The sequence below is a fragment of the Pseudomonas sp. PDM27 genome, assembly GCF_019219205.1.
GTDB lineage: Bacteria > Pseudomonadota > Gammaproteobacteria > Pseudomonadales > Pseudomonadaceae > Aquipseudomonas > Aquipseudomonas laurylsulfatiphila.
The window spans coordinates 458144-514144 of sequence record NZ_JAHUWF010000002.1 but is presented as its reverse complement, the minus strand read 5'-3'; the positions used below and the strand labels follow the sequence as shown (position 1 = coordinate 514144).

The 56001-nt window shown below is 60.6% G+C and carries 55 protein-coding genes, 2 tRNA genes, 2 pseudogenes and 1 riboswitch (2 of these 60 only partly in view); of the genes and pseudogenes, 25 read left to right on the top strand and 34 right to left on the bottom strand.

From position 1 onward, the window contains the following. On the bottom strand, positions 1-895 hold the beginning of the coding sequence (gene ggt / locus KW838_RS07740) for a gamma-glutamyltransferase (protein ID WP_218500821.1). 938 nt of this gene lie to the left of the window's left edge; only the first 895 of its 1833 coding nucleotides appear in the window; it begins with the start codon at positions 893-895; its stop codon lies beyond the left edge, outside the window. 166 nt (positions 896-1061) lie between these two features. Between ggt and KW838_RS07735 the strand changes: the two genes are divergently transcribed. Next, on the top strand, positions 1062-2165 hold the full coding sequence (locus tag KW838_RS07735) for a DUF2817 domain-containing protein (RefSeq protein ID WP_218500820.1): 1104 nt from the start codon (positions 1062-1064) through the stop codon (positions 2163-2165). 155 nt (positions 2166-2320) lie between these two features. On the opposite strand, the gene KW838_RS07730 is transcribed toward KW838_RS07735, so the two are convergent. The 6 genes from KW838_RS07730 to KW838_RS07705 form a co-directional block, all read right to left on the bottom strand. Further along, a tRNA-Met gene (locus KW838_RS07730) sits at positions 2321-2397 on the bottom strand. Positions 2398-2484: 87 nt separating this feature from the next. Further along, entirely contained in the window at positions 2485-3939 is a 1455-nt protein-coding gene (locus tag KW838_RS07725) for an amidase (RefSeq protein ID WP_218500819.1), read from the bottom strand. A gap of 60 nt (positions 3940-3999) precedes the next feature. Beyond that, positions 4000-5046, bottom strand: coding sequence for an extracellular solute-binding protein (locus KW838_RS07720; RefSeq protein ID WP_218500818.1), 1047 nt, complete (start codon positions 5044-5046; stop codon positions 4000-4002). Positions 5047-5073: 27 nt separating this feature from the next. Continuing rightward, entirely contained in the window at positions 5074-5880 is an 807-nt protein-coding gene (locus KW838_RS07715; RefSeq protein WP_218500817.1) for an ABC transporter permease, read from the bottom strand. Then, positions 5880-6800: an ABC transporter permease gene (locus KW838_RS07710; RefSeq protein WP_102701515.1), complete on the bottom strand. Its 921-nt coding sequence runs from the start codon at positions 6798-6800 to the stop codon at positions 5880-5882. Before KW838_RS07710 ends, KW838_RS07715 begins: the two co-directional genes overlap by 1 nt. A 15-nt stretch (positions 6801-6815) precedes the next feature. Next, complete coding sequence (locus KW838_RS07705; protein ID WP_218500816.1) at positions 6816-7934, bottom strand: ABC transporter ATP-binding protein; 1119 nt, start codon at positions 7932-7934, stop codon at positions 6816-6818. Positions 7935-8158: 224 nt separating this feature from the next. On the opposite strand from KW838_RS07705, the gene KW838_RS07700 reads away from it, so the two are divergent. Beyond that, positions 8159-9064 (top strand): LysR substrate-binding domain-containing protein, encoded by a 906-nt coding sequence (locus KW838_RS07700; protein ID WP_102701517.1) that lies wholly within the window; start codon positions 8159-8161, stop codon positions 9062-9064. A gap of 15 nt (positions 9065-9079) precedes the next feature. On the opposite strand, the gene KW838_RS07695 is transcribed toward KW838_RS07700, so the two are convergent. Next, positions 9080-10615 (bottom strand): methyl-accepting chemotaxis protein, encoded by a 1536-nt coding sequence (locus tag KW838_RS07695; protein WP_371317822.1) that lies wholly within the window; start codon positions 10613-10615, stop codon positions 9080-9082. An 856-nt stretch (positions 10616-11471) separates the two neighbouring features. Here KW838_RS07695 and KW838_RS07690 point away from each other — a divergent pair. After that, positions 11472-12689, top strand: coding sequence for an MFS transporter (locus tag KW838_RS07690; protein WP_218500814.1), 1218 nt, complete (start codon positions 11472-11474; stop codon positions 12687-12689). Between the two features lie 171 nt (positions 12690-12860). Here the strand turns inward: KW838_RS07690 and ychF are convergent, their stop codons facing one another. The 8 genes from ychF to KW838_RS07650 all read right to left on the bottom strand — a co-directional run bounded on the left by ychF (position 12861) and on the right by KW838_RS07650 (position 19778). Next, positions 12861-13961: a redox-regulated ATPase YchF gene (ychF, locus tag KW838_RS07685; protein WP_095965583.1), complete on the bottom strand. Its 1101-nt coding sequence runs from the start codon at positions 13959-13961 to the stop codon at positions 12861-12863. A 22-nt stretch (positions 13962-13983) separates the two neighbouring features. Further along, positions 13984-14568 carry an aminoacyl-tRNA hydrolase gene (gene pth / locus KW838_RS07680; RefSeq protein WP_007973893.1) on the bottom strand — a complete coding sequence of 195 codons (585 nt, stop codon included), beginning with the start codon at positions 14566-14568 and terminating at the stop codon, positions 13984-13986. Between the two features lie 169 nt (positions 14569-14737). After that, positions 14738-15337: a 50S ribosomal protein L25/general stress protein Ctc gene (locus KW838_RS07675; protein WP_007973891.1), complete on the bottom strand. Its 600-nt coding sequence runs from the start codon at positions 15335-15337 to the stop codon at positions 14738-14740. A gap of 142 nt (positions 15338-15479) precedes the next feature. Then, entirely contained in the window at positions 15480-16421 is a 942-nt protein-coding gene (locus KW838_RS07670; RefSeq protein ID WP_003171603.1) for a ribose-phosphate pyrophosphokinase, read from the bottom strand. Positions 16422-16467: 46 nt separating this feature from the next. After that, positions 16468-16542: transfer RNA gene (locus tag KW838_RS07665), tRNA-Gln, on the bottom strand. Between the two features lie 36 nt (positions 16543-16578). Beyond that, on the bottom strand, positions 16579-17430 hold the full coding sequence (ispE, locus tag KW838_RS07660; protein WP_102673422.1) for a 4-(cytidine 5'-diphospho)-2-C-methyl-D-erythritol kinase: 852 nt from the start codon (positions 17428-17430) through the stop codon (positions 16579-16581). Between the two features lies 1 nt (position 17431). Then, the gene (gene lolB / locus KW838_RS07655) at positions 17432-18049 is read right to left on the bottom strand and encodes a lipoprotein insertase outer membrane protein LolB (protein WP_218500813.1); all 618 of its coding nucleotides are present in this window, start codon (positions 18047-18049) and stop codon (positions 17432-17434) included. Positions 18050-18053: 4 nt separating this feature from the next. Next, on the bottom strand, positions 18054-19778 hold the full coding sequence (locus KW838_RS07650; RefSeq protein ID WP_218500812.1) for a tetratricopeptide repeat protein: 1725 nt from the start codon (positions 19776-19778) through the stop codon (positions 18054-18056). A 309-nt stretch (positions 19779-20087) separates the two neighbouring features. Here KW838_RS07650 and hemA point away from each other — a divergent pair, with 309 nt between their 5' ends. The 6 genes from hemA to KW838_RS07620 all read left to right on the top strand — a co-directional run bounded on the left by hemA (position 20088) and on the right by KW838_RS07620 (position 25463). Beyond that, positions 20088-21377, top strand: coding sequence for a glutamyl-tRNA reductase (gene hemA / locus KW838_RS07645; RefSeq protein WP_007973881.1), 1290 nt, complete (start codon positions 20088-20090; stop codon positions 21375-21377). Then, entirely contained in the window at positions 21374-22456 is a 1083-nt protein-coding gene (prfA, locus tag KW838_RS07640; RefSeq protein WP_007981853.1) for a peptide chain release factor 1, read from the top strand. Before hemA ends, prfA begins: the two co-directional genes overlap by 4 nt. Continuing rightward, positions 22457-23287: a peptide chain release factor N(5)-glutamine methyltransferase gene (gene prmC, locus KW838_RS07635; protein ID WP_218500811.1), complete on the top strand. Its 831-nt coding sequence runs from the start codon at positions 22457-22459 to the stop codon at positions 23285-23287. Next, on the top strand, positions 23281-24036 hold the full coding sequence (locus KW838_RS07630) for a molybdopterin-synthase adenylyltransferase MoeB (RefSeq protein ID WP_102701523.1): 756 nt from the start codon (positions 23281-23283) through the stop codon (positions 24034-24036). The genes prmC and KW838_RS07630 overlap by 7 nt, the downstream gene beginning before the upstream one ends. Beyond that, a complete protein-coding gene (gene murI, locus KW838_RS07625) occupies positions 24029-24820 on the top strand; it encodes a glutamate racemase (protein WP_218500810.1) in 792 nt (263 codons plus the stop codon). The genes KW838_RS07630 and murI overlap by 8 nt, the downstream gene beginning before the upstream one ends. Before the next feature lie 124 nt (positions 24821-24944). Continuing rightward, positions 24945-25463 carry an acyloxyacyl hydrolase gene (locus tag KW838_RS07620; protein ID WP_102701525.1) on the top strand — a complete coding sequence of 173 codons (519 nt, stop codon included), beginning with the start codon at positions 24945-24947 and terminating at the stop codon, positions 25461-25463. Between the two features lie 124 nt (positions 25464-25587). Here KW838_RS07620 and KW838_RS07615 read toward each other — a convergent pair whose 3' ends face one another. The 7 genes and pseudogenes from KW838_RS07615 to KW838_RS07585 all read right to left on the bottom strand — a co-directional run bounded on the left by KW838_RS07615 (position 25588) and on the right by KW838_RS07585 (position 31423). After that, positions 25588-25893 (bottom strand): YkgJ family cysteine cluster protein, encoded by a 306-nt coding sequence (locus KW838_RS07615; RefSeq protein WP_015096814.1) that lies wholly within the window; start codon positions 25891-25893, stop codon positions 25588-25590. A 99-nt stretch (positions 25894-25992) separates the two neighbouring features. Then, complete coding sequence (locus KW838_RS07610) at positions 25993-26775, bottom strand: SDR family oxidoreductase (protein WP_102701526.1); 783 nt, start codon at positions 26773-26775, stop codon at positions 25993-25995. Beyond that, positions 26772-26867 (bottom strand): annotated as a pseudogene (locus KW838_RS07605) (transcriptional regulator); the annotation flags it as partial. The pseudogene KW838_RS07605 and the gene KW838_RS07610, both read right to left, overlap by 4 nt. A gap of 5 nt (positions 26868-26872) precedes the next feature. Continuing rightward, entirely contained in the window at positions 26873-28315 is a 1443-nt protein-coding gene (phrB, locus tag KW838_RS07600) for a deoxyribodipyrimidine photo-lyase (RefSeq protein ID WP_218500809.1), read from the bottom strand. Positions 28316-28336: 21 nt separating this feature from the next. Beyond that, positions 28337-29278, bottom strand: coding sequence for a MerR family transcriptional regulator (locus KW838_RS07595; RefSeq protein ID WP_102701529.1), 942 nt, complete (start codon positions 29276-29278; stop codon positions 28337-28339). After that, positions 29278-30237, bottom strand: coding sequence for a DUF523 and DUF1722 domain-containing protein (locus tag KW838_RS07590; RefSeq protein WP_218500808.1), 960 nt, complete (start codon positions 30235-30237; stop codon positions 29278-29280). Before KW838_RS07590 ends, KW838_RS07595 begins: the two co-directional genes overlap by 1 nt. A gap of 199 nt (positions 30238-30436) precedes the next feature. Then, complete coding sequence (locus KW838_RS07585; protein WP_008016642.1) at positions 30437-31423, bottom strand: NAD(P)/FAD-dependent oxidoreductase; 987 nt, start codon at positions 31421-31423, stop codon at positions 30437-30439. A 196-nt stretch (positions 31424-31619) separates the two neighbouring features. Here KW838_RS07585 and KW838_RS07580 point away from each other — a divergent pair, with 196 nt between their 5' ends. After that, positions 31620-32522 (top strand): TIGR01777 family oxidoreductase, encoded by a 903-nt coding sequence (locus tag KW838_RS07580; protein WP_102701904.1) that lies wholly within the window; start codon positions 31620-31622, stop codon positions 32520-32522. Between the two features lie 13 nt (positions 32523-32535). After that, positions 32536-33558 carry a ferrochelatase gene (hemH, locus tag KW838_RS07575; protein ID WP_102701905.1) on the top strand — a complete coding sequence of 341 codons (1023 nt, stop codon included), beginning with the start codon at positions 32536-32538 and terminating at the stop codon, positions 33556-33558. Between the two features lie 103 nt (positions 33559-33661). On the opposite strand, the gene KW838_RS07570 is transcribed toward hemH, so the two are convergent. Together KW838_RS07570 and upp are read right to left on the bottom strand one after the other, a co-directional pair. Next, entirely contained in the window at positions 33662-34936 is a 1275-nt protein-coding gene (locus KW838_RS07570) for a uracil-xanthine permease family protein (protein ID WP_007973857.1), read from the bottom strand. Between the two features lie 2 nt (positions 34937-34938). Then, the gene (gene upp / locus KW838_RS07565) at positions 34939-35577 is read right to left on the bottom strand and encodes a uracil phosphoribosyltransferase (RefSeq protein ID WP_007973856.1); all 639 of its coding nucleotides are present in this window, start codon (positions 35575-35577) and stop codon (positions 34939-34941) included. A gap of 165 nt (positions 35578-35742) precedes the next feature. Between upp and KW838_RS07560 the strand changes: the two genes are divergently transcribed. The 4 genes from KW838_RS07560 to KW838_RS07545 all read left to right on the top strand — a co-directional run bounded on the left by KW838_RS07560 (position 35743) and on the right by KW838_RS07545 (position 37782). Further along, positions 35743-36300, top strand: coding sequence for a hypoxanthine-guanine phosphoribosyltransferase (locus KW838_RS07560; RefSeq protein WP_008016649.1), 558 nt, complete (start codon positions 35743-35745; stop codon positions 36298-36300). 3 nt (positions 36301-36303) lie between these two features. Further along, positions 36304-36777: a WbuC family cupin fold metalloprotein gene (locus KW838_RS07555; RefSeq protein WP_102701906.1), complete on the top strand. Its 474-nt coding sequence runs from the start codon at positions 36304-36306 to the stop codon at positions 36775-36777. Positions 36778-36946: 169 nt separating this feature from the next. Beyond that, positions 36947-37432, top strand: a complete 486-nt coding sequence (locus tag KW838_RS07550; RefSeq protein WP_102701907.1) for a hypothetical protein — start codon at positions 36947-36949, stop codon at positions 37430-37432. A 62-nt stretch (positions 37433-37494) separates the two neighbouring features. Then, positions 37495-37782: a PA4642 family protein gene (locus tag KW838_RS07545; protein WP_007973850.1), complete on the top strand. Its 288-nt coding sequence runs from the start codon at positions 37495-37497 to the stop codon at positions 37780-37782. A 118-nt stretch (positions 37783-37900) separates the two neighbouring features. On the opposite strand, the gene mqo is transcribed toward KW838_RS07545, so the two are convergent. Both mqo and KW838_RS07535 read right to left on the bottom strand, forming a co-directional pair. Next, positions 37901-39409 carry a malate dehydrogenase (quinone) gene (gene mqo, locus KW838_RS07540; protein WP_102701908.1) on the bottom strand — a complete coding sequence of 503 codons (1509 nt, stop codon included), beginning with the start codon at positions 39407-39409 and terminating at the stop codon, positions 37901-37903. Positions 39410-40150: 741 nt separating this feature from the next. Continuing rightward, positions 40151-40390 carry a hypothetical protein gene (locus tag KW838_RS07535; protein ID WP_102701909.1) on the bottom strand — a complete coding sequence of 80 codons (240 nt, stop codon included), beginning with the start codon at positions 40388-40390 and terminating at the stop codon, positions 40151-40153. A gap of 204 nt (positions 40391-40594) precedes the next feature. Between KW838_RS07535 and KW838_RS07530 the strand changes: the two genes are divergently transcribed. Continuing rightward, positions 40595-41179 (top strand): YajG family lipoprotein, encoded by a 585-nt coding sequence (locus KW838_RS07530; protein ID WP_102701910.1) that lies wholly within the window; start codon positions 40595-40597, stop codon positions 41177-41179. A gap of 118 nt (positions 41180-41297) precedes the next feature. Here the strand turns inward: KW838_RS07530 and KW838_RS07525 are convergent, their stop codons facing one another. Continuing rightward, positions 41298-41504, bottom strand: coding sequence for a hypothetical protein (locus tag KW838_RS07525; protein ID WP_033052291.1), 207 nt, complete (start codon positions 41502-41504; stop codon positions 41298-41300). Positions 41505-41694: 190 nt separating this feature from the next. On the opposite strand from KW838_RS07525, the gene KW838_RS07520 reads away from it, so the two are divergent. Then, positions 41695-41973 (top strand): hypothetical protein, encoded by a 279-nt coding sequence (locus tag KW838_RS07520; RefSeq protein ID WP_056726254.1) that lies wholly within the window; start codon positions 41695-41697, stop codon positions 41971-41973. A 102-nt stretch (positions 41974-42075) separates the two neighbouring features. Here the strand turns inward: KW838_RS07520 and KW838_RS07515 are convergent, their stop codons facing one another. Further along, positions 42076-43239 (bottom strand): 1-acyl-sn-glycerol-3-phosphate acyltransferase, encoded by a 1164-nt coding sequence (locus KW838_RS07515; protein ID WP_173900855.1) that lies wholly within the window; start codon positions 43237-43239, stop codon positions 42076-42078. 142 nt (positions 43240-43381) lie between these two features. Here KW838_RS07515 and KW838_RS07510 point away from each other — a divergent pair, with 142 nt between their 5' ends. Genes KW838_RS07510 through KW838_RS07500 form a run of 3 tightly spaced genes read left to right on the top strand, consistent with a single transcriptional unit; the run spans position 43382 to position 44493 of the window. Then, entirely contained in the window at positions 43382-43564 is a 183-nt protein-coding gene (locus KW838_RS07510) for a CPXCG motif-containing cysteine-rich protein (RefSeq protein ID WP_053159662.1), read from the top strand. 9 nt (positions 43565-43573) lie between these two features. Next, on the top strand, positions 43574-43834 hold the full coding sequence (locus tag KW838_RS07505; protein WP_007979315.1) for a putative signal transducing protein: 261 nt from the start codon (positions 43574-43576) through the stop codon (positions 43832-43834). Positions 43835-43869: 35 nt separating this feature from the next. Further along, the gene (locus KW838_RS07500; RefSeq protein WP_102701912.1) at positions 43870-44493 is read left to right on the top strand and encodes an SOS response-associated peptidase; all 624 of its coding nucleotides are present in this window, start codon (positions 43870-43872) and stop codon (positions 44491-44493) included. 113 nt (positions 44494-44606) lie between these two features. Here KW838_RS07500 and KW838_RS29845 read toward each other — a convergent pair whose 3' ends face one another. Beyond that, a complete protein-coding gene (locus tag KW838_RS29845) occupies positions 44607-45350 on the bottom strand; it encodes a methyl-accepting chemotaxis protein (protein WP_371317821.1) in 744 nt (247 codons plus the stop codon). Positions 45351-45461: 111 nt separating this feature from the next. Next, a pseudogene (locus KW838_RS29840) lies at positions 45462-45659 on the bottom strand (HAMP domain-containing protein); the annotation flags it as partial. Positions 45660-47020: 1361 nt separating this feature from the next. Here KW838_RS29840 and KW838_RS07490 point away from each other — a divergent pair. Next, positions 47021-47839: a M48 family metallopeptidase gene (locus KW838_RS07490; RefSeq protein WP_218500806.1), complete on the top strand. Its 819-nt coding sequence runs from the start codon at positions 47021-47023 to the stop codon at positions 47837-47839. Between the two features lie 123 nt (positions 47840-47962). On the opposite strand, the gene KW838_RS07485 is transcribed toward KW838_RS07490, so the two are convergent. The 3 genes from KW838_RS07485 to KW838_RS07475 form a co-directional block, all read right to left on the bottom strand. Beyond that, on the bottom strand, positions 47963-48547 hold the full coding sequence (locus KW838_RS07485) for a TMEM165/GDT1 family protein (RefSeq protein WP_007972537.1): 585 nt from the start codon (positions 48545-48547) through the stop codon (positions 47963-47965). Between the two features lie 90 nt (positions 48548-48637). Continuing rightward, positions 48638-48760, bottom strand: a riboswitch (yybP-ykoY riboswitch). A 51-nt stretch (positions 48761-48811) separates the two neighbouring features. Beyond that, entirely contained in the window at positions 48812-49810 is a 999-nt protein-coding gene (locus KW838_RS07480; protein WP_007972538.1) for a class I SAM-dependent methyltransferase, read from the bottom strand. Positions 49811-49843: 33 nt separating this feature from the next. Then, on the bottom strand, positions 49844-50809 hold the full coding sequence (locus tag KW838_RS07475; RefSeq protein ID WP_126047504.1) for a 2-hydroxyacid dehydrogenase: 966 nt from the start codon (positions 50807-50809) through the stop codon (positions 49844-49846). 92 nt (positions 50810-50901) lie between these two features. On the opposite strand from KW838_RS07475, the gene KW838_RS07470 reads away from it, so the two are divergent. The 4 genes from KW838_RS07470 to KW838_RS07455 form a co-directional block, all read left to right on the top strand. After that, on the top strand, positions 50902-51531 hold the full coding sequence (locus KW838_RS07470; protein ID WP_218500805.1) for a LysE family translocator: 630 nt from the start codon (positions 50902-50904) through the stop codon (positions 51529-51531). A 257-nt stretch (positions 51532-51788) separates the two neighbouring features. Next, a complete protein-coding gene (locus KW838_RS07465) occupies positions 51789-53471 on the top strand; it encodes a fatty acid--CoA ligase (protein ID WP_102673408.1) in 1683 nt (560 codons plus the stop codon). Positions 53472-53810: 339 nt separating this feature from the next. Beyond that, a complete protein-coding gene (locus KW838_RS07460; protein WP_102701916.1) occupies positions 53811-55715 on the top strand; it encodes a DUF1302 domain-containing protein in 1905 nt (634 codons plus the stop codon). Between the two features lie 28 nt (positions 55716-55743). Next, positions 55744-56001, top strand: the 5' portion of a protein-coding gene (locus tag KW838_RS07455; RefSeq protein WP_102701917.1) for a DUF1329 domain-containing protein. It continues 1107 nt past the right edge of the window; the window shows 258 of its 1365 coding nt (coding positions 1-258); the start codon lies at positions 55744-55746; its stop codon lies beyond the right edge, outside the window.

Genomic DNA, 56001 nt, shown 5'->3' with positions numbered 1-56001 from the left:
TGCCGCAGACCTGCCAGCGCTTATAGTCGGTACACAGCGGTGCGCGTTCCTTGGCCTGATAGTTGGCAAGATCGGTCAGGGACAGGCTGCCGGGGTTGGCATGGCCCTGGACCTTGGCGGCTATTTCCTCGGCGATCGGGCCTTTGTACAGGGCATCCGGGCCTTCGTGGGCGATGCGTTTGAACACGGCCGCCAGTGCCGGGTTCTTCAGGTTGGTGCCAACGGCTTTCGGGCTGCCATCGGCATTGCGGAAATAAGCCATCATTTCCGGAGAGCGTGGCATGGACGAATCCGCAGCGATCAACTGGTGCAGGCGCGGTGAAATGGCGAAGCCTTGTTCGGCGAGCCGGATGGCCGGTTCGAACAATTGCGCCCAGGGCAGGCGTCCGTGTTTTCCATGGGCCAGTTCCAGGGCGCGCAGTACGCCGGGCGTGCCTACCGAGCGGCCGCCAATCTGCGCCTGGGTGAACCCCATCGGTTGTCCGTTGGCTTGCAGGAAAAGCTTCTCGGTGGCACCGGCCGGGGCGGTTTCACGGCCGTCGTAGGTGCGCACGGCCTTGCCGTCCCAGAGTACGATCAATGCACCGCCACCGATGCCCGAGGACTGTGGTTCGACCAGCGTCAACACCGCTTGCATCGCAATCGCGGCATCGATGGCCGAGCCGCCCCGGCGCAGCATCTCCCGCCCGGCCTCGGCCGCCAGCGGGTTGGCCGCCGCGGCCATGTATTTCTCGGCGTGTTGAGTTTTCAGGTCGGTGCGGAAGCCGGAAGCGCTTTCCGGGGCGATCGGCAGCGTCGGCACCGAAGCGTTGTTGCACGCGGCCAGGGTCAAGGCACTGACGATCAGCGCCAGGGCAGGCAGGCGATGGCGGCGCAAAGCGAAGGTTGAAAACACGTGGGGTACTCCGTCCGTTGGATCTACGATCAGTGGACTTTATCGGCCGACCGGGAGGGACGCAAACCGGGTCCTACGGCACTGACGTTTTTGTCCTTCATCAAAGGCAGGAATTTCTGTAGGGTCGTTGCCAACAGGCAGGCCAGAAAATCAACAAGAGGCAGACATGCACACCGAGTTCCCAACCCAGCCCGGCTATCGCACCCAGCGAGAACAGTTCCTGGCCACAGCGGCTGCCGCAGGCGCAACCCTGACTGAATATCCACACCCGCTCAAAGGTCCGTTCGGTGAGTCGCTGAGTACCGATGTGGCGGTGTTGGGTGATCCAGGCGCCAAGCGCCTGTTGATCGCGCTGAGCGGCACCCACGGAGTTGAAGGCTTCTATGGCTCGGGCTGCCAGATCAAATGGCTGCAGGAGTTGGGCAAGCGTTCCCTGCCAACGGATGTCGCCGTGGTCATGATCCATGCCATCAACCCCTGGGGCATGGCGTGGTTGCGCCGGGTCAACGAAGACAACATCGACTTGAACCGCAATCACCTGGATTTTCAGCGCCCGCTGCCAGACAACCAGGCCTATAACGCCTTGCATGAAATCTATGCCTGCCCGCAGTTGCACGGCCCCGAGCGTGAGCGTGCCGATGCCTTGCTCGACGAGCAGATTCGCCTGCATGGCTGGCCGGCGGTGATGTCGATCGTCGAGGGCGGTCAGCATGCTCACCCCGATGGCCTGTTCTATGGCGGGCTGGCGCCGAGCTGGTCGAACCGCACGCTGCACCGGATCGTGCAAAAGCACGTGGCCCATGCCGAAGTGGCCATGTGTTTCGACTTGCACACCGGTGCGGGTGAATACGGTCATCCGATGCTGCTGACCATCACCGAGTCCGCCTATCCGGCGTTGCCGGATGCGCAGGCGATTTACGGCCCGTGGCTCTACAGCCTGCAAACCGGCGCCGACACCCTGAGCGAAACCGGCGTGGCGGCAACGGCCACCGGTTACACCTCGCAGGCGTTGATCGATGCGCTACCGCAGGTACGCTTGATGCCTTTTGTCATCGAGTGCGGGACATATCCGGGGCCGGACGTTCACCGCCATTTACGCGATGACCACTGGCTGCATCTGCACGGCAACCCGAGTGACGCCGTAGGGCGCGGGATCAAGTTGAATCTGCTGGAGCAGTTCTATCCGGCCGATAGCGATTGGCAGTCGATGGTCTGGTTGCGCACGTGGCAGATCTGGGAGCGGGCGTTGTCGGCGTTGCCGACATTGTAGGAGCGAGCTTGCTCGCGATGGACTCAAGAGCGCCGCGTTTAACCAGTAAGCACGCGTTATCGTTAACGTCCATCGCGAGCAAGCTCGCTCCTACAGGGATATAAAAACGAGGCATAAAAAAACGGCCTACCTTTCGGTAAGCCGTTTTTAGTACTTGGTGGCTACACAGGGACTTGAACCCCGGACCCCAGCATTATGAATGCTATGCTCTAACCAACTGAGCTATGTAGCCAAGTGGCGCGCATTATTCACCGGTAACGGGGATGCGTCAAGCATAAATCTAAAATATTTCTCTGCGCTTTCAACCGTTTATCAAAATCTACCTTCCAAGCAGGGGTGAAGGGCAGCGCTGGAACCAGCGGCTGGCCTGTTCGTACGCGTGCGCCAATTGCAGCACAGCGAAGTCGGCCTGGTGTCTGCCGATGATTTGCAGGCCCATCGGCAGGCCGCTGGCGTTGAAGCCGACCTGTACGTTGGCCACCGGGCAGCCGGACAAGGTGCCGGGAATCACCACCTCCATCCAGCGGTGATAGGTGTCCATGCTCACGCCTTCAATGGAAGCGGGCCACGCTTGGGTCTTGTCGAACGGGAATACCTGGGCGCTGGGCAACAGCAGGTAGTCATATTGTTCGAACAGCCTGGAGATCGCCCGATACCAGTCGCTGCGCGTCACTGACGCGGCAAACACTTCGCTGGCCGAGAGTTTCAGGCCGTTTTCCACTTCCCAGCAGGCTTCCGGTTTCAACAGCGCACGCTTTTGCGGGTCGGCATAGGTCGCACCCAACGAGCCGGCGACCATCCAGTGGCGCAAGGTTCGCCAACTGCTCCACAGCTTCTCTGGCGCGAATTCGGATTGAACCGGTTCAATGTGGCAACCCAGGCTTTCGAAGTCGGCAAAGGCCTTTTCGCACAGCGAGAGGATGCCTTTCTCCATCGGCAGGTAGCCGTTGAAGTCGCCGAGCCAGCCCAGGCGAGTGCCTTTGAAATCGCGATCCAGCGGTGCCGCAAAGGCACTGCCGGACTCGGCAATCGACAGTGGTGCCCGCGCGTCGGCCCCGGCTTGCACCGACAACAGCAACGCGGCATCGCACACGCTGCGCGCCATGGGGCCTTCGTAGCCGAGTTGGTCGATAAACAGGTCGGCACTGTCATCGAAGGGCACGCGGCCCTGGGACGGACGGAAACCGAAGATGTTGTTGAACGCGGCCGGATTGCGCAGCGAACCCATCATGTCGCTGCCATCGGCCACCGGCACCAGGTGCATGGCCAGTGCCGCCGCTGCGCCGCCGCTGCTGCCGCCAGCGGTCTTGCTCGGGTCGTAGGCACAACCGGTCGCGCCGAACAGCGGGTTATAGCTTTGCGAGCCAAGGCCGAATTCCGGGGTGTTGCTCTTGCCGATGATGATCGCGCCGGCGCCCTTGATGCGCTCGACCATGATGCCGTCGCGTTCGGGGATGAAGTCCTTGTACAGCGGTGAACCCAGGGTGGTGCGGATACCGCGCGTCAGGGACAGGTCCTTGATGGCATGGGGCAGGCCGTGCATCCAGCCACGGTATTGGCCGCGGGCCAGCTCGGCATCACGGGCATCCGCCTGGGCCAGCAGGTCCTCAGGCGCTTGCAGGCTCACCAGCGCATTGACCTGCGGATTGAAGCGTTCGATATGGGCAAGATAAGTCTGCATCACTTCCCGGCAGGAAACCTGGCGCAGGCGGATGCGTTCGGCGAGCTCATGGGCCTGCAACAGGACCAGTTCGCTGATGTTATTGGAGTTCATTGCAAGCGGCCTTTCAGACGGCTGGAAAAGCGCCCCGCCTTTGCGTCGGGGCGGTGGAGATCAACGCATCAGGTTGGTCCAGAGGCGGTCGGCCAGGCGGATCGCGCCTTCGCCGCAGGTCTTGCTGAACACCACCTGGGTGCCTTCGGGAATGTGCAGTTCCGGCGCGTCCTTGAGGCCTGCGTCGAGGAACGGCTCCACACCCTTGATCGGGCTCTGGTGCTTGAGGAAGTTCTGGGTCATCGCTGCGTTTTCAGGCTGGCTGAGGAACGCGATGAACGCCTTGGCGTTCGCCGGGTTCTTGCTGCCGGTCGGAATGACCATGTTGTCGACCCAGGCCAGTACGCCTTCTTTCGGGTACAGGTATTTCAGGCTCGGTTTCATTTCCCGGGCGCGCATCGACGAACCGCCCCAGAAGGTCGACATGTCGATTTCACCGGATGCCAGGTTTTCGCGGATTGAACCTGCTTTGGAACTGTAGGTTTTGACGAAGGGCTTCTGCGCCTTGAGCAGGGTCAGGATCTGCTGCATCTGCTTCGGATCTTCACTGCACAGCGGAATGTTCAGGTACAGGCTGGCCATGTCCACCACGTCACTGACCGAGTCGAACATGTTGATTCGCCCTTGCAGCTCGGCCGGTGGCTCGTAAAGCACCTTGAGGCTGTCGGCAGGGCCTTTGTAGCGTTCGGTATTGATCACCACGCTGGTGGTGCCCCATATGAACGGTACGGAATAGGCGCCTTCCGGGTCCCAGGTCGGCTTTTTCAGGTTGTCGACGACGCCGGCGTAGTAAGGCTCGTTGACCGGATCGAAACGCTCCAGCAGTTTTTCCTTGATCAGGATCGGAATGAACTGGTGGGAAGGGATCGCCACGTCATAACCGGCGCCGCCCTGTTTCAATTTGGCCAGCAGGGTTTCGTTGGAGTCGTAGGAGTCGACGGTGACTTCAATGCCGGTCTGCTTCTGGAATTTGGCGAGAATTTCCGGCGAAAAGTAACCGCTCCAGCTCACCACGTTGAGTTTTTCCGCGGCCTGAACGCTGCCGGCCATGGTCAGCGGCAAAGTCAGGAACAACGAAGTGCCGATGCTTTTAATCCACTTGCTCATGCTATTTCCCCACAGTACGTAGAAGGTTCAGGATTTCTTTTTGCCCAGCAGATAGGAAAGGGTCACGAACAGCACCGAGACGCCCAGGATCAGGGTCGACACGGCGTTGACGTCGGGTGTCACGCCCATGCGCAACAGGCCGAAGATGAAGATCGGCAAGGTGGTGGTGCCGGCCTGGGAGACCATCATCGAGATCACGAAGTTATCCAGTGAGACGATGAAGGCCAGCATCAGCCCGGAGAAAATCCCCGGCATCAGCAGCGGCAACGTGACCTTGCGAAAGGTTCGCCACGGGCCGGCGTAGAGGTCGGCCGAGGCCTGTTCCAGGGACAGGTCCATGTCGTTCAGGCGGGCGCGGATCGGCAGAAAGGCAAACGGAATACAGAACACCGTGTGCGCGATGATCAGGTTGCCGTAGCCCAGGGACAGGCCGATGGTGGAGAACAGCGCCAGGGTGGCGACGCCGACCACGATTTCCGGCAGTACCAGAGGCAGCATGATCGCGCCCATGGTCAGTTGCAGGCCCTTGAATTTCGCCCCTCGCGAAGTGCCCAGGGCGGCGAGGGTAGCGATGGCTGTGGCAACCATGCTGGCGCAGACCGCGATCAACAGGCTGTTGCCGGCCGCCTGGCGCAGGGCCTGGTTGGCGAAGGCCGCGCGATACCAGTCGAGGCTGAAGCCGGTCCACACCGTGGCCGATTGGTTGGCGTTGAACGAGAACACCACCAGCACGACGATCGGCGCGTAGAGGTACAGGTAGAACAGGAAACTGAATCCGCCGAAGCCGGGGAAGTCCTGCACGCCCAGCGTATTGCGTTTGAACAGGCTGATCATTACGCACCTCCCTTGGCGATGCGCTGGCGTTCGGCACGCAGGGCATAGACCGTCAGTACCAACATCACCGCCGCCATCAGCACTAGCGAAAGCGCCGCGCCGAAGGGCCAGTTACGGGCATCGCTGAACTGCCGGAAAATCAGATTGCCGAGCATCATCCGCGTGCCGCCGCCGAGCAGTTCCGGGGCGATCATCGCGCCCAGGCAAGGCACGAAGGTGAGGATGGCGCCGGCGATGATTCCCGGTTTGGCGATCGGCAACACCACTTTGCGCAAGGTCCGCACGCGTCCTGCATAGAGGTCCTGAGCGGCCTCGAGCAGGCGGGTATCCATCTTCTCCAGCGTGGCGTAGATCGGCAGCACGACGAAGGGCGCATAGGTGTAGACCAGCCCCAGCAGCACCGCGCCGTCGGTGTAGAGCAGTTGCAACGGCTGGTCGATGACCCCGAGGCCCATCAGGCTGTTGTTGATCACCCCGGTGTTGCGCAGCAGCAGAATCCAGGCGTAGGTGCGGATCAACAGGTTGGCCCAGAACGGCACGGTGATCAGGAAGATCAGCAGGCCGCGGCGATGCGCCGGCTGCATGGCCAGCCACACGGCGACCGGAAAGCCGATCAACAGGGTGATGAGCGTGGTCAACCCGGCGATGCCGATGGAACGCAGGGCGATGATGAGATAGGAGTCGGCAAACGCCAGGCTGTCATCCAGTTGTCGCTCGAAAAGCAGCGAGGTGTAGGCGTCGCTGCTGAAGACCTTGTTCACCCCGCCGTAGGGGTTGGCTTCCATCAGCGAGTATCCGATGACGATCAGGATCGGCACGATCAGAAACAGGCCGATGGCAATCAGCGCCGGGCTGACACCGAGAAAACTCTGGAAGGCCCGCCGACGTTCCAGCGTGTTGGCAATCGGTAATGCGTGCATGGCAATTCCTCGTGCTCAATCGTGCAGGACGCTGGCGCTGCCCTGGTCGAACAACAGACCGGCCTGGCTGCCGACGGCGAAGCGTTTGCTCTGGTCGACGCAGTTGGGGGTGCGCACGGTGAGGCGCGAACCGTCGCTCAGGCTGACCTGGTATTGCAGGTCGGTGCCGAGGTAGATCTGCGCTTCGATCCGACACGGCAGAGCGTTTTCAGTGGTGGCTGGCACCAGATGCAAACGTTCGGGGCGCACGGACAGTGCGACGTTGGCGCCCACGCGCACATCGCTGCACGGCTGTGCGGGCAGCGGGTGGCCGGCCGGGCCGGCGAACCAGGCCAGGCCGTCTTCGACGCGGGTGACCGTGCCTTCGATGAAGTTGGTTTCACCGATGAAGTCGGCGACAAAGCGATTGCGCGGGCGTTCGTAGATGTCTTCCGGACGACCGACCTGCTGCACTTCGCCTTCGGACAACACGGCGATGCGGTCGGACATGGTCAGCGCTTCTTCCTGGTCGTGGGTGACGAAGATGAAGGTGATGCCGGTGCGCGCCTGAATGGTTTTCAGCTCTTCGCGCATGGCCTGGCGCAGCTTGAGATCGAGGGCCGAGAGCGGTTCGTCGAGCAGCAAGACTTTGGGATGCGGCGCCAAGGCACGAGCGAGGGCGACGCGCTGCTGCTGACCGCCGGACAGTTGCGCCGGCTTGCGGTTGGCAAAGCGCTCCATCTGCACCAGGGCAAGCATCTCGCGCACCCGTTCGGCCATCTGCGTTTTGTTCAGGATCTTGCCCATCGGGTGGGATTCAAGACCGAAGGCCAGGTTCTCGGCGATGGTCATGTGCGGGAACAGCGCGTAATGCTGGAACACCGTGTTGACCGGGCGCTGGAACGGCGGGCGGTCGGCGATGTTTTCGCCGTAGAGCAGAATCTCGCCTTCGGTAGGGAATTCGAACCCGGCGATCATCCGCAGGAGCGTGGTTTTGCCGCAGCCCGAAGGGCCGAGAAGGGTGAAGAACTCGTTGTCGCGAATGTCCAGGTCGATGCTTTTGAGCGCCACCGGGCCAGTCTTTGGATCGCCGTAGACTTTACGCACTGAGCGGATGGACACCGCCAGCGTTTGCAGCGAATGCAGGGCATTCATGCGTTACCTCCGATTCCCCCATCGTCCGCGAGTGCTGTAGTCAGCCGGGCCGTCGGACCATGGATATTATTTTTCTGGGCAGGATCGAGATGCGTTCGAGTGTTGTAACCAGCTGTTTTTTTGTTCTGCTGTGGCTGGATTATCAGCGAGGGGTTGCGGGGGCGAAACTTCAATTTTAACATAGAGGCTGTTAAAAAATTTAACAGCAGAAGGCGTTCAGAACCATGCCTGACCAGCGTTTGCCACCCCTCAACGCGGTGCGTGCCTTTGATGCCGCGGCCCGTTTGGGCAGCTATGTCGAAGCCTCGAAAGCCCTGCACGTGACCCAGCCGGCCATCGGCCGCCATGTGAAGTTGCTGGAAGACTGGCTGGGCATCCAACTGTTCGAGCGCACCTCTCGCGGGGTCAACCTGACGGCGGCGGGGCAGAAGTACCACCGCAAGATTACCGCCGCCTTGCAGTTGATCATCGAAGCCGGCAAGGAGGCGCAGCCCAAACACGCCGAGCGCTGGCTGCGCATCATGGTGGTGCCGGGGTTCGCCAAGCGCTGGCTGATGCCGCGCATCGAGGCCATGCGTCACCTGCGCCCGGGGTTGAAGTTCGCCATCGAACCCAATTCGACCTTCACCGAAGTGGATGGCAAAAGTGCTGACCTGGGCATCGTCTACGGGGTGGACGGCCAGTATGCCCACTCCCGCACCAGCCTGATCTGTCCTCGGGTGTTTCCGATCTGCTCCCCCGAGTATCTGGCCAGCGTCGAGCCCATCGGCAGCCCCGCGGACCTGGTGAAACACAACCTGATCCACGTCGATGACGGCGAGTGGTGGAACCTGTGGTTCGCCGCCAACGAACTCGACATCCACCTCAATTCGGACATGCTCTACGTCAACAACGACCACGCGCTGTCGGTGGCCGAGAGCGGGCAGGGCATTGCGTTGGCCAACGAAGTGCTGGTGCGCGAGGAACTCAATACCGGCAAGTTGGTGCGGGTGGTGGACGCGCAAGTGAAGCTGGAAAGCTATCGGGTACTCACGCCGTCCGCCGAGCTGTCGGCGGACGTGGCGTGGTTTATCGACTGGCTCAAGACCGAGCTGGAGCAGGACTTCCCGGAAGCGGTGATCCGCGCCTGAGCAGGGCTGCCGGACTCAACTCAAGCGGAAGCGCCCGGTGTTGTCGCTCAAGGCTTTGCTGCCCTGACTCAGGGTGTCCGCTGCCTGGTTCACCGCGCGGGCACCTTCGAGCAAACGCAGCGCTGCCTGATCGACCTGCTGGATATTACCGCTGACCTCGTCGGCAGTACTGGCCTGCTCTTCCACCGCCGTGGCGATGTGCGCCAGGGTGTCAGTGACACTCTGTACTGCACTGGCGATTTCCCCGAGCCGTTCGCCAAGGCCGGTGACCGCTTGTGCATCGCTCTCTGCCTGAGTGCACGCGGCCTCCATCAGGTTGACGGCCTCGTTCACGGTGTGACGCAGGCTGTCGACCGTGCCGGCAATCTGTGCGGTCGACGATTGGGTGCGCTGCGACAGGCTGCGTACTTCATCGGCCACCACCGCAAAGCCACGCCCTTGTTCGCCCGCCCGCGCCGCCTCGATGGCGGCGTTGAGTGCCAGCAGGTTGGTCTGCTCGGCGACGCCGCGAATGGTGTCTACCACCAGTTGAATCTGCTGTCCTTGCTCGCTGACTCGGCCCAGGGCGGCCGCTGTCTCGTTCAGGCGTTGATTGAGCTGCTGGATGCTCGCGGTGGTGCGCTGGCTGTCGCGGCTGCTGTCGGCGGCAATGCGCCGGGTGTGCTGGGCGCTGCCGGACGCCTGTTCGCAACTGTGGGCGACCCCTTGTGAGGTGGCGGCCAGTTGCGTCGCTGCCGCGGCAATCTGACTGATCTGCAACTGCTGGGCTTCGACTTCGCCCAGGGCGTCACTGGAGTGATGGTTGAGGCTTTGCACCGCGTGGCTCAGTTGCAGGGTTTCGTGATCAACGCCTTGCAGGCTGGTGCGCAGTTGCACCACGGCGACGTTCAGCGCGGTGCTGATGACCGCCAGTTCGTCCCGTCCCTGAACCGGTACTTGCAGGCTCAGATTGCCATCGCGCAGGGCCTCGGCCAGCACCGTGATGCCGCTGGCGCTGCGGCGGATCGAAGCCTGCAAGCAGATGAACAGATACAGCGCAGCCAACAGCAGGCAGCCGAACACGGCGGCCACCACAATGAACTGGCGGATCGCCGAGCCGTGGTAGTAATCCAGGCGTTGATCCAGCGACACCAGCGACTGCTGGCGCAACGAGGCAAGGTCAGAGAGCAGGGCGTCGAGACTGCGTTCGAAGTCCTCCGGCTTGAGATTGATGCTGCCGCCGAACACGCCGTCATCCAGCACCTTCAGGCCTGAGTCCAGGCGCTTGAGGCTGTCGTGGTATTGCCCGGCCCAGGTTTGCAGGGCGCTGGGCAAGCGCGCTTCGAGCAGGCCAGCGGTTTTCACCAACTGCTCCCGTGCATCGCCGATGCGGCTGCGCAGGTCGCGCAGTTGCAGGCGGCTTTGCAGGGTGAACTGCCCGGACACTACCGACGCCTGGCCCACCGCCGCCAGGCGACCGACTCGTTCGATCAGGTCGGGTGCGTGTTGGGTGGAGATCTGCGTCAGCAGATAGGTCTCCAGCCACGGCGCCAGCGTCAGGCGATTGTCCATGGCGATCTGCTCGCGCAAGGCCTGCAGGGCGCTCAGGGCGTTGGTGAAGCGATCGTAGCCATCCGGCCACCAGCCGACGCTGCTCAGGCTTTTCGAGTCGAGGCCATCGAGGGCGGTTTGCAGGGCCTGATAACGGCTCAGTGTTTCGCTCTCGGCAGCTTCCTTTTGCAGGGCATTGCCCAGTTCGGCAGTGGCCTGGCTGACGGCGGGTTGGACCGCATCGAAGGCGGCCATCGCGGCGAGTGTGGCCGGTGTCGGCTGGCGATTGGTTTCCGTGGCGCGCCAGCGGGCGGCGCGATCACGCTGGGCGGCGAGCAGGTCATCGAGTGCATCAAGGGCCAGCAGTTGCCGCACCCCGGCACGTTCGCCGGAGATCAGGCTGAGTTTGTCGCGATAGTCCTGGCCGATCATCCACAGGCTGCCGGCCAGCGGCAGGATAAACAGCAGAAACAACAGCTGGAATTTGCGCGCAAAGCCAAAACGCCCCAGCAATCCGATCCCCGGTGATAAAAAAGCCTGCATGCCCCAAGACTCCTATGGACACCACGCACCATTGGCGTGCGTCGGAGGTTGTTGCACCGCCGACTCGTGCCCTCTAAAAAGGCCTCGAAAGTTCACCCTTGTCCGCTCTGTAGGCTGACTCTGTGGCGAAACTTCCCATTGTCGGTCTCCTTTGTAAGGAAGCCGCGTTCAAGCCGACAAAGAAGGCAAGATTCAGACCATGGCGTTGCGCCATCAATGTTGTGGCGATGAAAATCGAGGTCGTTAGCAGGCTAAGGGGATGGCGTTGCTGCACTGAAAAATGGCACATTGGCGCATCTGCCCCGTTTGTACCTCCTGTTGTCTGGAAATTCCCATGGCTATCAGCAACGCCCAGACCGGCTCAGTGCCGGCGTCCGCTACGCCCCAAAGCAGCCCCCTGGTGATGCGCATCATCGGTGCGGTGGCGCTGGCGCATTTGATCAACGACCTGATCCAGTCGGTGCTGCCGTCGATCTACCCGATGCTCAAGGCCAGCTATGGCCTGAGCTTCACCCAGGTCGGCCTGATCACCCTGACGTTCCAGTTGACGGCCTCGCTGTTGCAGCCGTGGGTCGGTTACTACACCGATCGCCACCCCAAGCCGTGGCTGCTGCCGGCGGGTACGGTCTGCACCCTGGTCGGTATTCTGATGATGTCGGTGGTCGGCAGCTTCCCGCTGATTTTGCTGGCGGCGGGCTTGATTGGCATCGGTTCTTCGACCTTCCACCCCGAAGCGTCCCGCGTGGCGCGCCTGGCTTCGGGCGGGCGATTCGGGCTGGCGCAATCGACCTTCCAGGTCGGCGGTAACGCGGGCTCGGCGTTTGGCCCCTTGCTGGCGGCAGCGATCATCATTCCCTACGGTCAAGGGAACGTGGCCTGGTTCGGCCTGTTCGCGGTGTTTGCGCTGTTCGTGCTGTACCGGATCAGCCGCTGGTACGCCAACCACTTGAACCTGTTCAAGCTCAAGCAAGGTCAGGCAGCGACTCACGGTTTGTCCAAGGGCCGAGTGACCAGCGCGCTGGTGGTGCTCGGGTTGCTGGTGTTCTCCAAGTATTTCTACATGGCCAGCCTCACCAGCTATTTCACCTTCTACCTGATCGAGAAGTTCGACCTGTCGGTCGCCAGTTCGCAGTTGCACCTGTTCCTGTTCCTTGGTGCGGTAGCGGCGGGGACGTTCTTTGGCGGGCCGATCGGCGACAGGATCGGGCGTAAGGCAGTGATCTGGTTCTCGATCCTCGGGGTTGCACCGTTCACCTTGTTGCTGCCCCATGTCGACCTGTTCTGGACCAGCATCCTGAGTGTCGTCATCGGCTTCATCCTCGCCTCGGCGTTCTCGGCCATCGTGGTGTACGCTCAGGAACTGGTGCCGGGCAATGTCGGGATGATCGCCGGGGTGTTCTTCGGTTTGATGTTCGGTTTCGGCGGGATTGGCGCGGCGTTGCTGGGCCATCTGGCGGATATTCACGGTATCGAATACGTGTATTACCTGTGTTCGTTCCTGCCGTTGTTCGGGGTGTTGGCGATCTTCCTGCCGCGTACGAAAAAGTCCTGATCCAGCACAAATCCCCTGTGGGAGCGAGCTTGCTCGCGATGACGGAGTGTCAGTCAGTATCTTTGTTGGCTGACACACCGCTATCGCGAGCAAGCTCGCTCCCACAGAAAAGCAAAAACAAGGCACAAAAAAAGCCGCGTATCAAACGCGGCTTTTTCTTGGGCGTGTGGCTTACACGTTGAAGCGGAAGTGCATCACGTCGCCGTCCTTGACGATGTAATCCTTGCCTTCCAGGCGCCATTTACCGGCTTCCTTGGTACCGGCTTCGCCCTTGTACTGGATGAAGTCGTTGTAGGCGATCACTTCGGCGCGGATGAAGCCTTTCTCGAAGTCGGTGTGGATCACGCCAGCGGCTTGTGGTGCGGTGGCACCGACGCGCACGGTCCAGGCGCGGACTTCTTCGACACCGGCGGTGAAGTAGGTCTGCAGGTGCAGCATTTCGTAGCCGGCGCGGATCACGCGGTTCAGGCCAGGCTCTTCGAGGCCCAGGGCTTCGAGGAACATGTCTTTCTCTTCGCCGTCATCGAGCTCGGCGATTTCCGCTTCGATCTTGTTGCACACCGGTACAACCACGGCGCCTTCTTCTTCGGCGATGGCGCGGACCACGTCCAGGTGCGGGTTGTTGTCGAAACCGTCTTCAGCGACGTTGGCGATGTACATGACCGGCTTGGTGGTCAGCAGGTGGAAACCCTTGATCACCGCTTTTTCATCGGTGCCCATGTTCTTCATCAGGCTGCGCGCCGGCTTGCCTTCGGTGAAGTGAGCGATCAGTTGCTCCAGCAGGCCTTTCTGGACTACTGCGTCCTTGTCACCGCCTTTGGCGTTGCGCGCGACTTTCTGCAGTTGCTTCTCGCAGCTGTCGAGGTCGGCGAAGATCAGTTCCAGGTCGATGATTTCGATGTCGCGTTTCGGGTCGACGCTGTTGGAGACGTGAATCACGTTCTCGTCTTCGAAGCAGCGGACCACGTGGGCGATGGCATCGGTTTCACGGATGTTGGCCAAAAACTTGTTGCCCAGGCCTTCACCTTTCGACGCGCCGGCAACCAGGCCCGCGATGTCGACGAACTCCATGGTGGTCGGCAGGATGCGCTTTGGATTGACGATGGCCGCCAGGGCTTCCAGACGCGGATCCGGCATCGGCACGATACCGCTGTTCGGTTCGATGGTGCAGAAGGGGAAGTTCTCGGCCGCGATCCCGGATTTGGTCAGGGCGTTGAACAGGGTGGACTTGCCGACGTTAGGCAGACCGACGATGCCGCAATTGAATCCCATGGTGTTTTCCCCGAGGAGTGAGTCAGGCCTTCTGGCTGTGCAGGTTTTTCATCGCGCGGTTCCATTCCCCGGCGAGGATATCCGGCAGCACGCCGAGGGCAAAGTCGATGCTGGCATCGAGTTTTTCCTGTTCGGCGCGTGGCGCACGACCCAGGACGAAATTTGAAACCATACTGGCAACGCCCGGGTGGCCAATGCCAAGCCGCAAGCGATGAAAGGTATTCTGATTGCCCAGTTGCGCAATGATGTCGCGCAACCCGTTGTGACCGCCGTGGCCGCCGCCTACTTTGAGCTTGGCAACGCCCGGAGGCAGGTCGAGTTCGTCGTGCGCCACGAGGATTTCTTCAGGCTTGATGCGGAAGAAACCGGCGAGTGCCGCCACGGCCTGGCCGCTGCGGTTCATGTACGTGGTGGGAATCAGCAGACGAACATCCTGACCCTGGTGCGAATAGCGCCCGGTCAGGCCGAAATATTTGCGGTCCGCCACAAGGTTCACACCTTGTGCGTTCGCGATGCGCTCAACAAAAAGGGCCCCTGCGTTATGCCGGGTCTGTTCGTATTCAGCGCCTGGATTTCCCAGGCCAACGATCAGTTTGATGGCAGTCACGATAGGGGCCCTTCATTGGAGTGGTGGATAACATCGCCGCAATCAGGGAAAGCGGCGAAAGTGGACGAAAATTGCTCATTTACCATGATGTAAACTCCGCGTTCTCGCCCGCTTTCTCGCTATGCTCTAGTCCGCGATGTTTCCGGTCACTCCGGCGTACAGAGTAAAATTACTCTGCAGCGCCTTCTGCAGCTTCTGGAGCAACACGTGGAGCGTGGACGTTGGCAACAGCCTTGTCATCGCCGTGTGCCAGGGCCACGAACTCAACGCCTTTAGGCGCCTTGAGGTCCGACAGGTGAATGATCGAACCGATTTCAGCGTTAGCCAGGTCGACTTCGATGAACTCAGGCAGATCTTTCGGCAGGCAGGAAACTTCGATCTCGGCAACAACGTGCGAGATTTCGCCGCCTTTCTTGGTCGGTGCTTCTTCGTTGATGAAGTGCACTGGAACGATGGCGGTCAGTTTCTGGCCAGCGACTACGCGTACGAAGTCAGCGTGCATCACGTGGCCTTTGGCCGGGTGACGCTGCAGGGCTTTGATCACGACGTTCTGCTTGGTGCCACCAACGTTCAGCTCGATGATGTGGCTGTAAGCCGCTTCGTTTTCGAGCAGTTTGGCAACTTCTTTGGCCAGCATGCTGATGGATTCAGGGGCTTTGTCGCCACCGTAAACTACAGCTGGAACCAGGCTTGCGAGACGACGCAGGCGGCGGCTCGCACCTTTCCCCAGGTCGGAACGCACTTCAGCATTCAGAGTAAAATCGTTCATGTTGTATCTCCAAAATAACCACACTCGCCCCAGCGTTTGCGACCAGCGCTAAAGGCGATATGGGCAAAAAAGCCCCGCCCCGACAGGAATGCCGGGGCGGGGCGCTTTTCGTCAACGAGACATTTCGAGAAGGGCAGGGCCCTTAGCGGAACATCGCGCTGATCGATTCTTCATTGCTGATGCGGCGGACCGCCTCGGCAACTACCGGTGCGATATCCAGTTGGCGGATACGCGCACAGGCTTGTGCTGCAGCGGACAGCGGGATGGTGTTGGTCACCACCAGCTCGTCCAGCACGGAATTTTCAATGTTTTCGATCGCCCGACCCGACAGCACAGGGTGCGTGCAGTAGGCGAAAACCTTGGCAGCGCCATGCTCTTTCAGGGCCTTGGCCGCGTGGCACAGGGTGCCGGCGGTATCGACCATGTCATCGACCAGAATACAGGTACGCCCTTCGACATCACCGATGATATGCATCACTTCAGAGTGATTGGCTTTCTCACGGCGTTTGTCGATGATCCCGAGATCCACGCCCAGGGATTTGGCAACGGCACGTGCACGCACGACGCCACCAATGTCCGGGGACACGATCATCAGGTTTTCGAAGCGCTGATCTTCGATGTCATCCACCAGAACCGGGGAGCCGTAGATGTTATCTACCGGAATATCGAAGAAACCCTGGATTTGGTCAGCATGCAGATCAACCGTGAGAACACGGTCGATGCCGACTACGGTAAGCATGTCAGCCACGACTTTCGCGCTGATAGCCACACGTGCGGAACGCGGACGGCGATCCTGACGGGCATAACCAAAGTAAGGAATAACAGCAGTGATACGAGTAGCCGAGGAGCGGCGGAAGGCATCAGCCATCACTACCAGTTCCATCAGGTTATCGTTGGTCGGAGCGCAAGTCGGCTGAATAATGAAGACGTCTTTACCGCGGACGTTTTCATTGATCTCGGCTGTAATCTCGCCGTCGGAGAATTTACCGACAGAGATGTCACCGAGAGGGATATGCAGCTGACGTACGACACGCCGAGCCAGATCGGGGTTAGCGTTCCCCGTAAAGACCATCATCTTGGACACGCGCAGTACCTGAAGGCTGAGGGTAACCTGGATGAGTATAGGAAAATGGCAGGGGCGGCTGGATTCGAACCAACGCATGGCAGGATCAAAACCTGCTGCCTTACCGCTTGGCGACGCCCCTGTATCTGTTGCAACGATTACCCGGTAATCGGTTCCTTTAGAGCAGACTTTGAAGCTTGCGATGCAACATCGAAACGTTGCTTCCTTTTGCTACAAAACCTGTAAGGGTCTCTGTCAGAAGGGCCGAGACTTTATCAGCTTCAGCTTTGCTTGGGAAGCCCCCAAACACACAACTTCCAGTTCCGGTGAGTTTTGCTTCGGTAAATTTACCTAACAAATTCAAAGCGTTACGTACCTCTGGATAACGCCTTGTTACCACCGGCAAGCAGTCATTTCGACTGTTTCCCTTGGGAACGGGGCGCACTTTAATGGGAGGAGTGTTACGTGTCAACAACGGATCTGAAAAAATTTCTGCCGTACTTACAGAGACTTGCGGCACCAGCACCAGATACCACGGTTCTTCGGGGTCGACAGGGGTCAGTTTCTCCCCCACACCCTCGGCGAAAGCCGCATGACCACGAACGAAAACCGGGACGTCGGCGCCCAGCGTCAATCCCAGGCCAGCCAGGCGATCTTCATCCCAGCCCAATTGCCACAGGTGATTGAGGCCGAGCAACGTCGTTGCGGCATTCGAACTGCCGCCGCCAATGCCGCCGCCCATGGGCAGGATCTTTTCGATCCAGATATCGACGCCCAGCGAACAACCGGATTGCTCCTGGAGTTTTTTCGCGGCCTTGACGATCAGGTTGCTGTCGTGGGGTACGCCGGCGAATTCGGTGTGCAGTTGAATGACACCGTCATCGCGCAGGGCGTAGGTGATTTCGTCGCCGTAATCGAGAAACTGAAACATCGTTTGCAGTTCGTGGTAGCCGTCTTCGCGGCGACCGAGAATGTGCAGCATCAAATTGAGTTTGGCCGGGGACGGCAAAGTCAGGCGATTGGCTGGCATGTCATGACCCCAGTTTGCGTGGTTGCCAGGCCTTGATCACCAGGGTGACGTCAAGGTCGGTGCCATGCAGCTTGATGCGCTCGGGCAGCCAGTAGCCGTTTTGCTGGGTGTAGTCGGTGTATTCGACCTGCCAGCCATCCTGTTCGAGGTTGGCCAGGCGACTGTCGGTATCCAGGGTCAGGCGACTTTTGCTGTCCGGAGCCGGGAGCCCGCGTACCCACCAGGCCAGATTGGACACCGGCAGCTTCCAGCCCAGCTGCTCTTCGAGCAGCACTTCCGGGTTCGGCGCGTCGTAGCGTCCCTGGTTGGCGACTTCCAGCGACACCTTGCCCGGACGTCCGGTCAGGCGAGCCGCACCGCGGCCCAGTGGTCCGGACAGGCGAATGTCGTAGTAATCCTGGCGCTGCAACCAGAACAGCGTGCCGCTGCCCGAGTCTTTCGGCGCACGGATGCCGATCTTGCCGTCGATCTGCCAGCCATCGAGGCCGGTCAGTTGCTGTTTGTGCTCGCGCCATTGGGCGGCGTTGCCATGTCCCTCGACCGATTCGCGGGGACCAAGGCCTGCGCAACCGGCGATCAGGGCGATAAAGCTGAAAACGATGAAGTGGCGCAAAAACATAATCTTAAAGAGTCTCTGATCCGGTCAGGCGTTTGATGGTGCCACGCAGGGTCGGGCTGTCAGGCTGTTCCTTGAGGAATTTGCCCCAGACTTGTCGGGCTTCGCGCTGTTTGCCGTTGGCCCACAGGACTTCGCCCAGGTGAGCGGCGACTTCCTGGTCGGGGAAGCGTTCCAGGGCCTGGCGCAGCAGGCGCTCGGCTTCGTCGAGATTGCCCAGGCGATAATTCACCCAGCCAAGGCTGTCGAGTACCGCCGGATCTTCCGGACTGATCTGGTGTGCCTGCTCGATCAGGGCCTTGGCTTCGGCGTAGCGTGTGGTGCGGTCGGACAAGGTGTAGCCGAGGGCGTTCAACGCCATGGCATTGTCCGGGTCGCGCTTGATGATCGTGCGCAGGTCTTTTTCCATCTGCGCCAGGTCATTGCGTTTTTCCGCCTGCATGGCACGGGTGTAGAGCAGGTTCAAATCGTCCGGGTATTGCTCCAGGGCTTGATGCAGAACGCTCCAGGCCTTGTCGCCCTGATTGTTGGCGGACAGGGTTTCGGCTTCGATGAGGTACAGCTGGATCGCGTAATCCGGCTGCTCGTCGCGCTCTGCCGCCAGCTTTCTTTGCGCTTCGGCGGTCCTGCCGTTGTCTATCAGGATGTCGGCCTGACGCAATTGCGCCGGCAGGAAATCGTTGCCCGGGCCCACCTTGGCGTACTCGATCAATGCGCCTTGCGGGTCGTTTTGTTCTTCGGCTATGCGGCCGAGGTTCAGGTGCGCCGAGTCGACGTGGCTGTCCCGGGCGATCAGGTCTTCAAGATAACCCTTGGCCTCATTCCAGGCCTTGGCTTCCAGGCAGACCAGTGCCAGGGAATATCGCAGATCGTCGTCTTCCGGGTATTGCTGGACCAGGCTCGAGAACTCGGCCTTGGCGTCGTCCATGCGGTCCTGTTCAACCAGCATCCGCGCATAAGTCAGGCGCAGGCGCTTGTCGTCCGGGTATTTTTTGATGCTTTTCTGCAGCAGCGGCAAGGCCTCGTCACCGCGATCGAGGGTTTGCAGCAGGCGTGCGCGCAGCAGGATCGGGGCAATTTCGCCGTCGTCCGGCGGATTGTCTTCCAGCAGTTTCAGTGCGCCTTTGGTGTCGCCATCCTGTTGCATCAGCAGTGCCTTGCCGAAAATCAGCTGGCTGTTGTTCGGATGGCGCTGCAGCAAGCGGTCGAAGCTTTTCATCAGGCCGTTGCGCGTGTCCTGGTCGGTGTCGGCCGCCGACAGCGCCAGGAAGTCGAAATGAGTGTCGCCCTTGCCTTGCAGGACTTTCTCCATATAGACCATGGAGTCGTCATAACGCCCGGCGCGGGCCAGTTGCACGGCAGCGGCGCGTTGCGCTTCGAGGTCGTCGGGGGCGTTTTTCGCCCAGATCAGCGCGGTGTCCAGGGCAGCCTGGTCGGCGCCCAGGTATTCGGCGATACGAAATGCCCGCTCCGAGATGCCCGGATCCTGGGTGTTGATGGCCTGGGTCACATAGTTGTCCAAGGCAATGTCGAAACGATTGCGCTGGCCAGCCAGTTCGGCGCTCAACAGGCTGAAGACGGTTTCCTCGCTGAAGGAGCTGTAGACCTTCGGCTTTTCAGGGGCCGGGGTGCTGTCTTCAACCGGCGGCGTACCGTCCGACGAAACGGGTGCCAAGGCCTGGCAGCCGCTGAGGAAGACAAAAGCGAGGAGCAACGCGGAAGATCTATTCATATAGGAAGAGGACGACTAACCTGCGGTCGGATCATCATGACACAAGCTTTAGGCCAAACATAACCGGCCCGCCAATTTACCCAATCCCCGGACTTGCGCGATGCCCCTGTAGGCGCTGCCGCAGGCTGCGATCTTTTGATCTTGAAAAACAAAGTCAAAAGATCGCAGCCTGCGGCAGCTCCTACAGGTCGGGAACGAGAATGGCTCGCAAGCCGGGGCGTCCCATCGGCGCGATAGATATCGAGTAGTTGTTCTGACTCCGTCGAAGTAGGACAATTGCCGGCTTCACGTCACCATCAGCGACTTTGAATGGCCTTCCTTGCACTCGGTATTAACCACAAGACTGCTTCAGTAGACGTCCGCGAGCGCGTGGCTTTTACCCCTGAGCAGCTGGTTGAGGCCTTGCAGCAGCTCTGCCGACTCACCGACAGCCGCGAAGCTGCGATCCTCTCCACCTGCAATCGCAGTGAACTCTATATAGAACAGGATCACCTGTCGGCGGACGTCGTGCTGCGCTGGCTGGCCGAATATCATCATTTGAGCTACGACGAGCTGCGCGAAAGCGCCTATGTGCATGAAGATGATGCGGCAGTTCGTCACATGATGCGTGTGGCCTCCGGGCTCGACTCGCTGGTGTTGGGCGAGCCGCAGATTCTCGGCCAGATGAAGTCGGCCTATGCCGTGGCTCGCGAGGCGGGCACCATCGGGCCGTTGCTCGGTCGGCTGTTCCAGGCCACGTTCAACGCGGCCAAGCAGGTGCGCACCGACACGGCCATCGGCGAGAACCCGGTGTCGGTGGCATTTGCCGCGGTGAGCCTGGCCAAGCAGATTTTCAGTGACCTGCAACGCAGCCAGGCGTTGTTGATCGGCGCCGGCGAGACCATCACCCTGGTCGCCCGCCATCTGCATGATCTTGGGGTAAAGCGCATCGTGGTCGCCAACCGTACCCTGGAGCGCGCGAGCATCCTGGCCGAGCAGTTCGGCGCACATGCGGTGTTACTGTCGGATATTCCGGCAGAGCTGGTGCGCAGCGATATCGTCATCAGTTCCACCGCCAGCCAGTTGCCGATCCTGGGCAAGGGCGCAGTGGAAAGTGCCTTGAAACTGCGCAAGCACAAACCTATTTTCATGGTGGATATCGCCGTTCCCCGCGATATCGAACCCGAAGTCGGCGAGTTGGACGACGTTTACCTCTATAGCGTCGACGATCTTCACGAAGTGGTCGCCGAGAACCTCAAGAGCCGCCAGGGCGCTGCCCAGGCCGCCGAAGAGATGGTCTCGGTCGGCGCCGAAGATTTCATGGTCCGTCTGCGTGAATTGGCGGCGGTGGACGTGCTCAAGGCCTATCGTCAACAGAGCGAACGCCTGCGCGACGAAGAATTGCAAAAGGCCCAGCGCATGCTGGCCAACGGCAGCAGCGCCGAAGAGGTGCTGGTGCAACTGGCTCGCGGGCTGACCAACAAACTCTTGCACGCACCGAGCGTGCAGTTGAAAAAGCTCTCTGCCGAAGGTCGCCTGGACGCGCTGGCGATGGCCCAGGAACTCTTTGCCCTCGGTGAGGGCTCATCGGATAGCTTTTCGGATAAAAAACCGCAATGAAAGCGTCACTGCTCAATAAGCTGGATATTCTCCAGGACCGTTTCGAGGAATTGACCGCCCTGTTGGGCGACGGCGAGGTCATTTCCGATCAGAACAAATTCCGTACCTATTCCAAGGAGTACGCGGAAGTTGAACCGATAGTGGGCGCCTATAAAGAACTGCTGAAAGTGCAGGATGACCTCGAGGGCGCCCAGGCTCTGCTCAAGGACAGCGACCCGGACATGCGTGAAATGGCCGTGGAAGAAGTCCGCGAGGCCAAGGAGCGCCTGGTCACGCTCGAAGCCGACCTGCAACGCATGCTGCTGCCCAAGGATCCGAACGACGGGCGCAACGTGTTCCTCGAAATCCGTGCCGGCACCGGCGGCGACGAGGCGGCGATTTTCTCCGGCGATCTGTTCCGCATGTATTCGCGTTACGCCGAGCGTCGTGGCTGGCGGGTGGAAATTCTCTCGGAAAACGAGGGTGAACACGGCGGCTATAAAGAGGTGATTGCCCGGGTCGAGGGCGACAACGTCTACGGCAAGCTCAAGTTCGAATCCGGTGCGCACCGCGTGCAGCGGGTTCCGGCGACCGAATCCCAAGGCCGCATCCACACGTCGGCCTGCACCGTGGCGGTATTGCCCGAGCCGGACGAACAGGAAGCCATCGAGATCAACCCGGCCGACCTGCGCATCGATACCTATCGCTCCTCCGGCGCCGGTGGCCAGCACGTCAACAAGACCGATTCGGCGATCCGCATTACGCACTTGCCGTCCGGCATCGTGGTCGAGTGCCAGGAAGAGCGTTCGCAGCACAAGAACCGCGCCCGGGCGATGTCCTGGTTGTCGGCCAAGCTGAATGATCAGCAGACCTCCGCCGCGGCCAACGCCATCGCCAGCGAACGCAAGCTGCTGGTGGGTTCCGGTGATCGCTCAGAGCGCATCCGCACCTACAATTTTGCCCAGGGTCGGGTCACCGACCACCGGGTCAACCTGACCTTGTATTCCCTCGACGAGATCCTCGCCGGCGGCGTCGAGGCGGTAATCGAGCCGTTGCTGGCCGAGTATCAGGCCGATCAACTGGCGGCGATAGGTGAGTAAATGACGATCATCGCCAGTTTGTTGCGTGCCGCCGATCTGCCCGACTCGCCGACGGCGCGTCTGGATGCCGAATTGCTGCTGGCGGCGGCGTTGGGCAAGTCCCGCAGTTTCCTGCACACCTGGCCGGAACGTATCGTGCCGAGCGAAGCGGCGCTGACGTTCGCCGAGTATTTGCAGCGCCGCCGCAGCGGTGAGCCGGTGGCCTATATCCTAGGCCAGCAAGGTTTCTGGAAGCTGGACCTGGAAGTGGCACCGCACACGCTGATCCCGCGCCCGGACACCGAACTGCTGGTGGAGGCTGCGCTGGAATTGTTGCCGGCCACACCGGCCAAGGTGCTCGACCTCGGTACCGGCAGCGGCGCGATTGCCCTGGCGTTGGCCAGCGAGCGTCCGGCCTGGAGCGTCACGGCCGTGGATCGCGTGCTGGAAGCCGTCGCCCTGGCCGAACGCAATCGCCAGCGTCTGCACCTGAACAACGCCAAGGTGCTGAGCAGCCATTGGTTCAGTGCCCTGGAAGGTCAGCGTTTTCAGCTGATCATCAGCAATCCGCCCTACATTGCAGCGACCGATCCGCATCTGGTCGAGGGCGATGTGCGCTTTGAGCCGGCCAGTGCCCTGGTGGCCGGTGTCGACGGGCTCGACGATCTGCGTCTGATCGTCGCCCAGGCGCCGGATCATCTCGACGCAGGCGGCTGGCTGATGCTCGAACACGGTTACGATCAGGCCGAGGCGGTCCGCGACCTGCTGCTGACCCGCGGTTTTGAAGAAGTCCACAGCCGCACCGACCTGGGCGGTCATCAACGCATCAGTCTGGGGTGCCTGCCGTGCTGAATGATCAGGAGTTGCTGCGTTACAGTCGGCAGATTCTGCTGCAACACATCGATATCGACGGCCAGTTGCGGCTCAAGGACAGCCGCGTATTGATCGTCGGACTCGGCGGCCTTGGCGCGCCAGTGGCGCTGTATCTGGCGGCCGCCGGCATTGGCGAGATGCACCTGGCGGACTTCGACACGGTCGACCTGACCAACCTGCAACGCCAGATCATTCATGACACCGACAGCATCGGCATGGGCAAGGTCGATTCAGCGATCAAGCGCCTGACGGCGATCAATCCCGAGATCCGGTTGATTGCCCATCGCGCGGCGCTGGACGAAGACTCCCTGGCCGCCGTGGTGGCCGGGGTGGATCTGGTCCTCGATTGCTCGGACAATTTTTCCACCCGTGAAGCGGTCAATGCCGCGTGCGTGGCCGCCGGCAAGCCGCTGGTCAGCGGTGCGGCGATTCGCCTCGAAGGCCAACTGTCGGTGTTCGATCCGCGTCGGCCAGAGAGTCCGTGCTACCACTGTTTGTACGGGCACGGCAGCGAAGCCGAACTGACCTGCAGCGAGGCTGGCGTGGTCGGTCCACTGGTGGGACTGGTCGGCAGCCTGCAAGCGCTTGAAGCGCTGAAGTTGCTGGCCGGATTCGGCGAGCCACTGGTGGGGCGCCTGTTGCTGATCGATGCCTTGGGCACGCGTTTTCGCGAATTGCGGGTCAAGCGTGATCCGGGCTGTAGCGTCTGTGGGTCGAAACATGCGTGAAGCGCCGATTGGCGTGTTCGACTCCGGTGTCGGTGGGCTCTCGGTGCTGGCCGAGATCCAGCGCTTGCTGCCCAACGAGACGCTGATGTACGTCGCCGATTGCGGCAATGTGCCCTATGGCGAGAAAACCCCGGCATTTATCCAGCAGCGTTGCAGTGTGATGGCCGATTTCTTTCAGCAACAGGGCGCCAAGGCCCTGGTGCTGGCCTGCAACACGGCAACGGTGGCCGGCGTCGCCGACTTGCGTCGCGACTATCCCGAATGGCCCATCGTCGGCATGGAGCCGGCCGTCAAGCCGGCCGCCGCCGCAACCCGCTCCGGCGTGGTCGGGGTGCTGGCCACCACCGGCACCTTGCAGAGCGCCAAGTTCGCCGCGTTGCTCGACCGCTTCGCCACGGACGTGAAAGTGATCACCCAGCCCTGTCCGGGGCTGGTGGAGCTGATTGAAAACGGCGACCTGCATAGCGCCGAGCTGCGTCAGCTGTTGGCCGGTTATGTCGAGCCACTGCTGGCGGCTGGCGCGGACACCCTGATTCTCGGCTGCACCCATTACCCCTTTCTCAAGCCGATGCTCCGGCAGATGATCCCCGCGGACATCAGCCTGATCGATACCGGTGCCGCCGTCGCGCGGCAACTCCAGCGGCTTTTGGCCGAACGCGAGCTGCTCGCCGCCGGGCCTGCCCGTGAAGCGCAGTTCTGGACCAGCGCCGATCCGCTTCATTTCAGAAATATCTTGCCGATACTGTGGAATACCTCTGGCGTTGTGCGAAGCTTCAACCGGTAGAAGGCTGTCTGGGGGGAGTACGAAGAAATCGGGGTGAACTTCTGATAAATCGCTGACTTCTATAGTTTTGCTGGGCCAGGCAACAAAAAAATCATACGAAATCGTTCGGAAAAGGAAGTTTCTAGTGAAGCGACTATTCTGCTTGGCCGCGATTGCGGCCGCATTAATGGGGCACACCTTTACAGCGCAGGCGGCAGGTGTGGAGTTCGCGGTAGGTCAGACCAGCGATTCGACCATGACGTATCGACTGGGCATGCAATTCGATTGGGACCAGAGTTGGTGGCAGAGCGATGTGGGGCGTCTGACCGGTTACTGGGACGGCGCCTACACCTATTGGGAGGGTGACGAGAAATCCAGTAACCACAGTCTGTCGTTCTCGCCTGTGCTGGTTTATGAATTTTCCGGCCAGAACGTCAAACCCTACATCGAGTTCGGGGTTGGCGTGGCGGCGTTTGCCAGCACCGAAGTCGAAAGCAACGATCTGGGCAGCGCCTTCCAGTTTGAAGACCGCTTTGGATTCGGTTTGCGCTTTGCCGGCGGACATGAAGTCGGGGTTCGTGCGACGCACTATTCCAACGCCGGGATCGCGACTCCGAACGATGGTGTAGAGAGTTACGCATTGCATTACACGATGCCGTTGTAAGCATCAAGGTCCCATGTGGGAGCGAGCTTGCTCGCGATGACGGTGTATCAGCCAACATTGATGTTGAATTTGAAGCCGCTATCGCGAGCAAGCTCGCTCCCACAGGGGGCGCTTTGCTTTCAGTTCAGCGATACGCCGTCGAAATCCCCAGGCGTTCGTCGATGCACTCCGGTGCGCCCATCTCGAACTCCCGGCAGATCAGCGGACGTTTTTCGTAGATGGTGCACATCATCGTGTTGCGATCCAGTGCAGCACACCAGCCGTCGTCCAGACGCAGCATGACTTCCCCGCCCCAGTCATCGGTATCGATGAACCGTTCAGGCACACCCGTGTCGGTGATCAACATGACTTCGAGCTGGCAGCAGCAGGCTGCGCAGGTCGAGCACGTGACTGCGGGTTCCGCGATTTGCGTATGGGGGATGGTTTTCATGCCGCGCAGTGTAAGGCAGTCACCCGGTGCTGTGTGAAAGGTCTGACGGACGCCCAGGTATCGGAGCGTCCGGGATACCGCTGCCGATGATGGCGATCTTCAGGGTTGGTCCTTGATCGGTGGCTGGCTGCGCACCATGCGCTTGCCGATCTCCAGTTTCAATTGGTCCGGGCGTTTGGAGAGCGGCCAGAGGGCAGCCATGAACGCAGCCGGGAAAGCGATTTCCAGCGGTCGGTCCTTGAGCTTTTCGAAGATGTGCCGCGCAGCTTTCTCCACCGGCCAGCTCAAGGGCATGGGAAAGTCGTTTTTCGCCTTCAGCGGCGTTTCGACAGACCCGGGGCTGATCACCGTGAGTTCTATGCCTTCAGGGGCCAGGTCGATGCGCAGGGATTCGAACAGGTAACGCAGCCCGGACCTTGAGGTACCATACGCTACTGCCTCGGGCAGCGGCAGGTAAGTTACCGTACTGGCCATGGCCACCATATGGGGTGCGGTGCCGGCACGCAGCAGTGGCAGGGCGGCGTCGATGCAATAGCTACTGGCCAACAGGTTGGTACGCAACACGTGCTCGACAATCGACGCATCGAACTGCTTGGCATCCACGTACTCGCTGGTGCCGGCATTGAGTATCACGGTGTCCAGCGAACCCCAGTCCTCGGCAATCTGCTCGCCGATCTCGCGCACGGTCTGGCTGTTGGTCAGGTCACCGGCCACAACCAGCACTTGCCCCGGATAGCGTTGAGACAAGACTTTCAACTGCGCTACCGAGCGCGAACTGACGGCCAGGTGCGCACCGGTTTTCAGGATTTCTTCAGCCAGGGCGGCACCGATGCCGCTGCTGGCGCCGGTCAGCCAGTATCGTCGTGAGAGCGTACGACTCATCCCAATCTCCTTTTCAGCCAGGCCATTGCCCGGTCCAATACGGGTAAACATTTATAAAGCAGAGCCCCGGCATCGAGGTAATCCCGGTGGCGGTCATTCATGATCCAACGGCGGCGTATTGTCGTGACGGCAGGTTTTTGAACGCCGTCAACGCACGCGTCCGGGATGTGTTCAAGTCGACGATCGGTGAGGGGTAATCCACCCCACCAAACAGTCCGCCGAGATTGGCGGGGTTGTGCACATCTTTTTTATTCAGCCCTGCCAACTCCGGCAGCCATCGCTTGATGAATACACCTTCGGGATCGAATTTTTCCGATTGACTCAGCGGGTTGAAAATCCGGAAGTAAGGCGCCGAGTCGGTGCCGGTGGAAGAGCTCCATTGCCAACCACCATTGTTCGCCGCCAGGTCGCCATCGATCAGGTGACGCATGAAAAAGCGTTCGCCTTCGCGCCAGTCGATCAGCAGGTTCTTGGTCAGGAACATCGCCACCACCATGCGCAGGCGGTTGTGCATCCAGCCGGTGGTCAACAGTTGGCGCATGGCGGCGTCGATGATCGGCAAACCGGTGCGCGCCTGTTGCCAGGCGGCCAGTTCATCGGGAGCATTGCGCCAGGCCAGCGCTTCGGTTTCCGGGCGAAACGCGCGGTGTCGGGACACTCGCGGGTAGCCCACCAGGATGTGTTTGTAGAATTCGCGCCACAGCAGTTCGTTGATCCAGGTGACGGCGCCTGTGCTGCCGCTTTCGAACTCACCCTGATTGCTGTTCAACGCGGCGTGCAGGCATTGGCGTGGAGAAATCACCCCAGCGGCAAGATAGGCCGAGAGCTGACTGGTACCGGGTTTTGCCGGGAAGTCGCGTTCGCTCTGGTAGTAGTCGATCTGCGCTTCGCTAAAGTTGTCGAGGCGACGGCGGGCTTCGGTTTCGCCGGCCGGCCACAGGCTGCGCAGAGGATCACCGGGCGTTGCGTAACCCTCGACGCTCAAGGGGACCGCATCGCTGGCAATGTTCAGCGGCGCTTGTTTGTGCGGCGCACGGACCAGATTGGGCAGTGAGTGGTGCAGTCGTTCGTAGCAGACTTTGCGGAACTGGCTGAAGACCTGAAAGTAAGTGCCGGTCCGGGTCAGCACGCTTCCCGGCTTGAACAGCAATTGATCGAGGTAGCGGTGAACTTCGATGCCTTCGGCCTGTAGCGTCCGGGCGACCGCTGCATCGCGATGGGATTCGTGGATGCCGTACTCTTCGTTGAGGTGCAGGGCGTTGACCTGCCACTGTCGGCACAGGTTCAGCAATACGCTGGGCGCGTTATCCCAGCGGGGAGCCTGGCGGACCAGCAGGGGAATGTTCAGTTGAGCCAGTTCACGGCTCAAGTCGCGCAGGTTACGCAGCCAGAAGTCCACTTTGCAGGGCGCATCGTCGTGCTCCAGCCATTGTTCCGGACTCAGCAGATACACCGCCACGCACGGGCCACGAGCCGCGGCGGCCGAGAGGGCGGTGTTGTCATGTAGGCGCAAGTCGCTGCGCAGCCAGATCAATTGCATAGGGGGATCCATGCGATTCATTTAAATCAGCCCGCACTGAACGAGTGCCTGATGTGCCGACAATGGATCTTCGGCCAGGTACAAGTCAGTGATCTCTGTGGTACTTGCGGACAACTCGGCGTGGTGGATGCACACCGTTGGTCCGGCAATCATTTTTGGGCAACTGACACCTTTGAAAAGTTTCGGCAGTTGCGCCAGGTTCATGGCCTTGCTGGAGTACAGCAAAACCCCGCGGGGTTGCAGCAGTTCGACCGCCAATGCCAGTTCGCCGACAGGCAGCGGCCCGTCGAAGACCTCCACCGGGCAGTCCGCGCTGCTGATCAGCCAGGCCGTAAGCCACAGCTGAGGTTCCATGGGCAGGTCCGAGTGATTGATCAACAGCATTGGCGCGGTGCGCAACTGACGATTGTTATGGTAGATGCGCGCGCCGAATTTGCTGCGTAGCCAGGCACAAAAAAAGCCCCGCTCCATCTGCGCACCGAATTGGCCCTGCCAGCGTTGCTCCAGAGCGGCCAGCAATGGCATCAATAATTGCTCGCACAGGGTTCGCGGCGGATACAGCGCCATCGCCTGATTGACGTTGTCATCCAAGGCGCGTTCCTGCAATCCGCTGACCGCCTGCAGCAACGTTAGCAGCAATGTGTGCCAATCGTTGTCGACGGACTCGCTGAATACTGGCGGCGTATCGAGCAACTCCTTGACCTGGCTGACGGCGACGCCACGGTTGAGCCAGGTGAGGATGGCCTGGATACGTTGTACATGGTCGGCCGAGAACAGCCGATGCCCCTTGGGTGTGCGTTGCGGCACGATCAGGCCGTAGCGCCGCTCCCAGGCGCGCAGGGTCACGGCATTGACGCCGGTCAGGCGCGCCACTTCACGGATCGGCAGCCAGCCTTCGTCCAGCGCCTTTTCAAAGTCATCGCCAAGGTCTTCGCGGGCGCTGGTGTCGAGTGTTTTTTTCATCAGATGGCGTTTCGCAGGCTGAGATTTTCCGGGTGCGGTTGCAGATAGACCTGCTGGGCGATGTACGGATCAGGGTGTTGGCGAAAGTGATGCTTGAGCAGCGTGAGCGGCACCACCAGCGGCACGATGCCTTGGCGGTACTGGCTGATCAGCTGTTGCACTTCCTGCTTGTCTTCGTGGCTGATGGTTTGTTTCAGGTAGCCACTGAGGTGTTGCAGGACGTTGCTATGGGTGCGGCGGGTGGCGCACTTTTTCAGCGCTGCCATCAATTCGCTGAAATAGCGGGGGCCCAGTTCCTGCGGATCGTTTTTGCCCATGCTGCCCAGCAAGTGGCCCAGGGCTTTGTATTGCACCGGATTGTGGGCCATCAGCAGGTATTTGTAGCGTGAGTGAAAGTCCGTGAGGCCGCGCCGGGTCAAGCCTTCCTGGCGTAGCTGCTGCCAGGCGCTGTAGGCGAATACGCGGGTGAGGAAGTTTTCCCGAAGCACCGGATCGTTGAGCCGGCCGTCTTCCTCCACCGGCAAGTCCGGGTGCAGCAGGCAGAAGGCCTGTGCGTAGATCCCGCGACCGCCACTGTCCGCTCGTGTGCCGTTGGCGTGGTAGACCTTGACCCGCTCCAGGCCGCAGGACGGGGAGTTTTGCATGAAGATATAACCGCAAATATCCCCCAACTGCGCTGCCATGTCCCGGCCGTAGGTGGCCAGCGGTTGTGTCACGTTCAGGTTGCGATCCAGGGTTCCCACGGCTTCGGGTTGATCGGCACCACTCACCAGCCGAATCGGTTGGCGGGGTACGCCGAGGCCGATGGCCACTTCCGGGCAGACCGGGATGAAATCGAAATAATCAGTGAGGGTCCGGCTGCACAGCCGCGATTCCTTGTGCCCGCCGTTGAAGCGCACATCGAGCCCCATCAGGCAGGCGCTGATGGCTATTTTCGGTTTGACGGGGGCTTGGGACATCGGAACACCTCGAATCTGAACCTGTACAAACATTTGTGTCTGTACAAGATAACTTCATCATAGATTCGAAGTTGTACAAGTCAAATTTTCTGTATAGGTTTTTGCGGCGTAATGCCCCTGTAGGAGCTGCCGAAGGCTGCGATTTTTTGATCTTGAAAAACAAAATCAAAAGATCGCAGCCTTCGGCAGCTCCTACGGTTCATTGCAGGTGTTCATGCAAGCGGCGGGCGGCTTCCTGACCGCTTAGCCAGGCGCCTTCGACACGTCCGGACAGGCACCAGTCGCCACAGGCGTACAGCCCCAGGTCAGCATCGGCCAGGGTGCCCCATTCGTGACTGCTGGCGGGGCGGGCGTAGAGCCAGCGGTGGGCGAGGCTGAAGCTCGGCGCGGGCATGGAATCGTGCAGCAGTTCGGCAAACGCGCCGTGCAACTGCTCGATCACCGCTTCCTTGGGCAGGTCGATGTGTTGCCGGCTCCAGGCACTCGTGGCGTGCAGCACCCAGGTGTCGAGGGTGTTGTCGCGCCCGGGTTTGCTGCGGTTGCGGGCCAGCCAGTCGAGTGGGCTGTCCTGTACGAAGCAGCCTTCCATGGGCGTTTCCAGGGGCGTTTCGAAGGCGAGGGCGATGGCCCAGGTCGGGTCCATTTTCACCCCGGCGGCGGCCCCCGCGAGTTTCGGCGCCGATGCCAGCAGAGCCGTGGCCTGCGGCGCTGGCGTGGCGATGACGACGTGGCTGAACGGTCCGTGGGTGAAGCCCTCGGCGTCCTGCAGATGCCAGTGTTCTTCCCCGCGATAGACCTCGGTGATCCGGCAGGCGAAATGCACTTCAAGATCACCGAGCAGGGCGCGGGTGATGGCACTCATGCGCGGCGTGCCGACCCAGCGGGTCTGCTCGTCCGGCGACAGGTTGAGCTGACCGCCATGGTAGGTGTACAGCTGCGGCGTCCACTCGGCGACCCAGCCTCTGGCCTGCCAGCGCTGGACTTCCGTGACAAAGCGGCGGTCGCGGGCGGTGAAATATTGCGCGCCCATATCCAGAGCGCCCGCGTCGCTGCGCTTGCTCGACATGCGCCCGCCGCTGCCGCGGCTTTTATCGAAAAGTTGAACCACGTGCCCGAGGTCCGTCAGGGCCTGGGCGGCGGAGAGTCCGGCAATGCCGGTGCCGATGATTGCGATAGGTACAGTCATAGGGGCCTCGTTTACCTTTCTGTACAGACTACGCCGGGGTTCAAACCTGTACAATATTGTTTTTTGGTATAACTTTTAGCGTTCTCGTTCTGACAGCTTGGCCTATTGTTAACCATAGAGCCTGCTCGATACCAAAGATCCCTGCTTATAAAAATAGACTAGTGGACAGGGTAAAACGCCACGCGAGGAAGAAGTCATGCACATATTGCTGACCGGCGGTACTGGTTTGATAGGACGTCAGCTCTGCCGGCACTGGTCCGGGCAGGGTCATCGCCTGACAGTCTGGAGTCGCAAGCCTGAAAAAGTCGCGAAAACCTGTGGTGCCCAAGTGCGTGGAATTGCCCGGTTGGAGGATCTGGGGCAGGAACCGGTGGATGCGATCGTCAATCTGGCCGGCGCGCCAATTGCCGACCGGCCCTGGACGCACAAGCGTAAAGCCTTGTTGTGGAGCAGCCGGATCACGCTGACTGAAACCCTGCTGGCGTGGCTTGAAAGTCGCGAGCAGAAACCCCGGGTGTTGATTTCCGGTTCGGCTGTCGGCTGGTATGGCGACGGTGGCGAGCGCGAACTGACCGAGGACTCGGGGCCGGTCAGCGAAGACTTCGCCAGCCAGCTATGCATCGCCTGGGAAGAGACCGCGCAACGGGCTGAAGCGTTGGGCATTCGCGTTATCCTCATTCGAACCGGGTTGGTGCTGTCGGCCGAGGGCGGCTTTTTGTCGCGGCTGTTACTGCCCTTCAAGCTGGGGCTGGGAGGGCCGATCGGCAACGGCCGGCAATGGATGCCATGGATTCATATCGACGATCAAATCGCTCTGATTGATTTTCTTCTGCATCGTAACGAGGCCAGCGGTCCCTATAATGCGTGCGCACCCAAACCGGTGCGCAACCGCGAGTTTGCCAAGACGTTGGGCAGCGTGCTGCATCGCCCGGCATTCATGCCGATGCCGGCCTTCGCCTTGAAGGTCGGGCTGGGCGAGTTGTCCTTGCTGTTGCTGGGCGGCCAACGGGCCACGCCGGTTCGCTTGTTACAGGCGGGTTTCACTTTTCAGTTCACGGATTTGCGCGCGGCTCTGGATGATCTGTCCGCTCGCCTTTGAAATAGGATGTTGCATGACCGATCACGCGTTGCTTCTGGTCAACCTGGGTTCACCTGCCTCCACCTCGGTGGCGGATGTGCGCAGCTACCTCAATCAATTTCTGATGGACCCGTACGTGATCGACCTGCCATGGCCGGTTCGGCGCTTGCTGGTGTCGCTGATCCTGATCAAGCGTCCCGAGCAGTCGGCCCATGCCTATGCCTCGATCTGGTGGGACGAGGGCTCGCCGCTGGTGGTGCTCAGCCGTCGCCTGCAACAAGCCATGACTGCCCAGTGGCAGCACGGCCCGGTCGAGCTGGCGATGCGCTACGGAGAGCCGTCGATAGAATCGACGCTGGTTCGGATGGTCGCGGCGGGGCACAAGCGAATCACCCTGGCGCCGCTTTATCCACAGTTCGCCGACAGCACCACGACTACGGTCATCGAAGAGGCCAGGCGCGTGGTGCGTGAGAAAAACCTCGACGTGCAGTTGTCGGTGCTCCAGCCGTTCTACGATCAACCCGAGTACCTCGATGCGCTGGCGGCCACGACCAAGCCCTATCTGGAGCAGGATTTCGATCACTTGCTGATGAGCTTTCACGGCTTGCCGGAACGGCATCTGAAGAAACTCAACCCCGGTCACAGCTTCGAGGGTGGTGGTGATTGTTGCGCTGGAGCGCCACCGGAGGTGGTAGCCACCTGTTATCGCGGCCAATGCCTGCGGACGGCGGCAGAGGTCGCCAAGCGAATGGGGCTACCGGAGGGCAAGTGGTCGGTGTCGTTCCAGTCGCGCCTGGGGCGCGCCAAGTGGATCGAACCCTACACCGAGGCGCGTCTCGATGAGTTGGCTAAAAGCGGCGCGAAAAAAATTCTGGTGATGTGCCCGGCGTTCGTTGCCGATTGCATCGAGACACTGGAAGAGATCGGTGATCGCGGCAAGGAACAATTCCGCGAGGCGGGGGGCGAGGAGTTGGTGCTGGTACCGTGCCTCAACGATGACCCGCATTGGGCGCAGGCGTTGAGTGCGTTGTGCGAAAGGGCGCCGATGGCGCTTTAAAAGCTTCGCGAGCAAGCCCGCTCCCACAGGGAAATGCATTCCAGACTGTGGGAGCGAGCCTGCTCGCGAAAGCTATTTCATTAACAACAAAGCGCTTGAATCACTACAGCAGCGGCTCATTCGCCTTCTTGTGCTTCCAGCTGTCATTGCCCGGCAGGATCAGGTTCAAGCCAATCGCCACCACCGCGCACAGCGCGATGCCTTTGAGGCCGAAGTCGTCCGGCCCGGTGCCGGTGCCGATCAGCACGCCGCCGATCCCGAACACCAGGGTCACCGAAACAATCACCAGATTGCGCGCTTCGCCCAGATCGATCTTGTGGCGGATCAGTGTGTTCATCCCCACCGCCGCGATCGAACCGAACAACAGGCACAGAATCCCGCCCATCACCGGTACCGGAATGCTTTGCAGCAGCGCACCGAACTTGCCGATGAACGCCAGGCTGATGGCGAAGATCGCCGCCCAGGTCATGATTTTCGGGTTGTAGTTCTTGGTCAGCATGACCGCGCCGGTCACTTCGGCGTAGGTGGTGTTGGGCGGGCCGCCGAACAGACCGGCCGCCGTAGTGGCAATGCCGTCGCCGAGCAGAGTGCGGTGCAGGCCGGGTTTCTTCAGGTAATCGCGACCGGTCACGCTACCCACGGCAATCACGCCGCCGATGTGTTCGATGGCCGGAGCCAATGCCACGGGGACGATGAACAGGATCGCCTGCCAGTTGAATTCCGGCGCGGTGAAGTGCGGGATGGCGAACCAGGGTGCCGCTGCGATCTTCGCGGTATCGACCACGCCGAAGTAGAACGACATGCCAAAGCCCACCAGCACGCCGGAGATGATCGGCACAAGGCGGAAGATGCCCTTGCCGAAAACCGCAACGATCAGCGTGGTCAGCAGCGCAGGCATCGAGATCATCATCGCCGTCTGGTAATGAATCAATTCACTGCCGTCACCGGCCTTGCCCATGGCCATGTTGGCGGCAATCGGTGCCATCGCCAGGCCAATCGAAATGATCACCGGCCCGATCACCACCGGCGGCAGCAGGCGGTCGATGAAACCGGTGCCTTTGATCTTCACTGCGAGGCCGAGGAAGGTATAGACGAAACCCGCCGCCATCACGCCGCCCATGGTCGCGGCCAGGCCGAACTGGCCCTTGGCGAGAATGATCGGGGTGATGAAGGCAAAGCTCGATGCCAGGAACACCGGCACCTGACGCCCGGTGACGATCTGGAACAGGATCGTCCCCAGGCCGGCCGTGAACAGCGCCACGTTCGGGTCGAGACCGGTGATCAGCGGCATCAACACCAGGGCGCCAAAGGCCACGAACAGCATCTGTGCACCCGACAGCACCGTGCGCCAGAGCGGATCGTTGAACTCTTGCTGCATGGTCACGCGTCCTTCTGCTTGGTGCCGAAGATCTTGTCACCGGCATCGCCCAGCCCCGGGATGATGTAGCCGTGTTCGTTCAGTTTTTGATCAATGGACGCGGTGTAGATGATCACGTCCGGGTGAGCCTTCTCGACCACGGCAATGCCTTCTGGCGCAGCGACCAGCACCATGGCGCGGATGTCCTTGCAGCCGGCTTTTTTCAGCAGGTCGATGGTTGCAACCATCGAGCCGCCGGTAGCGAGCATCGGGTCGATGATCATGGCCAGGCGTTCGTCGATTTCCGGCACCAGCTTCTCGAGGTAGGTGTGGGCCTCGAGGGTTTCCTCGTTGCGGGCCACACCCACGGCGCTGACTTTGGCGCCCGGGATCAGGCTGAGCACGCCTTCGAGCATGCCGATGCCGGCACGCAGGATCGGCACCACGGTAATTTTCTTGCCGGCGATTTTCTCGACCGACACAGTGCCGCACCAGCCATCGATATCGTAGGATTCCAGCGGCAGGTCTTTGGTGGCTTCATAGGTCAACAGGGCGCCGACTTCCTGAGCGAGCTCACGGAAATTCTTGGTGCTGATGTCTGCGCGGCGCATAAGGCCAAGTTTATGACGGATCAGCGGGTGGCGGATCTCATGGATGGGCATGGGGAAAGGCTCCGGCGGCGGGCAAAAAAACCGGCCTAGATTAATCTATCCGAGGGTGTTGTCCTATAGACATACAGTACGTTAGTCCACAAACGCTTGATCTGGCCTCGCTTGATGCGTACCTTTGCCCGCTTTTCCTGAATCCGCCATCCCCTGGAGAGCACCATGTCCGCTGATCTCGAGCATATCCGTCAAATCATGCGAGAGGCTGACTGCCTGTACACCGAAGCTGAAGTCGAGGCGGCCATCGCCCGCGTCGGTGCACAAATCAACGAACAAATGGCCGACAGCAACCCGGTGGTGTTCTGCGTGATGAACGGCGGACTGATTTTCTCCGGCAAGCTGCTGACCTATCTGCAGTTCCCGCTGGAAGCGTCCTACCTGCACGCTACCCGCTATCGCAACGAAACCAGCGGCGGCGACCTGTTCTGGAAGGCCAAGCCGGAAGTCTCCTTCATCGATCGTGATGTGTTGATCATCGACGACATCCTCGACGAAGGTCACACCCTGGGTGCGATCATCGACTTCTGTAAACACGCCGGCGCACGTAAAGTGCACACCGCCGTGCTGATCGATAAAGACCACGACCGCAAGGCTCGCCCGGACCTCAAGGCCGATTTCGTCGGTCTGCCGTGCGTCGACCGCTACATCTTCGGTTACGGTATGGACTACAAAGGCTACTGGCGTAACGCCAACGGGATTTTCGCCGTTAAAGGAATGTAAGACATGGATACGCCGCGTTTTCTGGATCAGACCTTGTTCGCCGAGCTGGCCGGGAAAGCCGCGGCCAATCCTCGCGGGCGCCAGCATCACAACTTCCATCAGATGGAAGACGCTTGCCATCGCATGGCGGTGGGGTTGCAGCCGTCCACCTACATTCCGCCTCATCGACATCTGGGGGAAAACAAGGCCGAAACCTTGCTGGTCCTCAAAGGCCGCCTCGGCGTGTTGATTTTCGACGAAGCCGGCGCCGTGCTGAGCAAGACAGTTCTGCAGGCCGGTGGCGACTGTGTGGGCGTGGATCTGCCAACTGGCGTATTCCACGGCTTGGTGGTGTTGGAAGCCGATAGCCTGATGTTCGAATGCAAGGCTGGTCCTTACCGCCCTGTCGGTGAAGGTGAGCTGGCGCATTGGGCGCCGCGCGAAGGCGAGCCCGGTGTTGCCGAGTATCAGGCCTGGATGCGCGCTCAGTTCGATTGATTTTCTTCCTGTGGGAGCGGGCTTGCTCGCGAAGAGGGCGTGTCATTCAACATCAAGGCGACTGACACACCGCTTTCGCGAGCAAGCCCGCTCCCACAGGGTGTCGTGTTCATAGCCCCACGTCCGCTCGCTCATGCTAGAGTGCCCGGCCCCGATTCCGGAGCCTGCCATGAGCCCTTTTATCCGCAGCTGCGCCGCCCTGCTGCTGACCCTCAGCCTGCCCTTGGCCGCCGCCCCGGCACCCATGCACAGTCAATTCCTGCCGCCGGACGATCTCACTCTGCGCGCTGCTGATCCCGAGCAGCAGCAACTGATGCAGGTCACCGATTATTCGGTGGTGGTCGGCGCTCAGCGTCAATCCAGTCAACAGCCGATTCCGGTCACTTCGCCGTTGCTGATTCGTCTCAAGGGCAAATCCCTGAACAAGGGCGCCACCATCAGTCAGGTGCTGGTCAATTTCGATGGTGAAAGCAAAAGCCTGAAGAAGCCGGTTTACGACGAGCCGAGCAAGACCCTGACCCTTTATTACCCGCTGGCGCAATACCGGGTGGTGATCGACTTGCTGCGCAACGACACGGTGTATTGCCAGTTTCTCAGCTACGCCAATGGCCATGTCTGGGCCGATCTGCATACCGGCAGCAATCGTGTGCGTTGAGCCCTGTGCCTGCGCGGGGGTAAACTGCCCGCCCCGTGAATGTCTGCGAGCTGGAGTCGGCAATGCGTAAAGATAAAAAACAAGTGATTGGTGACGAGATCGGCGATGAGCAGATCAAGTTGTTCCTCGATTTCGAACCGGTCGACGCGACTTCTCCGTCCCTGCACAAGCTGGTCAAGGCCTACCGTGGCCTGCGCATCGACGATTTCGAGCGTTTCCTGACGTTTTTCGTCGAAGCCGGTTACGACGTGAATGGCAAGGATGAGCACGGCAATGATTTCGTTGCCCTGATCAAGGATCAGCGTAATGCACCGGACTACATCGAGTTGATTGAAAAGGTTCGCGGTTAAGATCCAGAGATCGCGTGTTCCTGTAGGAGCTGTCGAGCGAAGCGAGGCTGCGATCTTTCAAATGCATAAAAAAACGCCCCGCTCTCAGTGAGAACGGGGCGTTTTTCATTGCGCCGAATCAAGCGTAGCTTTCGGTCTCGCTGCTGGCTTCAACCAGTTCCAGGGCAACGTTGTTCTGCGTGTTGATCTTGCGATACAGCGCAGCGTCGGTTTCCAGAACCTTCTCCCGGGCCGGGAAGATTTCTGCCAGTTTGCCAGCCCATTCGCCCTTGGCTTTGCTCGGGAAGCATTTCTCGATCAGCTCGAGCATGATCGAAACAGTCACCGATGCACCTGGCGAAGCGCCGAGCAGTGCCGCCAGGGAACCGTCCTTGGCCGCGACCAGTTCGGTACCGAATTGCAGGATGCCGCCTTTTTTCGGGTCTTTCTTGATGATCTGTACCCGTTGGCCGGCCACTTCCAGGCGCCAGTCTTCGGCCTTCGCCTCCGGGTAGAAGCGACGCAGGGACTCCAGGCGCTGCTCCATCGACTGCATCACTTCGCTGACCAGGTACTTGGTCAGGTCCATGTTGTTTTTCGCCACGGCCAGCATCGGGCCAATGTTGCCGGCACGAACCGACAGCGGCAGGTCCATGAAGGAGCCGTGCTTGAGGAACTTGGTGGTGAAGCCGGCGTATGGTCCGAACAGCAGGGACTTCTTGCCATCGACCACGCGGGTGTCCAGGTGCGGCACGGACATTGGCGGTGAACCTACGGCAGCCTGGCTGTACACCTTGGCCTGGTGGTGCTTGACCACTTCCGGGTTGTCGCAGCGCAGCCACTGGCCACTGATCGGGAAGCCGCCGAAGCCTTTGCTCTCTTCGATGCCCGAGGCTTGCAGCAGCGGCAGTGCCGCGCCACCAGCGCCGAGGAAGACGAATTTGGCGTCGACTTCACGGGTGTTGCCGCTGTTGACGTCCTTGATGCTGACGGTCCAGCCGCCGTTGCTGCGCTTGAGACCGGTGACGCGCTTGCAGTACTTGACCTGGGCATCGGGTGCGCTGGTCAGGTGCTTGAGCAACTGGTTGGTCAAGGCGCCGAAGTTGACGTCGGTACCATTGATCACGCGGGTGGCGGCAAGGGTTTCGCCGGGGTCGCGCCCAGGCATCATCAATGGCATCCACTCTGCCATTGTCGCCTTGTCTTCGGTGTATTCCATGTCGGCGAAGGCGTGGTGCTTGCTGAGCACCTTGAAGCGTTCCTTGAGGAAGGACACGCCGCTGTCGCCCTGCACGAAACTCAGGTGTGGTACCGGGCTGATAAACGATTTGCACGAGCCGAACGTGCCTTTTTTGGTCAGGTACGACCAGAACTGCTTCGACACCTCGAACTGGGTGTTGATGTGCACGGCTTTCTTGATGTCGACGGCGCCATCGGCTGCCTGCGGCGTGTAGTTGAGCTCACACAGCCCGGCGTGACCGGTACCGGCGTTGTTCCATGGGTTGGAACTCTCCGCGGCACCGGAATCCATCAGCTCGACGACTTCCAGCTTGATCGCGGGGTCGAGCTCTTTGAGCAGCACTGCAAGGGTGGCACTCATGATGCCGGCCCCAACCAGTACTACGTCGACTGCTTCGTTATGCGCCATTTAACGCGTCTCCAAAATCTGCAGCACCAAATTGTCGGCATGGCTGCCAGGCGTTCCGGGGCGTGTCAGTGTGGCCCCTAGGTATCCATGGCAGTATCGCCATGTCCGAATCTTCGCAATTTATCGCAACTTCGACGGACGCTACCTGCCGGGCCTAATAAGAGCTCTATGAACTCATTTCAACGTGCGACTGGCAATTCGACTTATGGTCGATACATCCGTTTGTGCAACCAAATCCGTAGCGGACAGGCTTCAGGCTCCGGTGTTCGAGGAATACTCGGTCCTGTGTCGTTGGGCTGTTGTAGACGCTAATGGTGCATGTTCAGACGCAAAACTATTCATTTGCTCGCCACACTCTTGTGAAGTTGTGAAAACCCGTTTTTTTCACGCTCTTTTGAAGACGTGAACCTCAAAAAGGGCTGTCCCAGCCTGGCACCGTGCCCGGGTGGATTGCCGCCATGGGATACAGGGCAGGCAAAACGGGCAAACAGCTCAGTGACCGAGCGTAATGACAGCTCTGCAGATTCGCGAAAAGTGGAGGTTTTGCTCAACAAAACAGCAAGCGCGCCAGCTTCACTCGATCTGTGTGGGCGGCTCTCTGTGGGCGGAGCGGGGTGTCAACACAAGCGCATTGACGATGCTGCGAGGCCCGATCAGGAGACGTCCTTATAATCGGGGGGAGATTGTATCTAAGAAACGCAGGGAAATGGTCGTGTTTTATGACTTTTATTAGGTGTTTGGTCAGGTCGTCAGCAGTTGCTGTGCACGCGAGCGTGGCTGGCGCGGTTGCGAAACGACGCGGGCACCGGCCGGCAGCGGCTGATTCAGCCAGTTCAGGCGGATTTCCTCGATTTCAACCCAGCCATCTCCCATGGGCTGCAAGCTGCACTGCTTGAAGGCCTGGCAGTGGCCGTTGCGGTCGAGCAGGGCGAAACAACGGTGCAACGGGCGTGGCGCGAACAGAGAGATCAGATGGCGCATGGTGAAGTACCGTGTGGGTGATTGCCGAGAAGGTTGCCCGTAGGCCATTACGTGCAAGTGTAGGAGTGGTGACATCTGTGTGACATGAACCGCAATCCCCAGGGGTTGTCAGAGATTTCATCAAACACTGTGAGGTGCTGGTTCCCCGCAGTGGCGCACCGCTATACTGCCGGCCTGTTTGTGCCTGATTCTGGAGAGAAGAGCATGTTGCAACGCCTGTTGTTCGGTTTGATCACTGTGACCAGTTTGACCCTGGTTGGCTGCGCCCACAGCCCGCAACAACTGAGCCCGGAACCCAAGCTGACCGCCCAGTTGGCCCCGGTCGGCCATGGCCAGCCCGTCGTGGTGCGTGTCGTGGACGGTCGCCCGTCGCCGACGCTGGGCACCCGTGGTGGCCTGTACCCGGAGACCAGCGCGATCACCGTGCAGGGCGCGCAGATCCTGCCGAAGCTGCAGGCCCAGGCTGAAGCCGCCGTGCGTCTGTTGGGCTTTACCCCGACGACCAACGCCATGAATGCGCCGCAACTGACCGTGACCCTGGCGGAATTGAAGTACCAGTCGCCCAAGGAAGGCATGTACGTGACCGAAGCCACCATCGGCGCGACGTTCCGCTCGGATGTGCAGAACGCCAACCGTCGCTACAGCGGCCGTTATGGTTCGTCCCTGGACCAGCGCTTCGGCATGGCGCCGAACCAGGAAACCAACACCAAGCTGGTCAGCGATGTGTTGAGCGATGCGTTGACCCGCCTGTTCAAGGACCCGACCGTAGGGCAGATTCTGGGCGAGTAATGCGAGCCCCTGTAGGAGCGAGCCTGCTCGCGATGGTCGTTAACGATTACGCGGGAAATCTGATCCCCCGCGGCATCCCCAAGTCCATCGCGAACAAGCTCGCTCCTACAGATTGGTATCAGGCAGCCTGCGAGTAAAAATCCAGCACACTCACACCCGTCAGCAAGTCCGCCTCCGGCAAATCCGCATGCTGATGCCCACCCAAGGCGCAATACACCAGCCAATGGCGATCCTGAACGTTGAAGGCGAGGCTGCCGACGAGGGCTTGTTGTTCTTCGCTGGGGGTGATGAGGTAGAGACGATCCTGGTTTTCGGCGTGGAGCATGACGTGATCCTTGTCGGTTTCGGGACGCGCATGTTCGCCGATACAGATGACGAAGCCGTGACTCAGGACAGTCATTGATCAAAAGCTTCGTTATTTGTCGGAAACAGAGGGCAGGGGCGCAGGCTTTCGGTAGAATCCGCGCCGCGGTCGCCCGTCCGGCACCTGCTACCTGTTTGACTTGAGGTTCGTGATGTCGCTGCACTTGATGACGCTGTTTACCGCCCATCCCGCCAAACTGATCAATCTGCTGGCCTTGCTCTTTGCCTTCCCGGGCGGCTGGTTGCTGCACGCCACCCGTCGCCGCGAACTGCGTGCGATGGCCAGTTTGCAGGCGCAGCGCCAGAGCAGCCCGAACGCAGAACCCACGCTGGATTGGGCGACCTTGCGCATGAACCGGTTTTTCTACATCTTCGGTTTTGCCTGCATGGGGATGGCGTTGCTGGTGTCGTGGATCAGCACTCAGGTCTGAACCTTTTCAAAGTAAAAGATCGCAGCCTTCGGCAGCTCCTACAGGTGTACATCAATCCCGTGCAGGAGCTGCCGAAGGCTACGATCTTTTGATCTTGACCGCTTACAGCGGCAACCCTGCCTTCACCCGGTACTGATTACGCACCGGCGTTGCATATTGCAGCACCAGGTAAGGACGATGCTCTGGCGGGCAAGCGTCCAGGCGGCGTTGCCATTCTTCCTGGGCCTTGGCCAGTTCTTCGGCCGGGAACACCTCGGCGGCCTTCGGCACCTGCAACTGCGGATCAGCGTCTTTCCACTGCGCGTAAGCCAGGTAGTGCACCGGGAACAAGCGATAACCGCTGAGGATTTGCTTGTCCATCTCGACCGCCAATTGCTTGGTGTCTTCGAACAGTTCGGTGATCGGCGCGGCAAAGTTCACATGCACCCGGCCCTTGTAGCCGGTGATGCCCTTGGCGATGCTCACGTCATCCTCGCCCGGCACCTTGGTGTAGCTGCCGGTGGTGGCGCGGATGTAAAGCTCGCGGGCCTTGGCCTGATCGCAGGGGTCGTACTCGTAGCTGATCGACACCGGGGTCAGGTTCAACGACTGAATGACTTCGCCGAACGGTTCATCCTTGCGGCTCATGTGGAACATCTTGAGGATCGCCGATTCGGTACGGTCGTCACCGTCCTTGGCGCGGCCCTCGGCCTGGGCGATCCAGATCGAGGCGCAATCGTTGCGGATCGAATGGTTGATGTACGCCGAAAGCAATTGATAGGCCGCCATTTTCTCCCGGCGACCGCTGATCGAGCGGTGCACGATGAAGCTCTTGTTCAGGCGCATCAGGTCGCTGACGAAAGGCTTTTGCAGCAGGTTGTCGCCAATGGCAATGCGCGGGGTCGGCAGGCCGGCGTGGTACACGGCGTAGTTGACGAAGGCCGGGTCCATCACGATATCGCGGTGGTTGGCGATAAACAGGTAGGCGCTGCCGGACTTGAATTGCTCCACCCCGGTATAAGTGACACCGTCGGTGGCGCGCTCGATGGTGTGGTCGACGTAAACCTCGACTTTGTCCTGTAACGTGGCCACACAGGTCACGCCGGCAAACTCACGGCGCAGCCGATGGGCTATAAGAGGTTTGAGCGCCCAGCCTAAGGCGCCGGCAAAACGCGGGAAGCGGAAGTGGGTGAGGATATCTAGAAACGCCTTGTCGCCGAGCAGCCGGTCCAGCACCGCTGGGACTTCGCTGTCGTCGTAAGGTCGGATGGCATCGAATTCGCCCATCATGCTCTCTTGTTAGAAACGGCTAGGGTAAGTAAAGGTTTTGTTCGAAAACCGACGGGGCACGGTCTGAAAAAGTAGCCAGACAAAAAGAGCCCTGCAAATAGACCGGCGATTATACGCACAAGTCACCTGGGAGACCGCGATGCTGGAAACTGCGCAGTATGAATGTCCGTATTGTGGTGAGGAGGTAGAGACTACTCTGGATTTGTCCGGTGGCGATCAGACCTACATCGAGGACTGTCAGGTGTGCTGCCGGCCGATAACCTTCGTGTTGCAGGTTCATGAAGAGGAATGGCATCTCGAAGTGTTCAGCGAAAACGAATGAGGAGCGTGTATGCAGCGCATCTACGATCCGGAAAACCTGATGGAAGGCGAGTTGCTGCAAGGCATGCTCGCCAGCGAGGGTATCGAGGCGCATCTGGTGGGCCGTGATTTGCTCGGCGGCTCCGGGGAGTTGCCGATCTATGGCCTGCTCGGGCTGTCGGTCGAGAACGACCAGGCCGAATACGCTCGCGAGCTGATCACCGCGTACAATGCAGCGCTGCCGCTGTCCGGCGATGAACCGGACAGCTTTCCCGGCACGCTGGTCTGTTAGGCTGGCGTTCGTTTGATCAAGAGCCGTGTTGCCCCATGTGTGGACGTTATGCCCTGTTTCGCTGGAACCCTGCCTTCGCGGCCCTGCCCGGTTTTCCCGCCGACCAGAAGGCGCAGTGGAACATTTCCCCGAATGATTCGGTGTTGATGCTGCGGGCCGAGCCTGACGGTCAGCGCTCGCTTGCCCGCGCCCGCTGGGGCCTGACGCCCCCCTGGCTGACCGATCTGTCCCGCACCCCGGCCCACGCCCGCGCCGAAACCGTTGCCGAGCAGCCAATGTTTCGCCAGGCCTTGCGCGAGCGCCGCTGCCTGTTGCCGGCCAATGGTTTCTACGAATGGCGCGGGACGACGCGCAAGCGCCCGTACTGGCTGACACCGGGGGAGGGCTCGTCATTGTTTTTTGCGGCGATCTGGGAGGCGTATCCGGTACAGGAGCAGGTGTGGCTGAGTACCGCCGTGATTACCCAGCCAGCGGCAAGCCAACGGCGACCGTTGATTCTTGATGAGGCAGGGCAGGCCGCGTGGCTCGATCCCGAGACGCCGTTGCATGCTTTGCAAGCCTTACTGGCCAGTGAGCCTGCCGCGTTGCGCGAACGGGTGCTGGCCAACATGGTGAATGATCCGAAGCTCAATGGGCCGGAGTGCTTGACGCCGGGATGAGTTTTTTGGTGGCAGTGCTGGCCCCTTCGCGAGCAAGCCCGCTCCCACACTGGATCTGTGGCGTACACAAATCCCCTGTGGGAGCGGGCTTGCTCGCGAAGAGGGCCTGAAGGTCAAACCCTGAACTGATTGATCAACCGTCGCTGCTGTTCCGCCAGCTTGGTCAAATCCGCACTGGCCGCACTCGACTCATCCGCACCGCCGGCTACTTCATTGGCCACCTGGCCGATGTTGATCACGTTGCGGTTGATGTCGTCCGCCACCGCACTTTGCTCCTCGGCCGCGCTGGCGATCTGGGTGTTCATGTCGTTGATCACCGACACCGCCTGAGTAATGGTCTCCAGTGCTTCGGCGGCCTTCGATGCGTGCAGTACGCTTTCGTCCGTGCGGTTCTGGCTGTCCTCCATGACTCGCACCACATCCCGCGTGCCTTGCTGCAGTTGCTGGATCATGGCCTGGATTTCTTCGGTGGCCTTTTGAGTCTTCTGCGCCAGGTTGCGCACCTCGTCGGCCACCACGGCAAAACCTCGGCCCTGTTCACCGGCGCGGGCCGCTTCGATGGCTGCGTTCAGGGCCAGCAGGTTGGTCTGCTCGGCGATCCCGCGAATGGCGGTGAGGATGGCGTTGATGTTTTCGCTGTCCTTGGCCAGGGTCTGCACCACGCCGACGGCCCGACCGATCTCCACGGCGAGGGCGCCAATCGAGTTCGAGGTGTCGCGCACGATTTGCATGCCTTGGCTGGCGGCTTGATCGGCATGGCTGGCGGCCTGTGCGGCCTGGGTCGCATTGCGTGCCACATCCTGGGCGGTGGCGGTCATTTCCTGCACGGCGGTGGCCACCTGGTCGATCTCGGCCATTTGCTTGTGTACGCCGGTGTTGGTGCGGATGGCGATGTCGGCGGTGTGTTCCGACGAATCGCTGACGCTCTGCACCGATGTCACCACCTGGGTGATCATCGCCTGCAACTTGGCCAGGAAGGTGTTGAAGCCTTTGGCGATCGAACCCAGTTCATCGGCGCGGTCGCTGGTCAGTCGCCGGGTCAGGTCGCCTTCGCCCTGGGCGATATCGTCGAGCATGGCCACCATCTGCTTGAGCGGACGGGCGATGCCGTGGCCCACCAGCCAGATCACCAACAAGCCGATACCGGCAATCACCAGGCCGACCATCGCCATGCCGAAGGTGTCGGATTTACGCTGCGCATCCAGGTCTGCCTGGAGTTTTTGCAGGTCGGCCATGACCGCGTTCAGCGGCAATTGCAGCATCAGGGTCCAGCGCGCATCGGTCTGGCCAATGCCGAACGGCAGGTACAACTCGATCCGGCCCTGGGCCTTGTCGACGGTGTAGGTGACTTCGCCGCGCTTGAGATTGGCCATGTTGGCAATCTGCTTGCTGTCGAGGATATCGCTGACTTTTTCGCCGAATTTGCTCGGATCCTTGGTGTAGGCAACGATGCGGCCATTGCCGCCGATCAGGGCCATTTCCCCGGCGCCGCTGTAGAGTTTCTGGTTGGCGCCCAGGAGCATTTCCTGAATGAAGTTCACCGACAGGTCGGCGCCGACGATGCCCTGGAAAGCACCATTGAGCATGATCGGTTCAATAAAGGAGGCGAGCATGACGATTTTGTCGCCGACCTTGTAAGGCGCAGGATCGATCACGCAGGATTTTCCGGTTTCTTTCGAGCACAGGTAGTACTCGCTGGCGCGCACGCCGGTGGACAGGGTTTTCTGGTCGTCGACGTCCACCAGTTTGTCCAGGCCCAGGGTGCCGTCGTCGTTGCGGAACCACCAGGGCAGGAAACGCCCGTTGCTGGCGTCGATGCCGACCACCTGGGTGCCGACGTAGGTCGCATCGTTGTGGTCCAGTGCGTCTTTTTCCCAACCGATGTAGGTGCCGAGGATCTTCGGGTTCTTGACCACGTTTTCCTTGATCAGGCCGATCAGTTGCTCGCGGCTGAGGCTCAGGGCGGGCTGGCCATCGGCACCCGGCGTGCCGATCAGGGCGCTGACCCGCACCAGTCCGCCGGCGATCAGCAGCGGTGCTTCGAGTTCACGCTGGATCTGGCTGACCTGGGTCTGCGCCAGGGACGTCAGGCGTTGTTCGATGACTTGCTCGAACTGGGCCTGGGTCCGTTCCTGGACCATGTCCTGCGTCCGGGCCCCGGAAAACAGCGCGTACACCACCAGCGCAGCCACGACACTAAGGACAATGGCGCCGGCAAGGGCCGCCACGGAAAACTGGATCGACTTGAATTTCATGGAGGCTCCACACGCGAAAGGACGTCTGCGGAGGTGTATCGGCAGGGTGTCGGGCGGGCATGAGCGCGAGCCGTCGAAATGGCTGTTTTTGCGTGGCGGATGTCGCAAATGAATCAATGCGCGGCGTGACGGGCTGCGGCTTGCCCCGAGGTGTGAATTTTTTTCTGCATTGATGAGAGCTTTGCCTGAATTGCGCGTCTTATGTCTATTGTATCTGGCGTCGATACCATTCCACGCCTAGGATACCCGGCATGTTTCAAGGGAGTTTTTCGATGAACAAGACATTGGCTCTATGTGCGCTGAGCGCAGGCCTGCTGCTCGCCGGCTGCCAGTCGGTCAATACCACCAGTGGTGGTGCTGTGGGCGTTGAGCGCAAGCAGTACATGTTCAGCATGTTGTCCTCGCAAGAGGTCGACCAGATGTACGCCCAGTCCTATACAAAGACTGTGACTGAGGCGAGCAGCAAAGGCGTGCTGGACAAGACCAGCAGCGATGCCAAGCGTGTTCGGGTGATTGCCGACCGGCTGATTGCCCAGGCGCCGAATTTCCGTCCGGATGCGGCCCAGTGGAAATGGGAAGTGAACCTGATCAAGAGCGACGAGCTCAATGCCAACTGTGGTCCTGGCGGCAAGATCTTTGTCTACACCGGGCTGATCGACAGTCTTCAACTCACTGACGATGAACTCGCCGCGGTCATGGGCCATGAAATCGCCCACGCCCTGCGCGAGCACGGTCGTGAGGCGATGTCCAAGGCATACGGAATCGAAATGGCCAAGCAGGGTGCTGGTGCGTTGCTCGGGTTGGGCCAGGACAGCCTGGCCCTGGCGGACGCTGTCGCCAACTACGGCATGACCTTGCCCAACAGCCGTGCCAATGAAAACGAGGCGGACCTGATCGGTCTGGAACTGGCCGCCCGCGCCGGCTACAACCCGAACGCCGCGATCACCCTGTGGAACAAGATGAGCAAGGCCAGCGAAGGTGCCCCGCCGGAGTTCCTCAGCACGCACCCGTCTTCGAGCAGCCGGACTGCGGCGTTGCAGGCGGCGATTCCGAAAGTTATGCCGTTGTATGAGCAGGCCAAGAAGTCCTGATGTTAATTCTTCGTCGATAAGGCCCTCATCGCGAGCAGGCTCGCTCCCACAGGGGAATGCATCCCGAATGTGGGAGCGAGCCTGCTCGCGAAGAACGATAACGCGGTCTAACGACCTATTGGGTCAAACCCACCCGCTGCTCTGCATCGCCTTGTACACCGCGACAATCGCCAGGATGAAGAACGCCGACGCCGCCAGTCGACGGATCAGAGTCAAAGGCAGCTTGTCTGCGGCAAAGTTACCCGCCAGAACCACCGGTACGTTGGCAATCAGCATGCCGGCAGTGGTGCCGATGATCACCAGCCACAACTCCGGATATTGCGCAGCCAGCATCACGGTCGCGATCTGGGTCTTGTCGCCGATTTCCGCCAGGAAGAACGCGATCAGCGTGGTCAGGAACGGCCCGAACTTGCGGGCGGTGCTGGCCTCGTCGTCATCCATCTTGTCCGGCACCAGGGTCCACAGGGCGGTCGCGGCGAAGCTCGCGGCAAGGATCCAGTGCAGCATCGTATCCGAGAAGAAACTGCCCACCCAGGCACCGACTGCACCGGCGGCCGCGTGGTTGGCCAGGGTCGCGGCGACGATACCGGCGATGATCGGCCAGGGCTTGCGGAAGCGGGCGGCGAGAATGAGCGCGAGCAGTTGCGTCTTGTCGCCGATTTCGGCCAAGGCAACGATTGCGGTGGGTACGAGTAGTGAATCCAGCATCAGGGGTTTTCCTAAGGGGCGGGTCGACACGGCTATGACACGTACAGCCTTCCCGCCCCGGGTAAGGTGTTCGTGTCATAGGTCTTGTCAAACCCTGCGATCCATCTGATGTGGATGCTTGGGTCGCATGCGCCATGGTCTGAGGACCAAGTATGTTGACGCATGCCGGACGAGCGTGGCGCTCGTGGGAGACTACTCCCCTAGGACGGAGCGGATTCTGCCTTTGCAAAACCCATTCGGCAAGCCTTCTTTTTCAGAAAAATCTCAGCCGCGTTTTGCCCGGTAGATTCTGAAGCCCTGTCCTTCGGCCTTGATTGCGCACACGCCAAGATGCTCTTCGATCAGCGGTTGATACTTCAGGAAGCTGTTCGCTACCAGGCGAAGTTCGCCGCCGTTTTTCAGATGTTTGGCCGCTTTTCGCAACAAGTTCTCGGTTGCGAAATAGTCGGTGTGCACGCCGACATGGAATGGCGGATTGCTCAGGATCGCACTCAAACCCATCGGCGCGGCATCGATTCCGTCACCGGTAATCACCTCGGCTTCCAGACCATTGGCTGCCAGGGTCAGGCGACTGCTGGCAGCGGCAAAGGCATCCACATCCAGCATCGTGACCTGGTTATGCGGGTAACGACGTTTCACCGCCGCGCCCAAGACCCCTGCGCCGCAACCGAAATCGAGCAGGTGTCCGCTGGGCAGTTTGTCCAGGTGATCCAGCAGCAGCGCGCTGCCGCGATCAAGGCGACCATGACTGAACACCCCCGGCAGGCTGATGACCTTCAACGGGCCTTCGGCCAGCGGCAGTTCGTAGGTCTGTGCCAGGCTTTCCAGCGGCTTGGCTTCAGGCGCGTTGGCCACGGTGACCTGCCAGAGCTGGCAGTGGCGCGCGCTGTCGAGTTTGCGTGGCTTGCCGAACGGGTTGAGTTGTTTGGCGGCACCTTCGATGCCGCTTTTTTTCTCGCCGACCAGGTACAGCTCGCGGCCGGCCAGCCGCGAGGCGAGGGCGTTGAGGATGTAGTCGGTCAGGTCCTTGGCCTTGGGCAGAAAGACCACGGCGCTATCGAACCCGCGCTCCGGTGCGTTCACGCCAAAGTGGCTGCGCCCGTCGAAGCGGGCGTCCAGCGCGGCCTGATCGCCGGCGTGCCAGCACCAGCCATGGGCATCGGGCAGGCGGCCCAGCAGGTCGTCGGCGGGCAAACCGGCCAACAGCACCGAACCCTGGAATAACTCGGCCTGGCGAAGCAGTACTTCACTGCGCGGATCCATAACTGCTCCCGTGGAAAAAAGTGCCGCAGTTTATCAACTGACGACCCGCAGCGCCTTACCGCTGAAGTATCCCAGTGCGTTTTCGGTCACCTGGCCGACGATCCGCTGGCGCGCTTCACGGCTGCCCCAGGCGTTGTGCGGGGTGACGATCAGGCGCGGGATGTCGTGGGCCAGCAGTGGATTGCCGTTGACGGGAGGCTCAACGCTCAGCACGTCAGTGGCGGCGCCGCCCAGATGACCGTTGCGCAAGGCATCGGCCAGCGCCTGTTCGTCGATCAGGCCACCGCGGGCGGTGTTGACCAGGAACGCTTCGGGTTTCATCGAGGCCAGTTCGCGGGCGCCGATGAAGTGGCGGGTGTGTTCGTTGAGCGGGCAGTGCAGGGTCAGGGCATCGACTTGCGGTAGCAGTTCATCCAGTGGCAGGCGGTCCGGCCGGGCAGGGCGTCCTGGAATCTGCCCCAGCAGCACGCGCATGCCGAAGGCTTCAGCCAGCCGTGCGACTGCGCCGCCCAATTCGCCGTGACCCAGCAGGCCAAGGGTTTTGCCTTCGAGTTCGACAATCGGGTAGTCCAGCAAGCAGAACTGTTTGGCCTGTTGCCAGCGGCCTGCGCCGACGGCCTTCTGATAATCGGCCAGGCGCGTGGCCAGGTTGAGCAGCAGCATGATCGTGTGCTGCGCCACCGATGGCGTGCCGTAACCCTGGCAGTTGCACACGGTGATCCCGTGGGCGCGAGCGGCAGCGAGGTCGACGTTGTTGGTGCCGGTGGCGGTGATCAGGATCAGCTTGAGGTCAGGGCTGGCGGCCATGGCGGCGGCGTCGATCAGGATCTTGTTGCTGATGGCGACGGTGGCGCCCTTGAGGTGCTCGATGACTTGATCGGGCAAGGTCTGGGCGAACAGCTGCAATTCGCTGAAACAACTGCGCAGCGGGTTGAGGTCAAGGTCGCCGAGGTCCAGGGACGGGTGGTCGAGGAAAACGGCGCGGCGAGTGTTCGTCATCAACTGTACCTTTTGTGCATTGAACTGAAGGCGTAATCTGCCGAGCCTACCAGATGAAATAAATAGTTACGCTTGGCCTGAAGGAGCCCCACATGTACTGGACAGAGTTCTTGACCGTTGCCCTGATTCACTTGCTGGCCGTGGCCAGCCCCGGCCCGGACTTTGCCGTGGTGGTACGTGAAAGTGTTACCCACGGTCGCCGCGCGGGCACCTGGACCGCGCTGGGTGTGGGGACGGCGATTTTCCTGCATGTGGGTTACTCGCTGTTGGGTATCGGCCTGATCGTGTCCCAGTCGATCGTGCTGTTCAATGCCTTGAAATGGGCCGCCGCCGCTTACCTGCTGTACATCGGTTACAAGGCGCTGCGCGCGCAACCGGCCAAGCCTGTGGCGGACGATCTGCACAAGGAAGTGGGGGAGCGCACGGCCCGTGGTGCCTTTACCTCGGGTTTCGTCACCAACGGTCTCAACCCGAAAGCCACACTGTTCTTCCTCTCGCTGTTCACCGTGGTGATCAACCCGCACACGCCACTGGCCGTGCAGGCCGGTTACGGGGTTTACCTGGCAGCCGCCACAGCGACCTGGTTCTGCCTGGTGGCGATGTTGTTCAGCCAGCAGCGCGTACGCGCCGGTTTCGCGCGCATGGGGCACTGGTTCGACCGGACCATGGGCGCGGTGCTGATTGCGATTGGCGTGAAGCTCGCTTTTACCGAGATGCATTGATCAAAGGTGATTCCCTGTAGGAGCTGCCGCAGGCTGCGATCTTTTGATCTTTGACAGTTCTGGAGTTGCTGGAGAACAAGATCAAAAGATCGCAGCCTGCGGCAGCTCCTACAGTGCGTAGTAAATGGCTAATACTGGCGCAATGCTAGTATTTGAGGGGTTCTGCAAATCATTCCTTTGGCTGATTTGGCTGACGATCAGGGGCACTACAGTGCGTACTTTCAGTCACGTCCGTGCAGTCAGAAAAAGGGATTCTTATGTTGCAGACTCGCGTTATCCCCCCGGCCGAAGGCGCTTACCAATACCCGCTGCTGATCAAGCGGCTGCTGATGTCCGGTGCCCGTTATGAGAAAACCCGCGAGATCATCTACCGCGACAAGTTGCGCTACAGCTACCCGACCCTGATCGAACGGGTGGCCCGCCTGGCCAACGTGCTGACAGCGGCCGGGGTCAAGCCCGGGGATGCCGTGGGTGTGATGGACTGGGACAGCCATCGTTACCTGGAATGCATGTTCGCCATCCCGATGATTGGTGCGGTGATCCACACCATCAACGTGCGCCTGTCTCCGGAACAGATCCTCTACACCATGAACCACGCCGAGGACCGCTTTGTGCTGGTCAACAGTGAGTTCGTCGGCCTCTACAAGGCCATCGAAGGGCATCTGACCACGGTCGACAAAACCCTGTTGCTGACTGATCTGCCGGAAAAAACCGCGGACCTGCCGAACCTCGTCGGCGAATACGAACAACTGCTGGCCGCGGCGAGCCCGCAGTACGATTTCCAGGATTTCGACGAAAACTCGGTCGCGACCACGTTCTACACCACCGGCACCACCGGCAATCCCAAGGGCGTGTACTTCACCCATCGGCAACTGGTGCTGCACACCATGGGCGTGTCGACCATCATGGGCGCGATCGACAGCGTGCGCCTGCTGGGTACCAGCGACGTGTACATGCCGATCACCCCGATGTTCCACGTGCACGCCTGGGGCTTGCCGTATGTGGCGACCATGCTCGGACTCAAGCAGGTGTACCCCGGTCGCTATGACCCGGAGTACCTGGTGGAGTTGTGGCGCAAGGAGAAGGTCACGTTCTCCCATTGCGTACCGACCATTTTGCAGATGGTCCTCAATGCCAAGGCTGCGCAGAACGTCGACTTCGGCGGCTGGAAAATCGTCATCGGCGGCAGCGCCCTGAACCGCACGCTGTACGAGGCGGCCAAGGCCAAGGGCATTCAGTTGACCGCCGCCTACGGCATGTCGGAAACCGGGCCACTGGTCTCGTGCGCGCACTTGAACGATGAATTGATGGCCGGCACCGAAGACGAACGCACCACCTACCGGATCAAGGCCGGCGTGCCCGGGCCGCTGGTGGAGGCGGCGATCGTCGACACCGAGGGCAATTTCCTGCCCGCCGACGGCGAAACCCAGGGCGAACTGGTGCTGCGCGCACCCTGGCTGACCGAGGGTTATTTCAACGAGCCGCAGAAGGGCGCCGAGCTCTGGGCAGGAGGCTGGCTGCACACCGGCGACGTGGCGACCCTGGACAGCATGGGGGTGATCGACATTCGTGACCGCATCAAGGACGTGATCAAGACCGGTGGCGAGTGGATCTCCTCCCTGGACCTGGAAGACCTGATCAGTCGTCATGTGGCGGTACGTGAAGTAGCAGTGGTGGGGATCCCGGATCCGCAGTGGGGAGAGCGGCCGTTTGCCCTGCTCGTAGTCCGTGAGGGGCACGTCATCGGGGCTAGGGAACTCAAGGAACACCTCAAGCCTTTTGTGGAGCTGGGGCACCTGAGCAAGTGGGCGATTCCGAGCCAGATCGCCCTTGTTACTGAAATTCCCAAGACCAGCGTCGGCAAACTCGACAAGAAGCGTATTCGTGTCGACATCAGCGAATGGCAGGCCACCAACAGCACCTTCCTTTCGACGCTTTAAGCCCCTCTCGGCGTGCCCGAAAGGGCACGCCAGCCCCACCAAGCAAGCGCTTGGCTTGTCAAATCGAAATTTTCAGCCATCCTTGCCGTGCCGACGGGTGTCGGACTGGCGAAAGGACTGTTCCAGAGTGGCTGGCAACTGCAAATCACACTTTAGAGGGATCAAGCACTACTACCTGCTGGCTATAGTCCGCTCAAGGATTTTTAAGAACGGGGCAACCGCACGAACCGGGGCGATGCAACTTTGGAATGACTTTGGGATGCCATGGCTCCCGGTTATCCACAGCGTTTTTAGAAGTGCTCAATGCCATAAAAATAAAATGCACATGGAGTAGCGTCGATGACATCAGTAAACCAGTTCTGGCGCCGGGCGAAGCTGCCCCTGGCTGTCAGTCTTGCCTCTACGCTCGCCGGGCCAGCATTCGGCGTCAGTTTCAACGTCGGTGAAATCGAAGGTCAGTTCGACTCATCCCTGTCGCTCGGTGCCAGTTGGTCTACCGAAAGTGCCAACAAGAACCTCATCGGTGTCAACAACGGCGGCAAGGGTCTGTCCCAGACTTCTGATGACGGTCACCTGAACTTCAAGAGCGGGGAAACCTTCTCGAAGATCTTCAAGGGCATCCATGACCTTGAACTGAAATACGGCGATACCGGTGTTTTTGTCCGTGGCAAATACTGGTACGACTTTGAACTGAAGGACGAAAGCCGTCCGTTCAAGGACATCAGCGACGCGGGCCGCAAGGAAGGCGCCAAGTCCGCCGGCGGCCAGATCCTCGACGCCTTCGTCTACCACAACTACTCGATTGCCGATCAACCAGGCTCCGTACGTCTGGGCAAGCAGGTGGTGAGCTGGGGTGAAAGTACCTTCATCGGTGGCGGCATCAACTCGATCAACCCGATCGACGTGTCCGCGTTCCGTCGTCCGGGTGCCGAGATCAAGGAAGGCCTGATCCCGGTCAACATGTTCTATGTGTCCCAGAGCCTGACCGAAAACCTCTCGGCCGAAGCGTTCTATCAAATTGAATGGGACCAGACCGTCGTCGACAACTGCGGCACGTTCTTCTCCCAGCCGGACATCGTTGCCGACGGCTGTAACGACAACCTGCGGGTACTGGCCAAGCGCTCGCAGATTCCGGCCATTGCCCTGGGGCCTTTGGCCGCCAACGGCGTTGACGTCAACAATGAGGGCGTTCTGGTGCGTCGTGGCCCCGATCGTGATGCTCGCGACGGCGGTCAGTGGGGCGCGTCCCTCAAGTACATGTTCGAACCGCTGGACACCGAGTTCGGCGCCTACTTCATGAACTACCACAGCCGCGCGCCGATCTTCAGTGCAACAGGCGCGCCGCAGTCGGTCTACAACACTGCAGCGGCCCTCCAGGGTGGCCCGTTCGCCGCGCTGGCGCCATTGCTGGTGGCGGGTAATTCGCAGTACTTCATCGAATACCCGGAAGACATTCGCCTGTATGGCTTGAGCTTCTCCACCACCCTGCCTACCGGTACGGCGTGGAGCGGTGAGATCAGCTACCGTCCGAACGCTCCGGTGCAGCTCAACTCCACCGACATCCTGTTCTCCGGTGTCCGTCCTATAGGCAATAACAACCCGAACAACCCGTTGACCAATGCATCGCTGCTGACCGGCGTGCCGGGTCAGGACCTGCACGGGTATCGTCGCAAGGAAATCACCCAGTTCCAGACTACCCTGACGCACTTCTTCGACCAGGTCATGGGCGCCAGCCGCCTGACCCTGGTGGGCGAAGTGGGCGTGACCCACGTCGGCGGCCTGGAAAGCACTTCCGATGTTCGTTATGGCCGCGATCCGGTCTACGGCCCGGGTGAGTTGCCGCCTTCTGGCGCGCTCGATACCTGCGTGGCGCTCAACACCAGCACCATCAACGGTGCCGGCCCGGGTACGCCGACCAACAACCGCAGCCGCAACTGCAACGACGAAGGCTTCACCACCGCGACTTCGTGGGGCTACCGCGGTCGTGCCATCTGGGAATACAACGACGTGTTTGCCGGTGTGAACCTCAAGCCGAACGTTGCCTGGTCCCATGACGTGGAAGGTTACTCCCCTGGCCCTGGCGGCAACTTCGAGGAAGGCCGCAAGGCGGTGAGCCTCGGTGTCGACGCCGAGTACCAGAACACCTACACCGCGAGCCTGGCCTACACCAACTTCTTCGATGGCAAGTACACCACCGTGGATGACCGCGACTTCGTTGCGCTCAGCGTCGGCGTGAACTTCTAAGCACTGAATTTTCAGGACGTACAAACATATGAAAATAACAAAGAGTCTGTTCCACGCCGGTGTTCTGGGTCTTTCGCTGCTGGCGACCAGCGTCATCGCAGCGGTTCCCCAGGCCGAGGCCGACAAACTGGGCAAGAGCCTGACCCCGATGGGCGCCGAAATGGCGGGTAACGCCGACGGTTCGATCCCGGCCTGGAAGCCGCTGGCGAAGAACGCCGGTACGGTCGACAGCAAAGGTTTCCTGTCCAATCCGTACGCCAGCGAAAAACCGCTGTTCACCATCACG

Coding starts and splice junctions, on each gene's coding strand:
- KW838_RS07735 (WP_218500820.1), top strand. CDS start 1,062: ATGCACACCGAGTTCCCAACCCAGCCCGGCTATCGCACCCAGCGAGAA.
- KW838_RS07725 (WP_218500819.1), bottom strand. CDS start 3,939: ATGAACTCCAATAACATCAGCGAACTGGTCCTGTTGCAGGCCCATGAG.
- KW838_RS07720 (WP_218500818.1), bottom strand. CDS start 5,046: ATGAGCAAGTGGATTAAAAGCATCGGCACTTCGTTGTTCCTGACTTTG.
- KW838_RS07715 (WP_218500817.1), bottom strand. CDS start 5,880: ATGATCAGCCTGTTCAAACGCAATACGCTGGGCGTGCAGGACTTCCCC.
- KW838_RS07710 (WP_102701515.1), bottom strand. CDS start 6,800: ATGCACGCATTACCGATTGCCAACACGCTGGAACGTCGGCGGGCCTTC.
- KW838_RS07705 (WP_218500816.1), bottom strand. CDS start 7,934: ATGAATGCCCTGCATTCGCTGCAAACGCTGGCGGTGTCCATCCGCTCA.
- KW838_RS07700 (WP_102701517.1), top strand. CDS start 8,159: ATGCCTGACCAGCGTTTGCCACCCCTCAACGCGGTGCGTGCCTTTGAT.
- KW838_RS07695 (WP_371317822.1), bottom strand. CDS start 10,615: ATGGACAATCGCCTGACGCTGGCGCCGTGGCTGGAGACCTATCTGCTG.
- KW838_RS07690 (WP_218500814.1), top strand. CDS start 11,472: ATGGCTATCAGCAACGCCCAGACCGGCTCAGTGCCGGCGTCCGCTACG.
- ychF (WP_095965583.1), bottom strand. CDS start 13,961: ATGGGATTCAATTGCGGCATCGTCGGTCTGCCTAACGTCGGCAAGTCC.
- KW838_RS07675 (WP_007973891.1), bottom strand. CDS start 15,337: ATGAACGATTTTACTCTGAATGCTGAAGTGCGTTCCGACCTGGGGAAA.
- ispE (WP_102673422.1), bottom strand. CDS start 17,430: ATGCCAGCCAATCGCCTGACTTTGCCGTCCCCGGCCAAACTCAATTTG.
- lolB (WP_218500813.1), bottom strand. CDS start 18,049: ATGTTTTTGCGCCACTTCATCGTTTTCAGCTTTATCGCCCTGATCGCC.
- KW838_RS07650 (WP_218500812.1), bottom strand. CDS start 19,778: ATGAATAGATCTTCCGCGTTGCTCCTCGCTTTTGTCTTCCTCAGCGGC.
- hemA (WP_007973881.1), top strand. CDS start 20,088: ATGGCCTTCCTTGCACTCGGTATTAACCACAAGACTGCTTCAGTAGAC.
- prfA (WP_007981853.1), top strand. CDS start 21,374: ATGAAAGCGTCACTGCTCAATAAGCTGGATATTCTCCAGGACCGTTTC.
- prmC (WP_218500811.1), top strand. CDS start 22,457: ATGACGATCATCGCCAGTTTGTTGCGTGCCGCCGATCTGCCCGACTCG.
- murI (WP_218500810.1), top strand. CDS start 24,029: ATGCGTGAAGCGCCGATTGGCGTGTTCGACTCCGGTGTCGGTGGGCTC.
- KW838_RS07615 (WP_015096814.1), bottom strand. CDS start 25,893: ATGAAAACCATCCCCCATACGCAAATCGCGGAACCCGCAGTCACGTGC.
- KW838_RS07610 (WP_102701526.1), bottom strand. CDS start 26,775: ATGAGTCGTACGCTCTCACGACGATACTGGCTGACCGGCGCCAGCAGC.
- phrB (WP_218500809.1), bottom strand. CDS start 28,315: ATGCAATTGATCTGGCTGCGCAGCGACTTGCGCCTACATGACAACACC.
- KW838_RS07595 (WP_102701529.1), bottom strand. CDS start 29,278: ATGAAAAAAACACTCGACACCAGCGCCCGCGAAGACCTTGGCGATGAC.
- KW838_RS07590 (WP_218500808.1), bottom strand. CDS start 30,237: ATGTCCCAAGCCCCCGTCAAACCGAAAATAGCCATCAGCGCCTGCCTG.
- KW838_RS07585 (WP_008016642.1), bottom strand. CDS start 31,423: ATGACTGTACCTATCGCAATCATCGGCACCGGCATTGCCGGACTCTCC.
- KW838_RS07580 (WP_102701904.1), top strand. CDS start 31,620: ATGCACATATTGCTGACCGGCGGTACTGGTTTGATAGGACGTCAGCTC.
- hemH (WP_102701905.1), top strand. CDS start 32,536: ATGACCGATCACGCGTTGCTTCTGGTCAACCTGGGTTCACCTGCCTCC.
- KW838_RS07570 (WP_007973857.1), bottom strand. CDS start 34,936: ATGCAGCAAGAGTTCAACGATCCGCTCTGGCGCACGGTGCTGTCGGGT.
- upp (WP_007973856.1), bottom strand. CDS start 35,577: ATGCCCATCCATGAGATCCGCCACCCGCTGATCCGTCATAAACTTGGC.
- KW838_RS07560 (WP_008016649.1), top strand. CDS start 35,743: ATGTCCGCTGATCTCGAGCATATCCGTCAAATCATGCGAGAGGCTGAC.
- KW838_RS07555 (WP_102701906.1), top strand. CDS start 36,304: ATGGATACGCCGCGTTTTCTGGATCAGACCTTGTTCGCCGAGCTGGCC.
- KW838_RS07550 (WP_102701907.1), top strand. CDS start 36,947: ATGAGCCCTTTTATCCGCAGCTGCGCCGCCCTGCTGCTGACCCTCAGC.
- KW838_RS07545 (WP_007973850.1), top strand. CDS start 37,495: ATGCGTAAAGATAAAAAACAAGTGATTGGTGACGAGATCGGCGATGAG.
- mqo (WP_102701908.1), bottom strand. CDS start 39,409: ATGGCGCATAACGAAGCAGTCGACGTAGTACTGGTTGGGGCCGGCATC.
- KW838_RS07535 (WP_102701909.1), bottom strand. CDS start 40,390: ATGCGCCATCTGATCTCTCTGTTCGCGCCACGCCCGTTGCACCGTTGT.
- KW838_RS07530 (WP_102701910.1), top strand. CDS start 40,595: ATGTTGCAACGCCTGTTGTTCGGTTTGATCACTGTGACCAGTTTGACC.
- KW838_RS07525 (WP_033052291.1), bottom strand. CDS start 41,504: ATGCTCCACGCCGAAAACCAGGATCGTCTCTACCTCATCACCCCCAGC.
- KW838_RS07520 (WP_056726254.1), top strand. CDS start 41,695: ATGTCGCTGCACTTGATGACGCTGTTTACCGCCCATCCCGCCAAACTG.
- KW838_RS07515 (WP_173900855.1), bottom strand. CDS start 43,239: ATGGGCGAATTCGATGCCATCCGACCTTACGACGACAGCGAAGTCCCA.
- KW838_RS07510 (WP_053159662.1), top strand. CDS start 43,382: ATGCTGGAAACTGCGCAGTATGAATGTCCGTATTGTGGTGAGGAGGTA.
- KW838_RS07505 (WP_007979315.1), top strand. CDS start 43,574: ATGCAGCGCATCTACGATCCGGAAAACCTGATGGAAGGCGAGTTGCTG.
- KW838_RS07500 (WP_102701912.1), top strand. CDS start 43,870: ATGTGTGGACGTTATGCCCTGTTTCGCTGGAACCCTGCCTTCGCGGCC.
- KW838_RS29845 (WP_371317821.1), bottom strand. CDS start 45,350: ATGGCCGAGATCGACCAGGTGGCCACCGCCGTGCAGGAAATGACCGCC.
- KW838_RS07490 (WP_218500806.1), top strand. CDS start 47,021: ATGAACAAGACATTGGCTCTATGTGCGCTGAGCGCAGGCCTGCTGCTC.
- KW838_RS07485 (WP_007972537.1), bottom strand. CDS start 48,547: ATGCTGGATTCACTACTCGTACCCACCGCAATCGTTGCCTTGGCCGAA.
- KW838_RS07480 (WP_007972538.1), bottom strand. CDS start 49,810: ATGGATCCGCGCAGTGAAGTACTGCTTCGCCAGGCCGAGTTATTCCAG.
- KW838_RS07475 (WP_126047504.1), bottom strand. CDS start 50,809: ATGACGAACACTCGCCGCGCCGTTTTCCTCGACCACCCGTCCCTGGAC.
- KW838_RS07470 (WP_218500805.1), top strand. CDS start 50,902: ATGTACTGGACAGAGTTCTTGACCGTTGCCCTGATTCACTTGCTGGCC.
- KW838_RS07465 (WP_102673408.1), top strand. CDS start 51,789: ATGTTGCAGACTCGCGTTATCCCCCCGGCCGAAGGCGCTTACCAATAC.
- KW838_RS07460 (WP_102701916.1), top strand. CDS start 53,811: ATGACATCAGTAAACCAGTTCTGGCGCCGGGCGAAGCTGCCCCTGGCT.